Here is a 57,671-nt window from a genome sequence, read left to right on the forward strand (position 1 = left end):
GGGATGGGATGATCAATACCTAATTAGGATGCTACTCAAGATTTAAATGCGTTTAACCTGCTTTTATCAGGCTTGGAGCTATTTTCTAGCCCCTTTTCCGTGAGACATCAATAGTTTTCCAGTCAGCATCACCCTGAGTGTCTCTATGTCCTATCTCGATTGCAGTAAACCCGTTTGGAGCATCGGTACATCGTGCACAACGGTATCATCGCTCAGGCGAATTTTTTCGATTTCCCGCACAACGTCGATGATGCCTTTGAGCGGAATTTTGACCCATGCAGGTCGGTAGCTGATTTCGTAGCCTAGCTCATAGACCGCTTTTTCGAGCAGGTAAATCAGGAGCAAAAAGTTGATCTCGCTGTTATTTTTGAACAGCGGATGCGGAGCGCCAAACACATCCAGATACGCATCCAGAAATGTATCACGAATCAGGTAAAACCAGCGATCCGATACCCGTTGTAAATGGTCAGGGTCAAGGTTATCCGTTTCCGTCGAGTTGAATAGCTTGGCCGATACCGCGTAGTGATACGACCGAATCATACCAGCCACATCTTTGAGGGGCGAGTGCTTGATTTTTCGTTCGGTAATCGTGCTTTCAGGCTCACCTTCGAAGTCGATGATCACAAAATCGTTAGTTGTCGCGAGTACCTGCCCGAGATGATAATCGCCGTGAATCCGAATTCGGAGTGAGTGGAGCGGACGGGTTCGGAAGTCGGCAATGAACGTCTCGATCATTTCTTTGGCTTCCATAAATACCCACGCCAGTCTCTGTGCCTGCGGATCGAGTTTGGTGTAATTGTCAATCAGGAGAGCATACCTGCGTTCGAGAAGATCCTCGAAACGCTTGATCAAAAACGCACGATACTCATCCGTGAAGGGCTCCGGTGCAAAGTCTGGATTCGATGGAACGCTGTTCCGGGCTGGTTTGTACAGGGCGCAATGCATCTCGCCCGTTCGTTTGCCCAGCAGTTCAACTTTATCGAACACATCTTCCCGAATGGCAAACATGCGCTGGGGAACACCGTACAGAAAATCATTCAGATAATCGCCGGTTTGCATCCAGGAGTCTTTATCGTTTTGCACCATGCGCTGAACCATACCCAGCGTTACATCAGGTTGGGCCGAGCCATCGGTATGGGTGCGTTTCCAGATGATGCTGCCGCCAAAGGCCGGAATGTGCGTAAAATTGCTCTCATCGGTCAGAAACGCGACCATATCTACTTCAGGATTGGTTTCCTCGAAGAGTTTGCGGTAGAGTTTTAGAAAGTATTTATCGCCGAAGGTCATGGCAGAATTACTGGAATCGACCGGTAGCACCCGCGAGGTTAATCCATCATCACCCTCTTCCAATCCGTTGCCCCGATGAAAAGTCAATTGACCCTTGAGTTGGGCTATGCTCTGATTCTGATAAATCGCGGTGAATAGTACCTGCCGAACGCGTTCATCGTAAATAGCATCAATTAGTAGACCGTTTTGGCCACCTAGCACAAGTTCGCCGATGCGGCCCTTCTCAGGGATTTCCGCCAGAGCGCTTGCGTCAGCTTTGGTCAGGAATGACAAGGGCAATAGGTAGTTTTCTGGAACGCCGTCGGCATAACTGGCTTCCAGAATTAACAGAAATGCCACATCGCCATCAGGCAGGGGGAGCGAGTGAATCGTTTGTGCCGAAAAGCCCATTTGCTGCCGGGCCTTACCGGCAAACCAACGACAGGTATTGACATAGGGAGGCAACAGCGTTTGGGTCAGTGTTGTCCAGAAATCAGTGTCGGAGCCTGCATTGGACCAGACAGTGGTATACGATTGGGGTTGATTAATAAGCATGAGTGGCAATCCAGAGATCCTTCTTTAGTCAAGCAGTTTCCGTCACGTATTGTTTTCCCGATGAAGGTCAAAAATTTCTTGAATATAGAATAAATAATTCAACTCAATTAACTGTTGAAGAATCGCTGGCCATAAACAAAAACCTCACCCAGTCAGACCAGGTGAGGTTTTTGTTTGTGTCGTGAAGGATGGAATTAGTTTACCGAAATAACGCGGCTAGGGGCACTGGGTTGCTGGGTTGAGATGGTTACATTCTGTGTCGTTGTTTCAACACCGTTTGTAACTTCTACCTGATACACACCGTCGGCCAGTTCATTCAGGTTTAAGCGGGTCCGGTATTTACTTTCGTTTTTGCCTACGTGCTGGACAAACAAGACTTTACCATCGGCACGTTTCAGACGAACATCGACAGCGCCACCAGTTTGTTTATCGAGGGCAATATTCAGTTGACCAGATGGGGTTGTGTAGATGCCCGTTTTGTAGGCTACCGATGAGACAGGACGGCTGCCTGGATTGGTTTCAGCCAAGGTAGCGGCCGATGTAACAACACCTAAAGTAAGGGCTAAGGCGAGTGATTTGATGAGAGTTTTCATGGTAGTATGTGTTGTTTGTTTTCGTTCTAAGCAGGTCGGGTTATTCCCGATTGATGACCCAAAGGTATAGGCTATAGCTGGTACTATGCATTGCAAACTACTGGGACGGTTGACTCGCTGGATGAGTGGATGGAAAATGGGATGGTTGAGGGAACGGCAAAAAAAAGCCTCCAATCTGAAAGGCGTTATCAAATCATGATAACACCCTTAGGCGGAGAGCAGAGGTGCTGATCGTAAAAAATGGTGTGGATAGAATTAGTTCGATATGTGGATAGACTGATTTGATTGATCAAATGTCGATAGTTATGCGGAAATACGCTGTCAAATTTGGGTCATATTCTATCGTATTTGGGACATTGTACAGGTGTAGCAGTGGAAATCCACCAATTAAGTGGTCTTTCTGGGATTCGCTATAAATTCTGTCGGTGTTTTGTGGTAGAATTCTTTGAAAACGAGGGTGAAATGCGATGGCGTTTTTAATCCAACCAAGTAAGCCGTTTCGGTTACGTTTCGGCCAGATCGTAGAAGATCGGCAGCTTTGCGAAGACGATATTGGCGAATCAGTTCATTGGGGGCGAGTTGAGTCAGGCTGTGGACTTTACGATAGAGTGTTTTGCGACTCATTGCTAGCTGGTCGGCTAGCCAATCAACATTAAGCGACGGGTTATCGAGGTGATTATCCAGTAGCTCGTAAACCCGATGCAGGAAAGGATCTTTTGTTATATCGAGTGGCGTAGGTGTATCAGGCAGTGTAAATTGATGACGGTACTGGTCACGCAGTCGTTGTTGACGCGTAATCAGATTGTGCAACCGTAAATGTAACTCATCCAAATGGAACGGTTTGGCCAGGTAATCATCAGCGCCTTCCTGCAAGCCCTCAATTCGGCTGAGGTGAGCTGCCTTTGCGGTTAGTATGACTACAGCGATATGATCGGTATCGGGATGAGTTTTAATGAGTCTTGTCAATTCGTACCCATCCATTTTGGGCATCATCAAATCTGAAATAATAATATCCGGGAGTTCGGCCTGGGCCAGTTTCCAGCCCTCTTCACCATTGTCTGCACTAAGTACCTGATACGTTTGGGCTAACTCAGCAATCAGAAACTCCCGTAGTTCAACATTGTCTTCTACAATAAGCATTCGTGGTGCTCCTTCGTCGGCTATTGACTGATTTTCGGAGAGGTCCTTCGTAGCAATTGGCCGTTGGTCAATAATCGTGTGTTTCCGGTCAGGCAAACCCACCGCTGGCGCTTGTATATCGTCGGATAAAGGCCGAACGGGCAAGGTTACACTAAAGGTAGTGCCCACCCCTGGCTGGCTATCCACATAAATAGCCCCGCCTACTAAATCAACCAATTCCTTAACCAAAGACAAGCCAATGCCTGTTCCTTCATAATGGCGGGTAGAGGAGTAATCAACCTGATAGAAGCGGTTAAAAATGTGTGGGAGATTGTCGGATGAAATGCCAATGCCCGAGTCTTTTACGCTAATTAGTACACGGGGAGTTTCAGGGATAGTGACTGAAGCGTCTGGTTTGAGGGTAACCTGTATGGTTCCACCTGCTCCAGTGAATTTCAGGGCATTCGATAGTAAATTGGTCAGAATTTTTTCCCACTTATCGGCATCGAATAACTGCTCTGGTGGCAATTCATCGGCTGTGTATTGTAGCGTTATACCTTTCTGTTCAGCTGCCGGTCGGAATGAATCGACCAACTGGCTAACAAATTCGGGAACTTCGCCACGCATGAAGGAAACAGGCATGCTGTTAGCTTCCAGTTTCGATAGATCCAGTAACTGATTGATGAGTCGTAGCAACTGGTTCGCATTACGTTGTACCAGTGCAAGCGTTTGGCTGGTTGAATTATCTAACCGATTCCCTTGCAGGAGCTTCTCAACGGGCGTTAGTATCAGCGATAAAGGCGTCCGTAATTCATGGGTGATATTTGAAAAGAAACGGGTTTTTAGTTCATCGACAACTTTTAGCTGTTCGGCTTCTCTACGATTGAGTTCTAACTCCTGCCGTTGGCGGATACGGTTTGTATAAAAACGGAAATAACTTCGAATGCCAACAGCCGCCAGCAACGCATAGAAACTATAAGCCCACCAGGTAGCCCACCAGGGAGGCCTGATGACGAGTCGAATAGAGGCTCCCGTTGTGTTCCAGATACCGTCACTATTCGCAGCTTTCACCCGAAATGTGTAGCTGCCTGGCGATAGATTGGTGTAATTGGCCACATAACGATTACCATTCTGTACCCAGTTTTTGTCGACACCAATGAGCTGATAAGCATACTGGTTCTGCTCAGGTAGTGCGTAAGCCAGTGCTGCAAATTCGAATGACAGAAAATTTTCATCATGCTTCAGTGTAATTTCTCCATTAGATACTGGCTGAGGCTTATCCAGTACCTTAAGGGCCGTTATATAAACAGGAAACGGTCGCGTATCGTCGCGAATACTATCAGGGTTGAATTGCACAATCCCGTTTAAACTGCCAAAAAAGAGCTGGCTGTTATGTCGGCATACAGCGTTTTGTAAAAAATCATTACTAGGTAATCCTGTATATAGCTCATAGTTACGAACGGCGTTTGTGCGAGGATTAATCTTACTAAGGCCTTTATCGGTGCTTATCCATATAGCACCCGCATTGTCGCTTGTAATGCCTACAACGCTGTTTCCCCGAATGCCATGCTGTTTGGTAATAGTGGTAAAAAGCCCGGTTTTAGGGTCAAATTTATTTAACCCGCCTAAGTGCGTTCCGATCCAAATAATGCCGTCCTTGTCTTCATAAATGGCCTGAACGTCGTTGCTGGTCAATTGGCCTTGGAGGCCAGCTTTGTAATGAATCGTTTGGCCAGTTTTGGGGTTCAGCCGCAAAATTCCCTGATGCTCTACTAAAATCCATACGTCGCCGGTTCTGCTGGTTAGCAGCCCATGTACGTATCGGTCAGGTAACTTACTGCTATCACTTTGCTCATATTTATAGTAGGTATATTGGTGTGTATGTGGATTGAAGGAAGCAACGCCCCCCTCGCCCCCAATCCAGAGATCACCTGTTGGCGCACGCTCAACAAACTGGGCGGGTACTTCCGATGGATAGCTGGTATAGCGGCCCGATGCCTGGTCAAATGCGTATAAGCCATCCGTAGTGGCAATCCAAATACCTGCCGATCCATTGGATAGAAAGGCGCAAGGGTAGTTTTTGTGTTGGCCAATGGATCCCAGGGTTTTAGATGGAATGCTTTCGAAAAAGCTCTTTCCGCTTGCCATCCGATAAACCGTACTTAGGTTACTAAGCCAAAGTTGACCATAGTTATCCTGCAATACAGCGTTAACCCGATTTTCAGGCAAATTTGCCTGACCCTTATTCGGAATTACCTGATAGGTTTTAAACGGTTTTGTGGTGATGGCCTGCCGGTCTATACCATTATCGGTGCCAACCCATAAGGTGCCCGCCCGATCGTGGTACACGGCCTGAGCATTATTACTGCTGATACCTTTCGAAATGCCAGGATCTGGGCGGTAGGTGAAGACCTTTTCGCTACCTGGGTCGATGGCCTGTAATCCACTGGTCGTTCCCACCCAAACGATTCCCTGTGCATCCTGGTGGATTGAGTTCAGAAAAACGAACGAATTGAGTTGATTCCCAGGGTTATAAGGTACCAGTTGCCAGGGCTGACGACGAAGATGGAGCTTGAACAAACTATAACCAGCCGTAGCGGTGCCTAACCAGAGAACATCCTGTGCATCCAGATAAACTGAAATAAATGCTGGCTGGGCGTCATTCATCGTTCTAAAGGGAATAGGGGTAAATCGCCCCGTTGCCCGATCAAAGAGATACAATCCCCGGTTGGTGGCTACCCAAAAACGGTGTTGTCTGTCTTCAAAGACCGTTTTGACCGGCACCTCCAGCTGGGGTGCCGGATAGAGCGTAAATGAACGTTTTTCTGGTTCATAGCGGGCCAGACCTGCAAACGTACTTATCCACAGTACGCCCTGACGGTCTTCGTAAATGGAAAGTTGATTATTCCAGCGGTGTGCCTTGCTGGCCTGAATGAGGTGTGGTGTAACAAGCCCGGATTGCTTGTTCAGCTCATACAATCCACCGCCTTCCGTTATGGCCCACAACCGGTTTGAACGATCTTCGCAAAGGCCCGTTATGTGGCTGTTTTGAAAACTATGCGTTGGATTACCGGGATCGGGTTGCCAAACGGTAAAGGTGTGGCCATCGTACTTATTAAGTCCTTCATTTGTGCCAAACCACATGAATCCTTCGCGATCCTGAAGAATACAGTTAACCGAGTTGTTAGAGAGCCCATCTTTAACGGAAAGATGCTCAAACTGATTAACTATGGGCTGGGTTAATGCCTTTGTTACCTGCTTACTATCAAAGCGATACGGTTGAGCGAACCCCTGCAGAAAGGGAATCAACGCGAGTAAAAGCAGGTATGGACGTACCATGAAAGCGGGCAATCTATTTAGTCTTGCTAAGCTAATAAGGACGAACTTATGTTATCGTACTCATTTTTAATTCCCTAAATAAGAGGTACTCGATAGTTATTCTTACGAGATATCCTGAATGGTTTATTTTGGGGTAATCAAGGCAGTAAGTCGCCCATCCAGGTTACTTGGTTTGTATGGTAATTTTTTTGAAAGTACGGGCCGTCAACACTGAAAAACGTCTCAATACTTAGTTTTACCCGTAAATTTACTGTATGAACACGGACTCAAACCTAGCGTTTTTATATCGGTCACCTGCACTATTTTTTAGTTTCCCGAAGCTCATTGCCGCCGAGAGTACCCGGCATGGGGGCGTCAGTCCAGCTCCGTTTGCATCGCTCAATCTAGGCATCAATACCGCTGATGCCCCTGCGAACGTAGAGGAGAATCGTCGTCGTTTTTTTGACGCTATTGGTGCCCGGACAGATCAGTTTGCTTCATCGCATCAGGTACATGGTACAGAAATCCTATACGCCACGGAAGCTGGCCGTTTTGATGGATATGATGCCTTGATTACGGATAAACCGGATTTGCTGATCGGCGTAACCGTTGCCGACTGCGTCCCGATTCTTATGTATGATCACGAACATCAGGCCGTTGCAGCCATTCATGCGGGCTGGCGGGGAACGGTTGGTGGAATTGTAACGAAAACACTCGAACGAATGCAGCAACAATTTGGGACTACAGCCAGCCAGTGTTATGCCTACATAGGTAGCTGTATTGACGAATGCTCGTTTGAGGTAGGACCAGAGGTGGCTGAGCAGTTTGAACCTGCGTTGAAGCGGCTAGATGCCCGTACAGGCAAAGGCTATATCGACTTGAAACGGGCTAATTTGAATCGGCTCGTAGCCTTCGGTATTCCAATGGCACAGGTAGAGGTATCACCTTTTTCGACGGTGCTCCATAACGATGACTTCTTTTCATATCGGGCTGAGCAAGGGCAAACCGGGCGGATGTTGGCCGTGATTGGATTGAGAAATTAAACAAAATAGTATAGCCCCTGTTATATACCTGTTTTCAGTATAGAAGTTCACTCAACGCTTAACAATCATGGGAATCTTAGTATCAATTCTGGTAGGGGCCATAGCCGGTTGGCTGGCCGATCTCGTTTTTAAACGGTTTTCGTTTTCATTGTTCGCCGAAATACTGCTTGGCATCGCTGGCGGATTTGTTGGTGGCTGGATATTTGGCCGCGATGGCGGTATGCTCGATCAAATTTTAACGGCTTTTGTGGGTGCCATTATTATTCTTGGTATTGCTGCATTAGTTAAAGGCCGTAGTAGTACGGTATAATTTAAAAGAGGTAAAAGGAGAAAGGGGAGGAGAGGGAGAAGAGAACTGCGTTATGCGATTCATTCTCCCTCTCCTCCCCTTCTTCCTTTTACCTCTTTATTTAAGTATCTGCCTTGAAATTACCAGTTTCTGAATTTCGCTGGTACCTTCTCCAATTGTGCAAAGCTTGGCATCCCGGTAAAATTTCTCGACCGGGAAGTCCTTTGTATAGCCATAGCCACCGAAAATCTGCACCGCTTCGTTAGCTACTCGAACCGCTGTTTCCGAAGCAAACAGCTTCGCCATGGCTGATTCTTTTGTAACCGACTTGCCTGTGTCTTTCAAATCAGCAGCCTGGTAAGTTAAGAGCTTAGCTGCCTCAATCTCCGTAGCCATATCAGCCAGTTTAAAACTTATGCCCTGAAAATTGGCAATCGGTTGGCCAAATTGCTCACGCTCTTTGGCATAGGCCAATGCTGCATCATAAGCACCGTAGGCAATACCCAGGCTTAGGGCTGCAATCGAAATACGACCTCCATCAAGGACTTTCAGTGACTGAATAAAGCCATCGCCCACGGCACCGAGCCGTTGGCTGTCGGAAATTCGGCAATCCTGGAACAGCATCTCCGCCGTTTCGGATGCCCGCATGCCTAGTTTATCTTCCTTACGCCCTCCCGAAAAACCATGTGTGCCCCGCTCAACAATAAAGGCTGTTGCATTATGGGCTGTGTTAGGTTCGTCGGTACGGGCAATCACTACGGCTACCTGGCTGCTTATGCCGTGAGTAATAAAGTTTTTTGCCCCGTTCAATACCCACGTATCTGCGCCATCACGAACCGCCGTTGTTCGCATATTCCCCGCATCTGAGCCGGTATTGGGTTCTGTTAACCCCCAGGCCCCTAACCACTCGCCAGTGGCCAGCCTGGGAAGGTACGTCTGTTTTTGTTCGGGGCTCCCAAATAAAAGGATGTGATTGGTACAGAGCGAATTATGGGCCGCCATCGACAAGCCAACTGACCCATCAACGCGGGATAATTCAACAATAGCTGTTACGTATTCGCGGTAACCTAAACCGGCTCCCCCGAACGCTAAAGGCACCAGCATACCCATTAATCCCTGTTCGCCTAACTGACGGAACAGCTCAGCCGGGAAGTGCTGGCCTTCATCCCATTGTCGGATGTTTGGACGAATTAGCCGTTCGCTCAAATCACGGACAGACTGGGCTATTAATTCTTGATTTTCTACAATTTCGTTCGTCATAAAGCAAGGCTAATTGATACCGTGTGCAGATAGAAATTTCGACAAATTATAGATTAAGTACAATCTTTTTTTGTCGACTGCAATAACCATTCCTTTTCGATTTTAACCGTTGTATTAAGAATGGAATACTGGTAAAACAGATAAATGAGTAACTTATAATAATCATTCGTTGTTTTTGGGTGTCATTTAGACACGTTTAGCTATGTTCAGAAATATATGCTTTGTCGTTAGCCGATTAATCAATCGTAAGTCCACTATTATTCATTAGGAGTAGGCGGTTATTAAAAAACTCCTATTTTTGTGACATTAGATAATCGAATACGTCTGTATTAATCTATCGTAAAATCCTTAGTTAAGCTACCTATATGAAACTAGCAGTCGTTGGAACCGGATACGTAGGCCTTGTTACGGGTACGTGCTTTGCTGAAACAGGCAATCAGGTTACCTGTGTGGACATCGACGTCCGAAAAGTTGAAAAACTAAATAATGGAATCGTCCCTATTTACGAACCAGGTCTTGAAACGCTGTTTCACCGGAACGTTGAGGAAGGTCGTTTATCCTTTACCACTGATTTGGAAGAAGGGATCAAAGGCGCAGAAGTTATCTTCCTGGCCTTACCTACCCCTCCCGGCGAAGATGGCTCTGCCGATCTGAAATATATTTTGAAAGTAGCCAGTGATCTCGGACCGATTCTGAGTCAGTATGCGGTTATTGTTGATAAAAGTACGGTCCCCGTTGGTACGGCAGAAAAAGTTCATGCCCACATTGCCGACAATGCCAAGGTGGATTTCGATGTAGTATCGAACCCCGAATTTTTGCGGGAGGGCGTAGCCGTCGAAGACTTTATGAAACCCGATCGGGTTGTAATCGGTACTAAATCAGATCGGGCGAAAGGCGTAATGAACCGGCTCTATGCCCCGTTAGTGCGGCAGGGTAATCCGGTTATTTTCATGGACGAACGTTCGGCTGAAATGACCAAGTATGCTGCCAATGCATTCCTGGCCACGAAAATCACGTTCATGAACGAGATCGCCAATCTATGCGAGCGGGCGGGTGCCAATGTCGACGATATTCGTCGGGGTATTGGCACCGATAGTCGTATTGGCAAACGGTTCCTGTTTGCCGGTATTGGTTATGGCGGAAGTTGCTTCCCCAAAGATGTACAGGCGTTAGCTAAAACAGCGAAAGATTTCGATTATGATTTCAAAGTACTGAAGTCGGTAATGGAAGTGAATTACCTACAGAAAACCAAATTGTTGCCGCAGATTTTGGGGCACTTTGGGGGCGATCTGACAGGCAAAACTATTGCTGTATGGGGTTTGGCATTTAAACCCTACACCGACGATATTCGTGAAGCACCAGCTCTCGATAACATTCGTGCCTTGATCGCTGCTGGCGCGAAAGTGACGGTTTATGATCCAGAAGCGATGGACAACGTCCGTGAGCAAATTGGTAATGCCGTTACGTACGCACATACGCAATATGCTGCTTTAGATGATGCGGATGCACTGGTTGTTATTACCGAATGGCCCTTGTTCCGGACACCGGATTTCGAAAAAATGAATCTGCTATTGAAAAATAAACTAATTTTCGACGGTCGTAACGTATATGAACTCGATCAGATGCGCGAGCAGAATTATACATACTATTCGGTAGGCCGCGAAACCGTTTTAGCACCGGTAGAGCAGAAGGCCTAATTCCTTTAGACATAGAGTTTGCAGAGACACAGAAATAAAACTCTGTGTCTCTGTGTTTACTACTTTCCTAAGCAGTTTATGAAGCGAGTGTTAATAACCGGTGGAGCCGGGTTTCTGGGGTCGCACCTCTGCGATCGGTTTATTAAGGAAGGCTATCATGTGATGGCAATGGACAATCTCATTACAGGCGATATCCGTAACATCGAGCACCTCTTCCATCTGCCCAATTTTGAGTTTTATCACCACGATGTATCCAAATACATCCACGTGCCGGGCGAACTGGATTACATCCTGCATTTTGCCTCTCCAGCCAGCCCGATCGATTACCTTAAAATTCCGATTCAGACCCTGAAAGTAGGATCCTTGGGTATTCATAACTGTCTTGGTTTGGCGCGGGTAAAAGGTGCCCGAGTACTGATTGCCTCTACCTCAGAAGTGTACGGCGATCCAAACGTGCACCCACAGCCTGAAGAGTACTGGGGAAATGTAAACCCCGTTGGCCCTCGTGGTGTGTACGATGAAGCAAAGCGGTTTCAGGAAGCAATAACGATGGCTTACCATACCTATCATGGACTGGAAACACGTATTGTTCGCATTTTTAATACCTATGGACCTCGGATGCGCCTGAATGATGGCCGTGTATTACCTGCTTTCATTGGCCAGGCATTACGGGGCGAAGACCTGACTGTTTTTGGGGATGGAAGCCAGACGCGCTCATTCTGCTACGTAGATGACCTGGTTGAAGGAATCTACCGACTCTTGTTGAGCGACTATGCGTATCCGGTTAATATTGGTAATCCGTCTGAAATTACCATTAAAGAGTTTGGCGAAGAAATTATCAAACTTACCGGAACAACCCAGCAGTTAATCTTTAAAGATCTGCCTACCGACGACCCCAAACAACGCCAGCCCGACATTACAAAAGCAAAGGCTATTTTGGGCTGGGAGCCTAAAGTGCCCAGAGATGAAGGGTTGCGGGTAACCTATGACTATTTCAAGAGCCTGCCTCAGGAAGAGCTGTACCGGGCAGCCTATCATCGTGAGTTTACGAAGCAACAATAACGCTTGCAGTTACTGAAAAATTACCTAATTTTACTTCAGTAACTGCCTTGGCAGTACACCTTTAGCTGTCTAATGAAAACCTGCGAGCCACATGGCCTGCAGGTTTTTTTGTGCGCTGGTACCGGCCTAATTGACGGCTACAGACTGAGGCATCAGTAAGGGCAACGTTACCTGAAACCAACCATCCCATTCTTCAATAATTGGCGCAGGTTGATTTAGGAGTCGGTATTTGACGGAGATATTCGATAAACCGACCCCATTCGATTCGACGCGTAGTGTTTTTCGCTGTAGGCTATTTTCAACAACCAATTGTTGGGTATCTGTGCTTCGGATGCGAATTCTGAGTGGGCTCTGGCTGAGTACTACATTATGTTTGACCGCATTTTCAACCAACAATTGTAGCGTAAGTGGAGGGAGCAACGTTTCCATATACGCTTCATCGACGGCTACCTCCAAACTAACCGAGCGACCAAAGCGGGTTCGAAGCAGATGAAAGTAGGAATTGATAAAGCGTAACTCGATGCGTAAGGTGGTCAACTCGTTTTCGTTACTCCGCAACAAATAGCGGTATACATTAGATAACTCATCCACAAACTCTCCTGCCTGAGTGGGGCTCTCGTCAATTAACGACGAGAGGGTATTCAACCCATTGAACAGAAAATGAGGGTTGATCTGGCTCTGTAAGGCCCGCATCTGCATCTCCGTCTTTTCCTGCTGCATACGCTGTAAGGCAAGATCGGCTTCAAGAAACTCGCGGTGATGTTGCTCTCGTTCGCGCTCCAGTTCTTTTTCGAGAACTGCTTTGTTAACCGCTTCGCGCCGGTGCCGATACGAAATGCCCAGCGAAAAAAAGATTAAATCCAATACAACACCCGTCTGAATAAATAAGTCGGGATGTTGCCAAAACGGTAACTGTAAGTCGAGACTGGGCGAGCGTACAAGTAAAACAAAGGTTATGGCGTGATTGATCAGTAGCGATGCTGTTCCGGCCACGAAAAAGCGTGCAACAACATCTTTGGAACGGAAAAATGAAAAAACGATATAGCCCCCTACACCAAGCAACGCAACGCGTACAGGAATCAGGAGTAAGGTGTGGAGCCTGGTTTGCCAGAAATCGGTAAACAGGTAGATATACGTTTTGACAACGCAGTAGGCAACCAGCATCCATTGAACCCAGGCTACCCAGCGCAGAAACTTGGGACGCTCCCGAAGGTTTAGGAAAATCTTGGCTAATTCAAGGTAGAGAATATAGCCCGTGTAGGAGAGCAGGAGCTTATAGAAATTGGCAATGTTATAGGGCAGTAAAAAATGATTAATTGTAAAGTAAACGGCCCAAATCAGTGTGTAAATGGAGTAGATACTATAGATGCGCTCCCGATACATAAACCACTGAACAGAATTAGCCAGCAGCATCGCCAATACCATACCCAGGAAGAGTGGAGACCAGGCTTCGTACGTCATTAATCAAGTAAAGATCAGTTTATCAAGAGGATAAACAAAGATACAAGAATCGATCTATTTTAATTTAATGCGCCCTATTTAGCGGAGATAGCACTTTATGAGCGGTGGTATTTCGGGCTGAGTCGTACGAACTTTTATATAAGTGGCTCCTGCGTCATTGGTGGAATAAGGTGTCCCGGCCACGCCAATTCAAATCATTTCACCTGACTTTCATCACAGTTCATGTTGTGCTTTGTACAGTTCAATCAATCGCTTCTGGATTGATCGCACTGGTCCGTCGTACGTTTGCATCGTTCCTCAGGAAAAACCAAAAACAACAACTACAAAATGAAAACAAGTATCCATTTCGCTGCGTTGGCTATGGCCCTAACGCTTTCAGTTGATTCAGCCTTGGCCCAGCAACCCGTTCGTCGCCCGGCGACAAAAACCGCTGCCCGGCCTACTGCATCAACTACCCGTACCAATGTTAGCCAGGCAAAAAAGCCAGTGGTAACTCAACCCGTTGCGGCAAAACCTCAGCCACAGGTGCAACAGGCTCCAGCCCCTAGCCCGGCTCCAGCAGTTGCCCAGCAGACGGAGGCTCGTCCACAGCCGGTTGCTCATACTACTACTGCTCGCCCTCGGGCAACGTCCTCATACCGGAGTCATAAGAATGTGTATGTTAATCTGGGTGTTGGCCTGGCAACCTATTATGGAGGAGGTTTTCCAGTGGGTGTGTCGGTCGAAACAGATGTGAAAAACAACTTTTCTGTGGGTGGCTCCCTTGATTACTACCACTATAACTACGGGTACTACTCCAGTGGCTACAACTTTGTGTACTTTGGCGCCCGCGCTTCTTATCACTTAGGCGAGGCCCTCAACGTGCAGTCAGACAGTTTCGATCCGTATATAGGCGCATCGCTGGGCTTTCGCTATGCAGGTTCTGGGTACTCGGACTACTACTATTCAAGCTCGTATAATAGTGGTTTGTGGGTAGGGCTACACCTGGGTGCTCGATTTATGTTCAGCCCCAAGGTTGGCGCTTTTACCGAACTAGGGTATGGGGTGTCGGCTGTAAAGCTGGGACTAACCGCAAAATTTTAACGCATATTCAGCCTTTTAAAAACCAAAATAACAAATACAATGAAAACAACACGACAAATTCGTACCATTTTCCGCAGCGAGCGCGCTCGGTTACTGGGTGTGGGAACCGTAGTTTCCCGCCCAGTACGGCGGACGCCCGCCTACTGAACTGGCCGGTTATGATAGTTAACAGCTTACGCCAAACAAAACCACAGCCCAAAGCTATTAAAGCAGATGGTTGTGGTTTTCGTTTTTAGGAGTGGAATGAGGCTCCTAAGTGGCAGATTACTTCACTGGTTGTAGCTTACTTGATCGGTAATTACCTACAGTAAACAGCGCGATATACGTTTATTAAGTAATGTCCATGATTGGACATGGATGCGTCCGTTTCTGGACAATGGTTTCATGCCTTATGTACTTCTGAGTATCCTAAGAGCACTTTTTGCCTCTGGCATTAGATTTGATTTAAGATATTGTATCTAATAAACCTGCTTGCTTATCCATGAAAAAGACCATATTAGGAGAGCTCGAAGAATTGGTACTTCTGGTGGTTGCCGCCAGCACAGACGATGTCTATGGCGTACCCGTTATGGAGCAACTTCAACTCCAGACGGGACGAAGCTTCACTATTAGTGCAGTACATACCACTCTATATCGACTCGAAGAAAAAGGCTTTCTGTCATCCTCCGTGGGTGGCGCGACTGCTGAGCGGGGAGGGCGAAGCAAACGTTTATTTGTCCTGACGGCAGAAGGGGGGAAGGTCTTGGTAGACATTCAGCAGATGCGAACCCGGTTGTGGCAGTCTATTCCCCAGAGCAAACTCCAACTGTTGGGACTTTAAGCTTTTCCAGACTTATGACTCGAAAGCATCTTTCACCTCAACAACCGCCCCGTTGGGCAGACTGGATATTGGAATGGTTTGTGGCCCCCCACCTGCTGGAGTATGTGCAGGGTGACTTACACGAAGTCTTTTATAAGCAGGTTGCTCAGGTGGGTCTGGTCCGTGCCCGACGCGACTACGTCTGGGCTGTACTGCATTGTTTAACCCCCTTCTTTGCCAGGTGCCAAAAAAACGATGTACGAAAGGCCAAACTCAACCCTAGCCATTATAATGCGTATTCTAAACCCTTTTTTATGGACATGCTCTCAAACTATCTAACCATTGCTTTTCGCAACCTATGGCGGCATAAAGCGTTTACAGCCATCAATAGTATAGGCTTAGCTGTGGGGCTGGCAACCTGCCTGCTGATTGCCCTCTTCGTGCTACACGAACTGAGCTATGACCGCTACTACTCCCATGCAGAGCGACTATATCGGATGACCCTACATACCCGATTGGGTGAAAAAGACATCAATTATGCCTATTCAGCCGAACCGGCAGGACCAGCTCTGCTGCGTGACTACACAGGCGTGGAGGCCATTACCCGTCTACGCGATGATGGTGATTTTTTGGTTAAAAACGGAAAGGAAACGTTTAAAGAAGGTCATGTGGCCTTTGTTGATTCAAATTTCTTCTCGATTTTCTCAATTCCTCTGATAAAAGGGCATAGGGCAAGCGTACTCGTTGACCCCAAAACACTGGTTCTCACACAAACAACTGCCCGGAAGTATTTTGGTCAGGCAGATCCCATTGGGAAAACGCTGTCAGTGGGTAATCTGGGCGTTTTTCGGGTGACCGGTGTTTGTGCCGACATTCCGTCGAACACCCACTTTCATTACGATCTGTTTGGCTCGTTTCCGTCCGTTAACCAGGGCGTTAAATGGCTGGCCAGCGGTGCCTACACCTATGTGCTGCTTCGGGATGGTTACTCAATTCAGCAGGTAGAAGCCCAAAGCCAGGGGTTTCTGCGTAAGTACATGGCCTCAGAAATCAAGGAGTTCCTCGGTATTGACCTGCCCGAATTCCTGCAAAAAGGTAATCGACTTGGCTTTGGCTTTCAACCCGTAACGACCATTCACTTATATTCCGATTTAGATGATGAATTGGAAGCCAACGGCGATATTAAATACGTGTACATCTTTACGGTGATTGCGCTGTTTATCCTCCTGCTGGCCTGCATCAATTTCATGAACCTATCCACCGCCGGATCGGCAGGACGCGCTAAAGAGGTAGGAGTTCGCAAAGTAATGGGTTCTGTTAAATCGCAGTTGGTCAGTCAGTTCCTGACAGAATCTGTCCTTCTAACTTTACTGGCACTGTTGCTGGCGCTGGGGCTCGTTTTCCTGGTATTGCCTGGCTTTAATGCATTGGCCGGGAAACAGTTTACCCTCGGTGAGATTGCTAACGGATGGCTACTCTCCGGCGCAGTAGTAACCTGCCTGGTAATTGGCCTGCTAGCCGGTAGCTACCCGGCCTTTGTGCTTTCCTCGTTCAAGCCCATTACGGTTCTTAACGGCAAGAGTGAGGGTGGCTTGCGGAGCGGTTGGTTACGCAATGCGTTAGTGACCGGTCAGTTTACTGTTTCAATCGGTATACTTATCGCCACAATCGTTGCTAACCAACAGTTGCGCTTCATGCAGGATAAGAAGGTTGGCTTCGACAAAGAGCAAGTGCTGGTCTTACACGATACGCACGTACTGGGCTCCAAATTAAATGCCTTTAAAGCTGAACTAGCCAGGATGTCATCCGTCGTCAAGATATCTCTGGCAGGTTTTCTACCGGCCGGAACATCTAAACAGAGTCAGGATGGTATTCTGATTAAGGATGGGTCTAGAACTGCCGCTTACACAACGAAAAGCTATTTCATCGACGAAGATTATCTGTCTACATTAGGGATGCAACTGGCGCAGGGCCGCAATTTTTCGGAGGCTTTTCCCGCCGATCATTCATCAGTGCTACTTAACGAAGCCGCCGTTCGGGCGTATGGCTTCAAGACGCCCATTGGTCAACAGATTTCTATAACGGGCGACGGTTCTGAAGCGAGTAAACATACGTATACGGTTATTGGCGTGGTTAAGGACTTCCATTTCGAATCTATGCGTCATCGCATTACACCGTTAATCATGTTCTATGGCGGAGACAATTCTCAACTGGCCTTACGCATCCGGACGGACAATGTTTCCAGGCTCTTAACTTCCATCGAACAGCGATGGAAGGCGGAGACGGGCAACCCTTTTGCGTATTCATTTTTAAATGAGCGATTCAATACCCTGTACCAGTCTGAACAGCGGATTGGCCAACTGTTTGGCGTATTCGCTGGTTTGGCCGTGTTAATTTCCTGTCTGGGCTTATTGGGGCTTGCTGCTTTTACAACCCATCAGCGCACCAAGGAAATTGGCGTTCGAAAAGTGCTGGGAGCATCTGTCACCGGCATTGTCAAGCTGTTACTGACCAACTACCTGAAATTAATTCTAATTGCCATGGTAATTGCGTCGCCTATTGCCGGCTACATCATGAACCAGTGGTTGGGAGACTTTGCTTACAGGATTGACATATCCTGGTGGATCTTTGTCCTGGCGGGCGGACTGGCTACCACTGTTGCTATCCTGACCGTCAGTTATCAAGCCATTAAAGCAGCTCTGATGAACCCCGTCAAAAGCTTACGAACCGAATAAATTTGATAGCCCGCTAGCTCGTGGCTCAGTCACGCGAGTCGTTAGTACTGTAATCGCCAGCAGCGACCAGGCCAATGCGGAATAGGCGCCACTAATGAGCATAACGGAACTGGTTAAACCAACTAGTTTTGAGAGCGAAAAAGCCAATGGCAACCAGAAACCCATGAAAAGGGGTATCCAACGCTGCCAGCCATATAAGCGCCTTGCCCGCAAAACGGCAATCCCCACAGCTACCATCAATAGGTTGCTTAGCGGCCAGTTCATGTCGACAATAAAGTATAGGATTGACGTGGATTTCGGATCAATCATTTCCCACACGTTATACACATTCGCTAAGCAGAGTGTAACCAGAACAACCCGGATAATGGTTTTTCCAAATCGGTCGGAACCGGTAGCTTCCAGCCTGCGTAACCCTTCCATACTAGACAGCCAGCCGCTTATGTACAGGAGCCCCCAGGTTTTAACAAACCAACTGGAAGCCAATGGGTGGTGTATTGATTCGAGATACATACCAACTCCCAGAGTTGGTGCGCCAATCAGGCCTAGTAGACCTAAAATTTTATGATTCATTGGGGTTGGGTTATGGATGTAAAGAGTGTCGCGTGTTAAAAGCTGAAGCCTGCTGTGAGCTGCCACACGTTTGTTTTTGACGAAAACCGACTATCGTTGGCTGGGTCTTTCAAGGTAACGGGGAAAATCGTGTGTAGGCTGCCCTCCTGTCGCAAGTCAAGCTGAATACCTCCCAGGTTAACACCAATGCCAGCCTGATAACCGTATACAGCCTGTTTCGCTGTTTGACTTAGTGACTGGGCGGCATAGCGCTGGAAGGAGTCAGACAGGCTGTTTGTTTCCGAAAGAGGTAGTGAAACCACGGGCCCGACATTAATTCGTAACGGCCCAAGTTTGACGCCTATCAGCAGAGGAAGATCGAACGTTGTTACCCGAACACGAACAGATTGTGTTTCCAGCCCTTGCCGGATAATATCGAATTGCCCTCCTTTAGAAGATAGGAGCAGTTCTGGCTGAATGAAAAAACGATTTCCGAACCGAACGAATACACCACCCACGATTCCTGTTGAGCGCGACTGATTCTGCTCGAAGAAATCGTACACAACATGGCCTCCCGATAATACGGGTAGCCCATTTTCCATCAGCCTGGGTGTCGAGAAACTCAGGTTGTCAAGCTGTGAGAAGTTAGCTCCGGCTTTTAGTCCAACATGTATTTTTTTTTCCGCCGATTGAGCCATGCTCTGCGTAACAAGAAGTAGCAATAGCCCAATCAGGCTGACTATCAGAATTGAATGGTTTCCTGGTTTCATAAGAGGAAGCAACGTTTCGTTTCCCCAAAATTGAAGTGTCCAAAAGCCTCATTGAAAACAGTATACGTCCGAACTGTAGCTTTTCTGTCATCAATTGAGCGAATCTATTCATGAATCAGATCCCCCTATTCATCTTGCTATCTTGTTCGGCTTTATCAGCCTTTTAGTATAAACTGCTTGTTTGGGTTATGCAGCATACGTCTACCTGGCAACTTACCGCTTCCACTTCATTCGGTAGTTCTTCCAGTTGAAACCTCTCTTTTGGCAGTTGGTACAAGGCATACTTCATTGACGGAAGTGCACCACCCAAATTTGTATCACCAAACCGGCAATATCCGGTCAAGAACCTTCCATCTTTTACCAAACAACATCAAATACAATGAAAACACGATTAACTTTCCGCTTTCCCGCTTTCCTGGTAGTACTGTTTATCGCTTCGCTGACGTCCTGTAAAAAAGGAAATGAGGTTGCTCCGGCTCCTGATCTGGCTGCTCGTGTCGCCGGGACATATACGTATTCTGAGCTTACGACTGGGGGTAAAACCTACCCTGCCAGCGATACTAACCTGAAGGGTACTATAACACTGGGTCGGCAAACGGCAACTACGGTTTCAATTCAACTGGCTATTATCAACAAAACAACCAACGAGACGTTTGCCGATGATGCGGCTGAGGGTGTATCGGTAACGGAAGCTAGCAATGGCAACGTTGAGCTACGCTATCAAGGGAATGTAATCGCCAAAGTGAATGGTAGCAAGGTCAGCATAGAGGGCGAAGATGAAGCAGGCACATCCTTTACTCTGACGGCTACCAAATAGGATAAAACCTTCTGACGGGCATTCCAGATGGCTGACTTCGTATCGTTCCATGAACGATACGAAGTCAGCCATTTTTGGCTCAATTAAATCCATGAACTGGAGTAGCTTTTATCCTTTCGTTTGGAAAAGCGAATAGGGTTTACAATTCATACACCGTTTTTCTCAATTCATACACCGTTTTCTACAGTCTATGTAGCCCTCACCTACTGGTTAGCGTCAAATCTGCCATTTTCGGCTATTCGCTCTCCAGCATCTCTAGTGCTGGTCGTTTGCGTTTACGTACCGTGCTTATCCGTCGACCTAGTTTTTTTTCCAAGTACGAATGGTGGTATCATCTGCTGATGATGCCCATCCTGTTTCCACTTGGCAATTATTACTTCATTGGCCCATCCTACTTTACCGACCCCATAAAGTTTGGCGTCGGAACTGTGGTGGTATTTGGTTTATATTGGTTGTCGATTGTTACACTGACGCTAACGGTTTGGTGGGCCATTCGGCGTTATCCCGATGCGAGCCAGACCCTGCTCCGTACAGTGGTTATGCTAACCGCCGTAGGCAGTTTAACGGTTGGCTTAGCCATCTTCGATGTTTGGGTGTATAGTCTACTACCCGCAACCGGTGTTCAATTCAGTTGGGCCGCCGTCCGCCCGATCTGGGTATTAGGGCTTATTTTCGATGTTTTTCTGTGCATGGCCCTGGGCTTGTTTTATGCGTATGCCCGTTGGAAACAGGACATGACGGAAAGTGAACAGTTAGAGCGCGCATCCCTGCAAAATCAGTACGATGCATTAAAAGGTCAGTTAAATCCCCACTTCTTGTTCAATGCGCTCAATTCACTCTCAATACTTATCGGAGAGGAGCCAAAGCTGGCCGAGCAGTTTGTTGATAAACTGGCCATTGTTTACCGGTATATGCTACAGCCTGATCGGCGGGGCGATGCTGTATTGGGTAAGAGTTCGGGAGACGTAACGACGCTACAGGCAGAACTTGACTTTATACGCTCGTACACCGACTTATTGACGATGCGTTATGGTAAAAGCCTTGACATTACGTTACCTGCCATAGCTGGTAGTTCGTTGGCAACCTATGTATTGCCAACGCTCAGTTTACTCACCTTGGTCGACAACGCCATTAAATACAATAGCATGTCTGGAGCGAAACCGTTGGTTCTTTCGATTGAGATTATGCCTGATGGCTGGGTCGTTGTAACGAATAACCAGCAGCCGAAAGCAATTCGTCTGGAAACGGATGGGGCAGGGCTGGGTAGCCTGACCGCTAAATACCGATTACTGAGTGAAAAATCCATTATGGTCGATACCACGGATGCCTACTTCCGGGTAACACTGCCATTGCTACCGCCCAATGCGCTATGAAACAGGCTGCCTTAGGTCAACAATCCAATTGCCTTTTTAGGCAACTCATACCATACATTCGCCAGTTGACACATGTTGATTTACTAATTTTATTGCCTTCCACTTATCTTTAACATGGATGCGTTACGATGCCATCCGCTGAATTAGTTGCTAAATAAAACCTGATGAACACGAGCTATTTTGACCATTTTCGCCGTTGGCTGCGTCTGACAAAACGCGGAGGGTGGTCGTATGTTGCGCTCATGCCCTGGTTTGTTCCACTCATTACCTACCTGCTCATTGGAGACGCCTATCTGCATACCTGGCAGACGTTTAGTGGAGCAACGATTTTTGTCTGGTTACTATCAACCATTGCCTTCCTTTTCCACGACTGGGCGGCCAATGCCATTGCTCATCGGTATCCTGAATTACGCCAGACACTGATTCGGGCGAGTTGTACAGGCCTGGCATTCATTATGTTATCGGGTTTGTTTTTGCTTGCCTATACGTGGTTTTTCATTCGGTTCCGGCCTTTTGGTTCGCAACTAACCTACCAAACTGTGCCATCGGTATTCACGTTCGATCTGGTTGCTATTGTATTGTTAATCGGTATATACGAGACGTCTTACTCCCTGTCTCGATGGCAGCAATACCAGATGAATAAAGAAAAACTTAAAAAAGAAAATTTACGGGGCCAGTTGCAGGGGTTGAGAAGTCAGGTCAGCCCACACTTTCTGTTCAACAGTCTGAACTCTCTTTCATCACTCATTGCCGAAGAGCCCCAGCGCGCGGAGCAGTTTGTGAATCAGATGGCACGGGTTTATCGCTATATGCTCCAGACTAACCGACGTCCCAACTCGCCCGTTAAGGCTGACCGGCAGGCCAATACCCTACTACCGGGCTATTTGTTCGGAGTGGGATCGGCAGAAGGAGAAGACGGTGATGAGTTAACTGTACTGGAGGCTGAACTGGCCTTTATCGACTCGTATTTTCATCTGTTGAAAACCCGGCATGGCGATGGGTTACATCTCAACCTACAAATTGATGACCACTATCGCTCGTACCGGCTACCACCGTTAACGTTGCAACTACTGGTTGAAAACGCTGTTAAGCACAACGTCATTCTGGCAAGTCGCCCTTTATGTATCGACATTATGACCACCGAGCGGGGCTACCTTCTGGTGCGCAATAACCTTCAGAAAAAAACGAGCCGGTCCGGGCCTGTGCTTTTAGAGTCTACGCAGGTTGGACTAACGAATATTCAGGCTAAATATGAGCTATTAGCCTGCCCGGCACCCACTATCGAAACGGGGCCGGATTATTTTACTGTCACATTACCACTACTGGAAAAAAAACAAGCAACCGCATGAATGCTCTGATTGTTGAGGATGAAGAATTAGCTGTTCGCAAACTTCAGAAATTATTGGCTGAAGTAGCTCCCACCTTAAAAGTGTTGGGGGTAACAGCCAGCATTGAAGATACAGTAGACTGGTTGGAGGGTCTTCGGGCAAAAGGACAGCCAGACCCTGACCTGATTTTCCTGGATATTGAATTAGCTGATGGACAAAGTTTCGAGATTTTTGAGCGAACCACCGTACGTAGTACCGTAATTTTTACAACCTCCTACGATGAATATGCCCTTCAGGCATTCAAGGTAAACAGCATAGACTATCTGCTAAAACCCATCCAGCGAGACGACTTACAGCGAAGCCTGCAAAAATATGAGGATCTGCGGAGTCAGTCGGGCAATGTCCCTAGCCTCAATATCGAAAAGCTGCTGCAACAGCTTCAGAGCCAGTCACCCCGAGATTATCGTCAGCGATTTCTGGTACGTCAGGGCCAGCGGATGCTATCGGTCGAAGTAGGAGAGATCGCTTATTTCTATACCGAAGATCGGTACAGTTTTTTCGCCATGCACACGGGGCAGAAGTTTCTGGTTGATTATACACTGGATGAAATTGCCGATGCCCTGGATCCGGGCCGCTTTTTCCGAATCAACCGGGGAGTCATTGTCACCCATCAAACTGTAGACCAGATACAACCTTATTTCGGCAATCGGCTGGCTCTTAGCCTCAAGCCCGTGTTCGACAAAGAAGCGCTTGTAAGTCGTGAGAAAGTAAGCGATTTTAAGCAGTGGATGGGTAAATAAGGGTATACCTACCTGTGTTGGCGGGCGTAGATGGTATTCCAGCTATCTTGAAAAATACGTTGATAAACGCCTATTCGGGCGGGCGCATGAATGGGAATGTCGTAACTCGCATTCAGCCGATGATCACTAATGATGTATTCTACCCGCGCCTGGTCTGCCTGGCGAAAAAACGTATCGAGAGGAATTTTTCCCTTTTCTCGTTCAAGTAGGTAAAAATAGGTTAACCCAAGAATTTTGTAGTTGTCCATCTGGCCAAAGAAGAATTCGAGAGGGGCAATAACTTTTGCATGCTTATTGGGCATGTGATTGGCTAGTAAGGCATTATGTGCCTCCGTATGAAGCGCGTTCTTATTTTCGGTTAAAACATTAACGAACTGTAAACCAGCAATAAGCCCGTAGAGAATCAGGAGGATTCTGGCTGCTTTCTTCTGCCAGATGGGTTGCGCAGGCAGATAGCTTGTTAACCAATGGGCGGTCAGTATAGCGAGCCAGGGAATAAATAACAGAAAGTAAATATCTGTGATACTCTTAGTGAGCAGCCAGAATGAGCCAATCAATAAGAGGGTATACAGAAAAATAGGCTGCGTTAGGTTGAGGTAGTGTCTGAATGCAATCCCACAAAGGATAGCGAGTGCCGTTAAGGCAATCTCATTCTGACCGTAGAAAAAGATTCGGTGATAATCAGCCAGAACAGAAAGCTTATCGCTCAGGTGCAGGTTTTGCTGGGTAGCAGGATCGTAAAGAAACTGTTTGACTAACATCGCCAGATTTCCATCCAAAAAGGCATCCAGGCCATATAAACTTAGGGTTAGTGCACCCACTATGGCAAACCTACTAGTTGGTCGCCAGCCTGTTTTCAGATAAAGCCAGCTAGCGCCAGCTAACAAATAGATCAGACCGTTGAGATGCGTTAAGGCCGCTAAGCCCGCTAATATACCCGCAAGGATGGGTTTCGGTCGTGATGATGCATTGGGTGGGTCCAGGCATAGATAAGACGCAAACCCAAGCGTCATACACATCGCTTCGGGCCGGTTAACCGATATATACCGAATTAGCGTACCACATCCAAAATACAGAAGTACCGACAACCACTGCTGCTCCCGCGACGACTTCTGGCCGTGTTGCCAAACTAAATACCCGCCTAATAGGCCAAAGAATATGCTGACTAGTTTACTGGAAGCAACGGAAATACCCGTGATCGACATCACCAGCGCTTCCGCATACACAAACAGTTTATGAAAGACATACAGACTAGTTTCCCAGCCATTATAGCCACGAAATAGCTCTGACCGTACCTGACCATCTCGTATGAACCAAAAGGATTGTTCTGCAAACCAGGCTTCATCAAAATAGGAGGCTCTGTAACTAAATGTGATAAATAATAGGGCTAAAAATAAGAATAGTATACTCCTATAGATGCGGATTGGGAAGAGTATAAAAGGCATTGAACGACTTAAGTGTGGTCTGAGTCAACGCCAACGGGAATGAAATCAATATAGTTTATATCATATTTTAATGATATAATTATTCAGCGGGGTTTAGCTCAGATGCTCTCTTGTAGTGCTTCGACCATTAACCGGCCTGCTCGTTCGGATGCGCCTGGATCGCCCATTTTTTGCTGCACACTTGCATAACCAGCCAGTTGCACAGTTCGACCCGGGTTGCCCGGTAAAATAGCTTTCAGTTCCAGGGCTGCCCGAGTTGGTGTAAGATCGTTCTGAATCAGCTCCTTTACCACTTCTCGGTCGGCAATCAGGTTGACGAGCGAGATAAACGGTACGGCAATGAGTCGTTTGGCAATAGCATAGCTTATGCCCGTTGTTTTGTAGCAAACCACCTGTGGGATGTTCAGTAGGGCCGTTTCGAGTGTGGCCGTTCCTGATGTAACGAGGGCGGCTGTAGCTACCTGAAGCAAATCGTAAGCCGCATCATCGACTCGTTTCACGGTTGGGTAGTCGGCCAACAAATCGGAATACAGTTTATCGGGAAGATTGCTTACCGTACCAACCACAAATTGATAGTCTGGAAACTGTCGGGTGGTCTGTAGCATAATGGGCAGAATCGACGTAATTTCCTGATGGCGGCTACCGGGTAACAGGGCAATAATGGGTTGTTCTCCTAACCCTGACTTAGCCCGAAACGCAGGATCAGGTTTGAAGTCAGCCAGCGCATCGAGCAGTGGATTACCAACATAATCGACTTTGTAATCGTATGTAGCGAAGAACTCGGTCTCGAAGGGTAGAATTGTAAATAACCGGTCTACATTCGCTTTGATCTTCAGTGCCCGACGTTGATTCCAGGCCCAGACTTTTGGCGAGATATAGTAAAACACCCGAATGCCGTGCTGTTTGGCAAACCGCGCCATGCGAAGATTGAAACCAGCATAGTCGATCAGAATAAGCGCGTCGGGTCGGTGAGCAAGCAGGTCAGCCTGGCACTCGTGCAATATCCGGCGAATAGTACCGAGATTTTTAACTACCTCCAGAAATCCCATGAACGCCATCTCGCGATAATGACGCACCAGCACAGCCCCGGCAGCTTCCATTTGCTCACCGCCATATGCCCGACAGTTTGCCGCCGGATCGTACTGACGAATGCCCCGGATCAGATTCGCACCGTGAAGGTCGCCGGAACGTTCGCCAGCAATTAAATAGTAGGTCATTAATTGTCATTAGTAATCATTAGTGGTCATTAATTGTCAAAAACGATAAATGGCTATTCATAACAATTCATGACCACTAATGACAATTAATAATTACTCCCCAAAATAATCGACAAAATTCTTCGGGGTTTCAATCAGACGAAGCTGGTGAAGGTGTGCATCGGTAATGGGTTCGAGAGCCCGTTCGAGGATCTTCCAGATTTCCATGACGAAGATTTCGCAGCTGGCCATTTTTCCCTGCATAAAATCGACATCCAGATTCAGGTTTTTATGATCCACTTTCTCGATAACTTCCCGTTTGATGATGTCGCCCAATAATTTGAGGTCAATCACAAAACCAGTGTCGGGCGAAGGCTCACCTTTGACCGTTACAATTAATTCAAAGTTATGGCCATGCCAGTTTATGTTGGCACAGGGACCAAAAACCTCCTTGTTTCGCTCTTCCGACCAGGCTGGATTATAGAGCCGGTGGGCCGCGTTGAAATGCTCAATTCTGTTAATATAGACCATTTTCTGGTTTAGATGGGGCGGTTGCCAGAAACGCCGATTTGAAAATAAAGTGCAAAGGTACGAACTGTTTGGGCGCTATAAAAGTGGCACCTCCAAGCAGATAACGCTAGAAGTGTCAATATGACCGTTAGTGGAAAAGTACAATTTAATCATTAAATCTGCTATTCTATAGTCCAATATAAAACATGTATCTTTACGGGCGTTTTTGCTTCAATCACGCTGATAGATACCTAATTATCACTACGAACACGTTTACGACTACCACTTTATGATTATCGTTACGGGAGCAGCCGGCTTTATCGGAAGCTGTTTAATCAGCAAGTTGAATCAGGAAAACTTCAATTTCATTATTGCGGTTGATGATTTTTCGTACCCCGAAAAAGAGGCAAATTTGGTCGGAAAACGAATCCAGGAACGAGTAGATCGGGAAGATTTTTTTGACTGGCTCGACCAGAATTATCAGGAAGTTGAGTTTATTTTTCACATCGGTGCCCGTACCGATACAACGGAGTTTGATCGTCAGATTTTTGAGCATCTGAACGTTGAGTATTCCAAACAAATCTGGAATCGTTGCATTGAGTACCAAATCCCACTTGTGTACGCATCATCGGCTGCTACCTATGGTCTCGGCGAATTGGGCTACGATGACAATGAGTCGCTGATTCCGCAATTGAAACCATTGAACCCGTATGGTGACTCAAAAAATGAGTTCGACATCTGGGCGCTGGAACAGGAGCGCAAGCCGTTCTTCTGGGCGGGGCTGAAGTTCTTCAACGTATACGGGCCGAATGAATACCACAAAGGCCGGATGGCATCTGTGATATTTCATGCCTACCACCAGATTGAAAAATCGGGACAAATGAAGTTGTTCCGGTCGCACAATCCCGACTTTGCAGACGGGGAACAAATGCGTGATTTCGTTTACGTGAAGGACGTGATAGAGGTTTGCTCGTTCCTGATGCATCACCGGCGCAACTCCGGCATCTATAACCTGGGCAGTGGCAAGGCGCGTACATTCCTCGATCTGGCCAAAAATACATTTTACGCACTGGATCTGGAACCCCAGATTGACTTTGTTGATACGCCAGTCGATATCCGCGACAAATACCAGTACTTCACCCAAGCGAATATGTCTAAACTTCGTTCAATTGGGTATGAAAAGCATTTTCACTCCCTCGAAGATGGTATCGCCGATTATGTAACAAACTACCTGAGTAAAGGTCAGTATCTGTAAGTTGACAACCTCATCGCTTCGTTTCGGGAACAAAAAACCATAAAATAGCTAAAGCACCTACTGCAATGCCCGTTAGGGTAAGAAAAGCGGTGTTATAGCCTGACCGTTGCACAATTACCCCGGCAAAGGCATTACTTAGTGATGCACCCAACCCAATGGCGGTTGCTATAGCTCCCTGCGTGGTGTTGAATAAGCCGCTGCCCTTGGTTAGATCGGATACGATTAAGATCGACAATACACCAAAAATTCCAGCGCCAACGCCATCCAGTATCTGGATAGTGACCAACAGAATAGGGTCGTTTGTAAGCGTATACAGTAGCCCCCGGATTGGTAATACGGCAAACCCAATCAGCAACAGCCGTTTACGACCTTTCGGGGCCAACCGACCGGTTACGTTACTCACGGGTATCATGACAACCTGAGCAACAATGATACAGGCCGACATATAGGCCGAGGATGTTCCCGCATCAATACCGTTTGCTAATCGCTGACCCAGCAGGGGCAGCATGGCGGCATTGGCGAAATGGAACAGCACACAGGCTAACGCGAAAAATAAAATGGCCCGATTGCTTCCGATTGCCCGCCAGCCAGACGGCTCGTCGCCTTTTCTGACCTCGCTTTTCCCATCGCCCCTTGCCAATTCGTGGTCAATGTCATCTTCGCGAATGCGCCAGACGGCTACGCTACTCAGGAGCGACATAACGGCTAATAGCACGAAAATGCCTTCGCTACGAACGTAATAACCGATTAAACCTGCTAGTACAGCCGCAAACACATTCCCTGCATGATTGAAGGTTTCGTTACGACCCACTCGCCTGTCCAGCGCCTGATGCCCAACCAGGCCGAGTGTAATAGCCGCAATGGCAGGGGTAAACCAGGCGGCTGCTACCCCCATCATAGCCTGTCCGCCCAGAATAACGCCAAAGGTTGGCAGCGAGATGGTTAGTAGGGATGCAGTGGCAATTAACAGGGAGGCAACAATTGAAAATAGCCGCTTTTTTTTGGTTTGATCAACGAATATACCCGCTGGTGTTTGCGCAATGACCGTGGCTATTCCCATCACCGACATGGCCAGGCCTATGTTCTGGGCGTGCCAATGGCGTGAGGTTAAGAGGTAGATGGCTAAATAAGGCCCAAGCCCATCGCGCACATCGGCCAGAAAAAAATTAGCCCAGTCGAGGGCGTTCAGACTTGTTGCCGTTGGCTGACGCGTATCGGCTTGTTGGGCCGTATCTACCATTTTTTAAAGATGAAAAACACCGCAATCACCAGAAAAACGAAGCCAACGAGGTGATTCCAGGCCAGTTTATCCGTTTTGAAAACAAATACGGTGATGAGTGTGAAAACCGTTAGTGAAACCGCTTCCTGGACGGTTTTTAGCTGGAAAAGTGAGAAAGGCCCCCCGGTTTCATCAGAGCCGATTCGATTGGCGGGAACCTGAAAAATGTACTCGAAAAATGCCAGCCCCCAACTCAACATAATTACGCCGAATAAGGAAAGCTTGGCCAGCATGGGGTATTGTTTAACCTGAAGATGGCCATACCAGGCCAGTGTCATGAAAATATTCGATAGGGTAAGCAGCAATACACAGTAAACACCTTTCATTCGATACGTTGATTGATTTTGACTTCAGTTTAGTTTTGATTTAAGGCAGGGAAAGTAGGCTGGTGAATGTAAATTCCCGCCAGTCAAGATGTAACTCACCATTGAGCATTGTTGTTAACCGATGGCTGATCCAAAGCCCCAACCCATGGCCTTCTTTGAGTGGGTCAGCCTGAAAATAGGGCTGCATTAAATCAAGGGTGGGCCCCGTTGCGCGAACGGTCTGGTTCTGTACCTGTATTTGCCACTTGCCTGAGTAGCGAACCTGAACAAGAACTATACTACCTGGTACGGCATATTTAATGGCATTTTCGATTAGGTTGAGTAGAATATGCTCTAGCTTAACCCTATCGGTTCGGGCTGTTTCTCCAGCCAATTTATCGGTATCCGTACGTATTGTTACTTCATAATCAGCGGCTACGGTTGCTAATTGGGCTACGCAATTTTTAACTAAAACGGGTAGATTGATTTCGGCGATAGTAAGTGGTTGAGTCGATTCATCAGGGCGGCTAAGGGTTAAAAACTCATCCAGTAAGCGAGCCAGACGGCTCACCTCATCCAGTTGACCGGTCAGGAATGATTTTGTCCCTGGGTCGACCTGCTCATTATTGAGGGTTACTTCAAGCCCGGTTTTCATAACGGTTAATGGCGTGCGTAGTTCATGCGCAGCTGCCCCAAAGAAATTTTGCTGCAACTCAACATGTTCCCGAATTCGGGCCAGCATCCGATTCAGTGTATCGGTTAGTTGATAAAGTTCGTCCTGGGATTTAGGTAACGTGATTCGACTGCTATCGGCTGCTTTGCTAATCGTATTGGCTTGATTGATAATGGATTGTATGGGGCGTAATAACCAACCTGCTGCGCCGTACCCAGCGCCAAATGCCATCACTAAACTTAGTAACCAGCCTATGCCAAACAGCCATCGAAGCTGGTTGATATCCTGCCGTAAACTGGCGTCTGGTACGGTTAGCGTCAATAGAAGCTGACCGTCCGAAAGTTGGTCGCTGGAGGTTTGTGCTGTAACAGACCGATACGAGAAACGGTGGGGAGCCCTGCGTTGGCCTTTGCCAAAACTATTCGGAAATCCCGGACTTCGGAATAGCTCACGAGCATGCCCGTAGGTTCGATAAATTACCTGCATCCGTTCCCGATCGGTGGGTAAGGGAAGTACAACAGGGTCAACACTAACAAGCGATAGTAGCCACTCAGCTCTTGTTTGGGCAGCCCGATCAAAAGCGATTTGCAGACTTCGTTCGGCACGATTGAGCATGAGCCAACCCGCCAAGAGACTCACCCCTGCAAACACCGCCGTAACGGCCAGTACAATACGGCTGCGCAGGCTCATGCTGTTTTGCACCGATATCCGCGGCCAATAAGTGTTTCAATGAGACCGCTTTTACCGATGGCATCCAGTTTTTTTCGGAGCTGATAAATGTGTACTTCAATCACGTTACTGCCCATATCGTAATCGACAGCCCAGACTTTTTCGGCAATTTCATTTTTGGTGACCAACTGCCCAGCCCGGCGCATCAATAATTCGAGTAACGAAAACTCCCGATTGGTTAAGTCAAGCGTCGATCCATTTTTGACCACCTCGTGCGAAACGAGCCGCATTTCCAGATCTGCTACGCGTAATACCACGTTATCGCTGGTCGTTGTGCGTCGCTGTAAAACGCGAATTCGCGCTAATAGCTCATTAAAATCGAACGGTTTTCGGATGTAGTCGACAGCGCCCAGGTCCAGTCCATGCACCACTTTATCCGGATCACTCAGAGCCGATAGAATAATTACCGGGACGCTTAATCCGAATGCCCGAAGATTTTGTAACAGCTCGAAACCCGTTTGGCCCGGTAACATCAGATCAAGGAGAACCAGATCATAAAGCCCTCCGGCCAGAAAGTCGAGTCCTTCGGAACCTGAGTGGGTCAGGTCGGCTACATGACCATGTTGCTCCAACCCCTGTTTGATAAACCGGGCTAGTTTGCGCTCATCTTCGATAACTAGGATTTTCACGAGAATAAAAGAGTGAAAGGGCGAATGAGTGAAAGAGCGAACAAAACTGTCCAGTAATTTTCGCACTTTCACTCATTCACTCTTTCACCATTAAGTTAGCGAACTAAATACTGCTGTCCGTTGATCGTCAGTACCGATGCCCGGAGAATATTGATTTTTTCCAGTTGCACCTGACCGTCACGCAAACTTTTTGGGTAACCCTGTACGGTAATCGTACTGCCTTTCTTGGCCAGATCGGTGAGCTGATAGGCTACGTGCGGTGGAATGCTGACAATCGTTTTATCGTCCAGCACTAAACCGTTCACACGCCCACCTTTATCTAGCCGGTAATCGGCGATTTTTCCGGTAGCTGTAGCTAAGGCAGGTGTTTCGGGTGGTGTGGTAGGTTGAGCAGGAGGGGCGTCCAGTACAGTTGTTTTACCCGCCGTCAGGCTATTCATCCGAAAGCGAGTTTCACCCGTTGGCGTGGTTTCAGAATAGCCCGTAACGCTCACGCTGCTACCCGACTTGATTGCTTTTTGGACCTGTTGCCCCAAATGAGCAGGAAATTTTACTGTTGTTGTACCCGTATTGCCTGTTAACAGAAAGCCATCCAGGATAGCATCGTCATTACCAACCCATTGCCCAACCGTACCCGAAACGGTAGTCAGTGAGGTGAGTCCCTGTTGATGAAAGCTGCCTTGCGGCCCTCCCTGTAGTCCTTGTGGTCGGCCGGGGGCACCAGGGCCACCGCCATGCCTGCCGTGTCGGGGACCGGGTCCGCCGGGTTGAGGAGGCTCTGGATGTTCACTGCCGGGCGCATTCATAGCAACACCTAAGACGGGTTCACCAGGACCAGCTACTTGTTGTGCACGTGCAAAGGGAGTGGCTAGGGTAGCTGTGAGTACGGCAATGGCAATTAATTTTGTGTTCGTTTCCATAGTCAATTTGTTGTTTACTGTTGATTACGGAAGCAAATCTAGGATCGCCATATAAGCTCGGACTGAAACGAAAATTAATTTTTCTTCATAATGACTAATGCAGTATGGGTATCCATTGATTATTGTCCATTTTACATTATCCATTTTTCATTGACCTGTTACTCCCAAACTACCTCGATCACCTCTTTTTTCAAATCGACTGTCGTCTGTTTTTCATCAGCCGACCGACGGAGAACCAGTTTGCCATTGGTCACTTTAGTCGCTTCCTGCTGCAACACATGCGTTGCGTCTTTCTTATGAAATACCGAAACGATGGACTCCGTTGTCTCAATGGGTAATGTAAGTGTTTTCCCTGTAGCCTTTACCGATCGAACAGTTCCAGCCAAATCCTTATTCCGGAGCAACGCTAACGCTCGCGAAGCCTGCGGAACCCCATAACCAACGTAGTTATTACCGTATGGGTACAAATGGGATGATTTTTCGATAATCTCCATCACCTGTTTATTGGTTAGCTTCGGGTTAGCTTGCATGATACAGGCCGCAAAGCCCGTAATGACTGGTGCTGAAAGAGAGGTGCCGTAAAGTGAAAAGCAGGAAACATTCGGTTTTAGGTAGGGGAGATTTTCGGGCCCAATGCTGCTATAGCCGATCCGGTTCCAAAGTCTTGAATTTGTGGCTCCAATGGCCATAACGCCCTGTGCATCAGCTGGTGTGCTGATGATTCGCCACGAGCGGTCATCGCCTTCGTTGCCCGCAGACACAATAATCAAAATCCCTTTTTTGTCGGCGGCAATCTGTGCGGCCCGGCTGATGAGGCTTGTATGGCCGTCCATCTGACTGGGTTCATAATTTTCTTTGGGGTTACTCATGCCCTTGGCATAACCCAGCGATGTATTGATAAGCCGGACACCGAGACTGTCCATCCATTCCATAGCGGCCACCCAGTTATCTTCTTCACCCCGGTATTCGCGATTTCCCTGATCGGTTCGGGCTAAGTAAAAAGTAGCATCGGTGGCTAGGCCAAACTGGATATTTTCCAGCGGATCATTACCGGCAATGGCGGCCATTACCTCTGTGCCATGAAAATCGGACATGGTTTCGAGCGTACGAAAGAGGTTATCATGCGTCTTTTTCTCGTTCACGTAATCACGTACGCGTTTAACGCCCTGGCGTGCAAATACATGCTTGAGTGCATTGGCCGAATCAGCCCCAAAAAAACCGGCATCAATAACACCAATATTCACAAACCGACCTGTCAGGCCTGCCTGCGCAAAGTCGGGTGCCTGTATCTGCGTCATAACCGGTGCCATTTGCGGATTAGCGGGCAAGTTGATCGACGTAATTACGATGGCTGGATCAATAGGCTGAATGCCTTTCACACAGGGCATGGCAAGAACGCGTATCTGCTGTTCGGTTGTTAAGCGAGCCGACACTGCATTAAGCCAGCGCGACTGGCATATGGGATGTATCCCTGCCTGGTTGAACTGAGTTAGATAAGCTGCGGAAACAGGTTGGTCCGTTTCATCTAACGGTAGATTCTGTTGTTGCCGTTGGGTAATTGATTGTTGCGACAATGCTGGTGCAGATGCCTGATCTTTATCCCGAAGTAAAATCCAGTATTTAGGTGCATCGGGTCGGGCCACGCTTGGTCGGGCAGCGCCAGGCCGGTCCACGTTAGGCTGGGCCTGTAGCACCGAAGTTAACAGGCAGAGAAATACAGTAAGACGAAGTGTCATGAGTCGTTTAGGTAGAAACATGAAAACACGCAGAAAGTATTCTGGGTTTTGAGTTTCTTTGCAAAAATAATCAGAAATTCAGCCTCAACGGTCTTCCGTATGCGTTATTTACCCATCGATAATCAGCTTTTCATTCACAATCGCCAGCGACTTGCTAATCTGCTGAAAACAAAATCATTAGTTGTCGTAAATGCAAACGACATTATGCCAACTAATGCCGATGGCACGATGACGTTCCGGCAAAATAACGACCTCTTTTACCTAACGGGTGTCGATCAGGAAGAAACCTGTCTGGTGTTATTTCCCGATCACCCTGATCCAAAATTTCGCGAAGCCTTATTTCTACGTGAAACCAGCGAGCTTATTGAAATCTGGGAAGGGCACAAACTGACCAAAGCAGAAGCCGAACTGGTAACGGGTATATCTCAGAAGCAAATTTACTGGACTCACCAGTTTGAGCAGGTATTTATGCAAATGGTCTTCGAGGCAGAACATATCTATCTGAACACCAATGAGCATACTCGCGCTGGCGTACAGGTGCAGACGCGAGACGCCCGGTATATCGACGAATTCCGACAAAAATATCCGCTTCATAAGCTGGAACGGCTTGCTCCGTTGATGCATTACCTCAGAGCCATCAAACAACCACAGGAACTCCCGCTTATTCAAACCGCCATCGACATTACCGATAAGATGTTTAGGCGACTGCTTGGTTTTATCAAGCCGGGTGTTTGGGAGTATGAAATTGAGGCTGAGATGATGCATGAGTTCATCAAAAATCGCTCTCGGGGAGCAGCCTATAGTCCAATTATTGCTTCGGGGGCTAACGCCTGCGTATTGCACTATATCGACAATAGTCAACAGTGTCAGGATGGAGATGTGATACTACTCGATATTGGCGCGGAGTATGCAAACTACAATGCGGATATGACCCGGTCCGTCCCTGTTAACGGACGATTTACTGAACGTCAGCGCGCTGTGTATGATGCTGTATTACGGGTAATGAAAGAGGCTACCCAAATGCTCCGGCCCGGTAACCTCTGGGATGACTATCACAAGGAAGTGGGTAAGGTAATGGAGTCCGAGCTGATCGGCTTAGGCTTATTGGATCGGGCTGACGTGGATAAACAGGACCCTGATGCGCCTTTATACAAAAAGTACTTCATGCATGGTACATCGCACTTTCTGGGACTTGATGTGCATGACGTAGGCAACAAATACCGGAAAATGGAACCCGGTATGGTCTTTACCGTTGAACCTGGTATTTATATTCCCAAAGAGAAACTGGGTATCCGGCTGGAAAACAACGTTGTACTAACAGAGTCTGGAAACATTGACCTCATGGCCAACATTCCCCTCGAAGCCGAAGCGATTGAAGAGTTGATGAATACGTGAAGAATGTAGAGTGAAAAGTGAAGAATAAGACTGGTATAAAAAATTATTCTTCACTTTTCACTCTACATTCTTCACAATTTTGCTTACGCCGTCTTGGCATTTTCACGCTCAAGGGCAATATTCAAACTGGAATAAATTCGGCGGATAGCCGTTTCCAGCCGTTCCCAACCTGCATCGGAGCGAAGGTCAATATCGCCGATATGGTCGCGTTGGTTACTGGTGAGAACCAGATGCGTCACAGCAGCCACCATTAGGCTGGTAATAGCAATAGGGTCGAAATCAGAATAAGGGGCTAATTTGCTCACCATCGTCTTGTAGGACTGATCCCGGAAGTCGGCTAATCGGCGGGCCAGTTCGGTTTCGCCATTCGACATTTCCCAGCGAATCAATTCCTGCGAAGACTTACGGCTCCGAAACTCACGCATGAACTGAATTGTATATTCAGACCAGGCTTTGCTTCGGGCTTCAGGGGCCAGATTATCCGGTACCGATTCCAGAAATTTATCGTTGAACATGGATAGGAAGAACCCGCGATGGACATACGCTTCCAGCAGACCGTTCCAGCCACCGAAGTAGCGATAAATAAGTACTTTATTCACGCCAGCGCGCTCAGCAACGGCGTTGATTCCAGCCTTTTCAGTGCCTCGCTCGGCCATTACTTCACCCATGGCACGTAAAATTCGCTCCATGGTCATCTGGCGATTTCTTCGCTTGACGACTTTCATATAATAGGGTCGTTTTTGTTATTAAAGAGGATTCAATGATTTTTCCTTTGCAATCGGATTGAGTACTATGTGTGACTACAAATCTACTGTAGCTACAAATATGGTTATTACGGTTGATGTTATCAAAAAATAATCTTGGGAAAAAATAATAATAAATGGAAGAATGATTTACAAACTATAAGATAGTCTCCTCAATAATATGCCCTTAGCGTAAGCTGGCAAAACAAATAAACACGCCTAATTAAAAAGCGTACAGATAATTTAATAAAGTAAACTATTGATTTACAGTATTTTAAATAAATAACTATAACAAGAAATAAGGGATCAGTAATCGCTCAATAGGTACGCTTCAGCTTAGCATGAATTGTGTTTACCCGATCAGATAGGGTTGAATTCATGCTAAGCGATTTGTGAAAGTATTTATCTTTCGGGGTAGGTATCTATTTGGCCCGATAGCTCCTGAATGGCTTCCTGGAGCTGATTTCTATTTAAATGGATATCCATTTCCATTGGAAAATCAGGGTACGTATGCCAGGAGGGTGTTAGGGAATGATCCAACTGAATTTGCAGGCAATAGTTATCATCAGATAGAGCCTTTGCCTCCATACTCAAGCCGGGTTCCGAGAAAGTCAGGGTAACATGGTTGGTTGCTTTAGTCCAGAGCGAACGTAACCCAACCAATAAACGCTTGACCTCCCATGTTTGCAGAGGAGCCGACTGGGTATCGGCCTTTTGCCCCCAGAAAGTTGAAAATCGGCATTGTAGCCGGTTACGGTCACGCCAGGTTTTAGTAGCCTTACCGTAGCCTAAAATTGCTAATTCAAATGAGTTGGGAGAGCCGGAAGAAGAGACGAATTTCATAACGGGATTAATTGGGGATTGAGTATATGTCTACTTAACAAATATACTAACTGTTTGTTGATAAAGTTATATTTTATTTAGTGTTTTTATCCTATATACTCCTCATTTATAAGTCACTCGCAACTACATCAGGTATAAGACCTAGTCTGTTAACAAATTCACTACGTACGCACTTATCGACTTTGCCTATCTTTGCGGCAGAAAGAAAATACAGGAACTATTAAATTCAGATAGATGGCAAATGTGCTCATTATCGGAGCCGGTGGTGTTGGCAGCGTTGTAGCGCATAAATGCGCAATGAACAGCCAGGTCTTTACAACGATTATGTTGGCTAGTCGTACCAAAGCAAAGTGCGACCGTATTGCTGCCGAAATTCAGGAAATGCACGGCATCACGATTCAAACGGCACAGGTCGATGCAGATGTGGTAGCCGAGACAGTTGCGTTGATTCGGTCGTTTAATCCGGTGCTGGTCATCAATGTAGCGTTACCCTATCAGGACTTACCCATTATGGATGCCTGCCTGGAAGCGGGCGTACATTATATGGATACGGCCAATTATGAACCCAAGGACGTAGCCAAGTTTGAGTATAGCTGGCAATGGGCTTACAAAGAACGATTCGAACAGGCAGGCTTGATGGCATTGCTTGGGTGCGGTTTCGATCCAGGCGCTACTCAGGTGTTTACGGCTTATGCCAATAAGCATTACTTTGACCGGATGGACTATCTGGATATTGTTGATTGCAATGCGGGCAACCACGGTAAAGCGTTTGCCACGAATTTTAACCCGGAAATCAACATTCGGGAAATTACCCAGCCGGGCCGCTATTGGGAAAATGACGAATGGGTTGAGATTCCGGCCATGAGCATTCATAAGCCGATTGATTACCCGGCTATTGGGCCTAAAGAATCCTATGTTCTTTATCACGAGGAGCTGGAATCACTGGTAAAGAATTTCCCGACTCTAAAGCGGGCACGGTTCTGGATGACCTTTGGCCAGGCGTATCTAACGCACCTCGAAGTGCTGCAGAACGTAGGCATGACGCGGATCGATACGGTTCAATTTAAAGGAATGGATATTGTACCCCTTGAGTTTCTGAAAGCCGTACTACCCGCTCCCGATACGTTAGGTGAAAACTATACCGGACAAACCAGTATTGGTTGCCAGATTAAAGGGGTAAAAGATGGTGAAGACCGTACCTATTTTATCTGGAACAACTGCGATCATGCCGAAACCTATCGCGAAGTGCGCGGTCAGGCCGTTAGCTATACAACGGGCGTTCCGGCTATGATTGGGGCAATGCTGATGCTCACAGGTGTATGGATGAAACCCGGCGTCTGGAATTGTGAAGAAATGGACCCCGATCCGTTTATCGAACAGATGAATAAACAGGGATTACCGGTAAACGAACGGGTGAATATTCCGTTGCCACATGAGTACCCTGCCTGATTAAAATTTCTTAAAAAAATGAAAATCCCGCTATAGGACATGGCGGGATTTTCGTTACTTAGTGTGCTGACAGTCAATGCCGGCCAATTTCCTATCCCCTTTCAAAGTAGTTTAGTTATGAAACTTCTATTCATCCCCATTTTGGCTGGTTTGTCTATCCTGAGTGCCCATGCTCAGAAAACCGATACAACGAAGGTCAGCCCACAACAACAGTACAATCCCAACGCCCAGCGTAACGGGTATGAAACCTATCAATCGACAAGCCAGATTGTGGGCTCAGGACCCTATACGATGGTCAATACCATGGATCACCGCTACGAAGGCCTTCGGGGAACACCTTATTTTCTGCCTGCCTGGAATAAAGGCCAGATTGAAATGGTGGCTGGTCAGAATTATAAAGAAGTGCCGATTAAATTTGATGCATACCGCCAACACCTGATCTTACTCCGAACGTGGGCCGGTAACGATTCTATTATTGTCAATGCGGATCAGGTAAAATCGTTTCAGCTTAAAAATCCTGATGGCCAACTATATGTGTTCAGACATTTACCAGAGGCTAAAAATCCTGATGAAGCCCTACGGGAAGGGTACTTTCTGGTGCTGTATCAGGGTAAATCGGCCCTGCTGAAACGGGTATCAAAAGCCTTCAAACAAGCCGACTATAAAAACCCATATTCGAGCGGTAATCGCTACGACGAGTTCAGGGATGTTAATTCCTATTTCATCCTCAAACCCGATCAGACATTAACGAAAGTGAAGCTGTCCGACAAGGCAATAATCGAAACTCTTGGCGATCATGCCGATGAGTTGAAGGCATTTGTCAAACAGGAAAACCTGAGCGGTAAAACGGAAAAAGAGGCTATTCTGGTCGTGCAGAAATACGATAGTTTTTAAACCTGGTTGTGGAAATTAACCGGAGGGAACATCCTGGCGTTATAAACGATCTAACGCTATGCTTCACTCCGATGCTCCAGTATCCGTCGCACTGACTTACGACGACGTTATTTTTCAGGCCCGTCATAAGGCCTATGGTGCTTTTGACCTGCGCCAGCATTACCGACCGACACTCAGCCGTGCATTAGGGCTGGGTGTCGGTTTATTTTTGATGGGACTGTCTGGCCCCATGCTCTACGACCGGTTTTGGCCTCAGGCAGATTTCGCTACTAAACAGTCAATGACTGAGGTGTCGCTGACCAAGATCAAGGAGCTTCCTGCCGAAAAACCCATCGAGTTGCCACCTGTTGAGAAGCAGCCAACCGTTAATACGGTTCGAAATCTACCGCCTGTAGTTATGCCCGAAGCTGATGTAGTGGAAGAGAATCCGCCCGCTACAGTCGAAGAACTCCAAAATGCTACTTCAGGGCCAGAAACAGCCGAAGGTTCTGGCGATGTGGAGGTGATTGCTGCGCCTGAGGCAAAAGTGGCCACAGTGCAGGAAAAGGCGGTAGAGGTAGAAACAAAGACCGAAGCACCATTTATCACGGTTGAGCAACAACCTGAATACCCCGGGGGGCTGGATGCACTGAGAAACTTCCTGAGTAAAAACCTAAATTACCCACGCTCAGCGGCCTCGGCGGGTGTTTCGGGACGGGTGTTCGTCAGCTTTGTCGTCAATACGGATGGGAGCCTTACTGACTTGCAGGTACTGAAAGGAATTGGCTTTGGTTGCGATGAAGAAGCCATACGCGTAATGAGAAAAATGCCTAATTGGCGACCCGGCAAGCAGGCAGGACGGGCCGTCCGGGTAAAGTATAATTTGCCCATTTCGTTTACATTGGAATAATAAGCCTAAGTTTCTGAAGGTCATGGTGTTGCATACGCCATATCTTGGAAATATGGCGTATGCAACACCATGACCTTCAGAAACTTGTGGAAAATGTGTAGAGTGTGCATCCAGTAGGCTGTACGCTCTAACCAATAATTCGCATGCATGTAAATTTATATACGCGTCAACCGATAGTCAGTAAAGCTTGCTTTCTGACTATCGGTTTGTTTTTACTCTCAGTTGCCTGTTTCGCCCAACGATTGGCTGAACGAGATATGAATGTGTACACAGTTGTAGAAAAGCAACCCGAATTTCCTGGCGGGATAGGTGCATTAATGGAATACCTTAAAACATCAGTGCAATATCCACCAGAAGCTAAAAAAGCAAAGATTCAAGGCCGGGTTTTTGTTTCATTCATAGTTGAACTAGATGGTTCCCGTACGGATATTATCGTCCTGAAAGGCCTTGGCTACGGCTGCGACGAAGAAGCTATGCGGGTTGTTCGAGCAATGCCGTGTTGGGAGCCGGGAGGTCAGTCGGGAAGGCCATTACGAGTCAAGTACAATTTGCCTATACTTTTCGGAACCGACTATCCAAAGGTCAAGCTACGATAGAGAGGTTTGCCTACCTTTGCGGGATGAATACGACTTTGTTGCAAAACCTCGATGACGCTGCTATTCCGTCGCCCTGCTTTATCCTGGAAGAAGCTAAACTACGCCGAAACCTTGCCTTACTCGATTCGGTGCAGAAGGCGGCTGGCGTAACCATTATTCTGGCATTAAAAGGCTTTTCCATGTATAGCGCGTTCCCGTTGGTGCGTGAGTATTTAAGCGGTGCGACAGCCAGTTCGCTCAACGAAATCAAACTCGTGAACGAGTACATGGGCGTGCAGGCGCATACCTATATACCTGCTTATCAGGATGCTACTTTTGATGAAGTCGTTAGCCGTAGCAGCCACCTGACTTTCAATTCCTGGAGCCAGTGGGAGCGATATAAGGACCGGGCGGTTGGGCGCGTTTCCTGCGGCATTCGGGTAAATCCTCAATACTCCGAAGTGGCCACGGATATGTATAATCCCTGCGTACCGGGTTCACGACTGGGTGCCACGCGTGATCAGCTGCCTGATCAATTACCGGAGGGGCTGGAGGGAATTCACTTTCACACCCTCTGCGAAAATGATTCATTTACATTAGAGCGCACGCTTGAGGCTCTCGAAGCCCGATTTAGTGATCTGCTTCATCAGGCGAAGTGGGTTAATTTCGGAGGAGGACATTTAATGACCCGCGAGGGGTATGACACGAATCACCTGATTGGCTTGCTGACTGCTTTCCGGCAGAAATATAATGTGGATGTAATTCTGGAACCCGGTTCCGCCATTGCCTGGCAAACGGGTGTGCTGGTATCAGAAGTGCTCGATGTGCTGGATAGCCAGGGAATTCACGTCGCGGTTTTAGATACGTCGTTTGCTGCCCATATGCCCGATACGCTCGAAATGCCCTATAAGCCACGGATTATCAATTCATACCACGAGCCTGTTGCGGGCAAACCAACCTATCGCCTGGGTGGTATGACTTGCCTCGCTGGCGATTTCATGGGTGATTACTCATTTGACGAACCCCTGGAAATTGGTGATAAACTCGTGTTTGATGACATGATTCATTACACCATGGTGAAAACCACAACCTTCAATGGGGTGAACTTGCCCGCTATTGGTATCTGGAAGGAAAACGAGACATTTCAGCTGGTCAAAACCTACGGCTACGAGAGTTTTAAAGATCGACTGAGTTAACGTGTGAAGTCAGCTAAAAAAAAGCGGTGCCACGGTTCTAAACCGTGGCACCGCTTTTTTTAGCCATATATTTCAACGAGACCCTGCTAGTCAATTATCCCCGTTTCTTCCCACTGCTTCAGCCAGTCTTTCTTAATGCCATGAATCTGGGAAAAAAACTCGTAGAAGGGTATCATATCGGCAGAGTAATTGCCCGTAGTGTATAGGGGCTTACCGATAATAACGAGTTTACGGGGCCAGTCGAAGCCAACCGGAATAAGCGGAACGCCCGCTTTAAAGGCAATGTAATAGAAGCCCGTTTTTAGCTTTGAAACGTTGCTGCGGGTACCTTCAGGAGCAATACAGATATGCAACCGCTCAGTTGAATTAAACACGGCAACCATCGCATCCACTAAATTGTGTGACTTGTCTCGGTAGACGGGTTTACCTCCCAGCGCCCGAAATAACCAGCCTGAGTACCAGGTAAAGAGTGAGCTTTTAGCGAGGTATTCGATCCAGACATGAATAGTTGGGCGAATGCCAAGGCCGAGAAGGAAATCCCAATTGGTTGTGTGAGGTGCTACGACCCAGATCGCTTTCGATATGTCTGGAACGGGACCAACAACTCGCCATCCGGCAAGCTTAAATAACCAACGGGTAATAGCACTAAGCATAAGGCTCAACAGTCTTTAGTCAATAGTCAACAGACAATACATAGTAGTTATTGTTGACTATTAACTAAAGACTGTTGACTAATTTTAATACTTCCGGTCATTCTTCTCTAACCACCGGCCTGTCATAAACGAAGCGATCAGCAGTACAGCGTAGAACAGGAGCGTCAAAGGAGTTGATAAATCCATATCGATATTCAGTTGAATTCAGATGCAAAAGTAATTAATAAGTTTGAAGTTCGCAGTTCGAGGTTTGAAGTTATTCGTCCTCTAATCAACTTCAAACCTCGAACTATAAACTTCAAACTGACCTATAAAACCCCCTTCGTACTGGGCAGGTTATCCAGTTCTTTTATATCGCGCCGAACAGCCATTTTAATGGCTTTAGCAAAGGCTTTAAAAATGGCTTCGATTTTGTGATGCTCATTGTCGCCTTCAACTTTAATGTTCAGATTACAGAGCGCCGTATCAGAAAATGACTTGAAGAAATGGAAGAACATTTCGGTAGGCATATCGCCGATTTTCTCGCGCTTAAAGTCGGCATCCCAAACGAGCCAGGGCCGTCCTGAGAAGTCAATGCCAACTTGCGCCAGCGCTTCGTCCATCGGTAGCAGGAACCCATAACGACTAATGCCCCGCTTGTCGCCAAGGGCGCGTCGGTAGGCTTCGCCCAGGGCGAGTGCCGTATCTTCAATGGTATGGTGTTCGTCGATGTGCAGATCGCCGTTGACCTGAATGCTCAGGTCCGCCCCCGAATGCTTAGCCACCTGGTCGAGCATATGGTCGAAGAAACCAAGTCCGGTATGGATTTTGGCCTGACCCTTTCCATCGAGGTTTAAGTCTACTCGGATTTGGGTTTCTTTCGTAGTACGTTCAACGGTTGCCGTTCGGGCTGGTAATCGAAGAAACGCGTAAATCTGATCCCAGTCGTCTGTTTTAAGGGCAATGGCGTTCTGCATAGCCTCCGTCATTCCTGACACATCAGCTGCCTGCACGGTGGCCAGCCCATCTGGTGGTAGAAATAAAATCGCTTTGGCACCCAGATTTACCGCTAACTGCACGTCAGTCAGCCGGTCGCCAATGACATAGCTGTTTGCCAGATCATAGGCATCCGTAAAATATTCGGTTAGCATCCCGATGCCTGGCTTACGGGTAGGTGAGTTGTCACGCGGGAAATGGCGGTCTATGTGAACCGCCGAGAAATGAACATTTTCTCCGGCAAATGTGGCTAACATTTTGTTATGAGCGGGCCAGAAAGTGTCTTCTGGAAATGCATCCGTGCCAAGGCCGTCCTGATTGGTGACCATCACCAACCCATAATCCGTTTCTTCGGCAATTGTCCGCATAGCCGAAATAGCTTTGGGAATATAGTCAAGCTTGGCTAACGAATCGACCTGCTGATCGGGTTGTGGCTCAAGGATGAGCGTACCATCGCGGTCGATAAACAGAATTTTTTGCATAGTGTGCAGGAATAAGCCAACAAAGATACGGTTCGAGTGCAAAGCATGCGAAAAAGTGTTATGTTTGCAGAATAGTTTTATAGCTATTCTGATTGCTCCCCGCACCGATTTTCTTTGTTATATGTTACTTTTTGGGCTTATTAAAGTCTATTATTTATAATACTTAACGCTTAGTGACTACATAGTCGGCTTAGTGAATAGCTTATTATTAACTTGTTTTGCCCATTTAATTTATACGAATAAAATAGATTGCTTATAAACCAATTTTCTTCGTAGCCATACAATCCATATACCACCAGCCAACCGTACTAAAAGGAAAAATTTAATGTATTCTCTTACATAATCATACAATTATAAACATTTAGGTACAGCATGCCAGCAGCATCCCGACTAACCCGGATTGGGGTTTTCTATGACGGTAACTATTTTTTACACGTAAGCAACTACTATAATTATTCTCACGAACGTCGCAGCCGTATCAGTATTTCAGGCCTGCACGCATTCATTCGTCGGCAGGTAGCCGAAGAGGAAGGCGTCAACGAACGCCTGTGTCAGATTGTAGATGCACATTATTTTCGTGGGCGATTAAATGCCCATGAAGCTAACCAACGCGGTAATCAGCTCTTCTACGATCGGTTATTCGATGATATTCTAATGTCGGAAGGGGTAGTCACGCACTACCTTCCCGTAAAAACATATCAGGGTTATCGGCAGGAAAAAGGGATTGATGTATGGTTAGCCCTCGAAGCCTTTGAATTGGCTCAGTATAAGAAATTCGATGTAGTAGTACTCATTACATCCGATGGCGATTATGTGCCCCTCATTCGTAAACTAAACACGCTTGGTTCCCGAATCATGGTGCTGAGCTGGGATTTTGAATTCCTGAACGAGCAAGGCGAAAAACAGGTTACGCGTACCTCGCAGGATTTACTGGAGGAAGTATCGTATCCAGTTGGTATGCACGGCCTGATTGATGACCGGAGCCGCCGAAATGATATGGTCATTCAGAATCTGTTTGTGAAGCAACAGGCTGCTCGCCCAACCTTTACAGCTGTGGCTGCCAATGGCAGCAGTTATGCGAATGGATTCGGTAGCGGACTCTCAGCGAGCGATGCCTACGATTCCGCCTATTCATCGTCCGACGAGCCTAACTACAACCTTGCCGATGGCTTGGATTTGGTAGACGATGACCCGGAAGGACGTAAAATAAGTACCATTCGCAGCCTGAAAACCGGTTATGGTTTTGTAAACTATCCGCCCAACAATCTGTTTTTCCACTATACAAGCCTGGTTGATACCGACTTCAACGAGTTGCAGGTAGACGACGAAGTTGAATTTACCATTGGCCAGAATGCTGAGGGTAAAGACATTGCCGTTGATGTTCGATTGATACATACGTAACAATGAACGTTTTGCGGGTGGCTGTTGACAACATCCCGGCAATTCGGGGGCATGCGTTGACCTGGGCAATGGGGCAACAGGCACACAAAGACGGTTTTGTCGCTTTTCTGAATAATAATACTGTTGCTTACCCGAATGACCCGTTTCCGAACCGATTATTTGTCGGACAGAAACGGGTTATTTCGTTTTCGGACTCAACAGCCATTCAGGCATTGGCCGACGCTCACCACGTGCATCCCTCATTTCTGGTTGGTTATCTGGGTTATGATCTCAAGAATCAGCTCGAAGCGCTTAATAGCCGTAATCCCAATCGGCTTGGTTTCCCGGATGCTTATTTTGTGGAACCAGAGTGGATCATTGATTTTGAAGAGGATAGCCTAGTGATTCGGGGAAAAGGTGATCCAAACGAATTGTGGAGTCAGTTAGTAGCCTTATCTTCATCTCCTGCTCCTCGCGCCCTTTCCCCTGCTCCTCGCGCCATCCAATGCCGCGTTACCCCCAATGAATACCTGGCCAATGTTCGCCGAATTCAGCAGCATATCCTGGCGGGCGATGTGTATGAGCTAAATTATTGCATTGAGTTTTTTGCCGAGCAGATCGACCTGGACCCGTTGTCCACCTATCTCGCCTTGAATGAACGGTCGCCGATGCCGTTCTCGAGTTTTCTGAAAATTGGGGATCGGTATGTTATGGGTGCATCGCCAGAGCGATTTTTGACGAAAAAAGGCCGTACCGTTTTATCACAGCCTATAAAAGGCACCATTCGTAGAGGGAGAACGTCGGAAGAAGATGTTATTCTTCGTGCCCAACTGCTGAAATCTGAAAAAGAGCGGGCCGAAAATCTGATGATTGTCGATCTGGTCCGTAACGATCTCGCCCGAAGTGCCAAAACCGGCTCAGTGCGGGTGGATGAACTCTTTGGTATCTATGGGTTCAAGCAGGTGTATCAGATGATTTCGACAGTATCGGCAACCCTACGTGACGATGTTTCCTGGGCTGACGCTATCCGTAATGCCTTTCCAATGGGGAGCATGACGGGTGCCCCCAAAATCCGGGCTATGGAGTTAATCGATGAACTGGAAGTCAGTAGGAGAGGAGTGTATTCGGGGGCAGTTGGTTTTATAACTCCCGAGGGTGATTTTGATTTTAATGTTATTATCCGAACGCTGCTCTACAATGCCCAAACTCAATATGCTTCATTTTCTGTGGGCAGCGCCATTACCTACGATGCCGATCCCTTACAGGAATGGGAGGAATGCCTGCTAAAAGCAAGGGCGATTCGGGACGTGCTGGAGGCTAGTTTTTAGCTAAGCGGGCTTTATGGACAATTCTCCAAACTTTTTTTGTGGAATTGTTTCCTTTTTCTACTCGTATAGTATACCCCTTGCAACGTTTTGTCGGATTAATGACTCATTATGAGCACTAATGACCGTTAGCTAAATTCGCTACTATAAATTTAGTTAAAAATCGTTAATCAGGTAAACAGCGTAAGGTCAGGCGTCTATATTTGCTTCCATTATCCTATTATCCTTACTTCTACTATCCATGAGAAACCTTTCCCTGTTGGCCGTATTGTGTCTACTGACGGCTACGCTTTACGCTCAAAGTCCGTCTGCGATTACCCGCTTTACGCTTCAGGGTCAGGCCGTTGATACTGCATCGGCACCGCTTGCCTCCTCCACCGTTATGTTGTTGAGCGCTAAAGACTCGTCGCTGGTGAATTTCACCCGTACAGGCGACAACGGCGCTTTTTCGTTTAAGAATATCAAGATTGGCAACTACGTTCTGAAGATTTCATTTGTCGGATTTATTCCGTACAATCAGGTTATTAAACCATCTACGGATGCCGTTATGGATCTTGGTAAACTGAAATTGAAACCTATTACCCGGGAATTGATGGAAGTAGTTGTCCGAACCGCTAAAGCGCCATTAACCATTAAAGGCGATACGATTGAATATAACGCCAGCTCGTTTAAAGTACCCCCCGGCTCAACCGTTGAAGATTTGCTGCGAAAACTACCCGGTGTACAAATTGACCAGGATGGCAACATTCGGGCGCAGGGGCAGGAAGTGAAGAAGGTGACGGTAGATGGCAAGAGTTTCTTTGGTAATGATCCTAAACTAGCCACTAAAAACTTACAGGCCGATGCCATTACTAAAGTGCAGGTCTATAACGATAAAACAGAGCAGGCGAAACTGACGGGTGTAGAAGATGGGAAAAAGGAGAAAACCGTGAACCTACAGCTGAAAGAAGAGTTCAAAAAAGGGGGCTTTGGGAAAGTAACTGCCGGTGCGGGCCCGGCTTCGAATGATCTGCCAGCCCGCGCTGAAATCCGGGGGAATTACAACAAATTCGATTCGAAACGACAAATCTCGATTATTGGGCTAGGCAATAACACCAATCAGCAGGGCTTGTCATTTAATGATTATCAGGACTTTAGAGGGAGTAATTCGTTTAACTGGAATGATAATGCTGACTTTGGATTCAGCAGTGGCGGGCGGGGATTATTTTTTGGCGACGACGATGAAACGCTGGGTATTCCAATCAGTGGGGGGCAGGGCAGAGGGTTTTCAAACAATGCAGCCGGAGGAATTAATTACAATTACGATACAAAGAAGACAAAGTTCAGTACGAACTATTACTATAACCAGAGCCGGCTGGAACTCGACGCCGTTCGGAATAGCAAACGATTTCTGGAGACCGGCTCGTTTCGGACGGAAGAAACCAGCAACCAGATCAATTTTAATGGAAATCACCGGGTGAGCCTTCGGTATGAGAAACAACTTGATTCACTCAATACACTGATATTTATCAATAACAGTCGCCTTAATAATGGGAATTCCAGCCTGAATCAAATCCAGAACTTATTTCAGACTACCGGTACGCCACCTGTAGATGCATTATCGACCCGGAATACAACCAATAACTTTAATACGTCGCGACAGTTTGGTTCAGCAAACTCGTTGCTCTATCGACTGAAGTTCAAGAAAAAAGGTCGTTCGTTTGCGGCCAGTGCATCTTACCAAATTAATACGAACGATGCCAGCCTGAATCTGAGAGCCAGGAATGAGTTTTTTCAGGCAACCAGCGTTAACAACATGCTTCGGCTTGTTTATCAGGATCAGGCTACCAACTCCCTGCGAAATGAGTACAAAGCAAGCCTACTCTATGTAGAGCCTTTTGCCAAGAAATTTTTCTGGGAGAGTTTCTATAATTTCAGTCTTCGTTACGATGAAGTCGATCGTGACGTACTCAACGTAGGCGATGCCGCTTCGACTCGTAATGACTCGCTCAGTCGATATTACAAAAATAATTACCTCTATAATCGCCTGGGTAGTAGTCTTCGCTACTCGTTTAAAGGGCTGAATCTATCGGTCGGGCTGGCTGGGCAGCAATTTACATTGAATGGTAAATTTGCCCCCGATCAAACAGCTTCCACGTTCAATACTATTAACCGGACATTTACGGCCTTCGTCCCGAATGTATCGTTGAATTATGACATGAAGAATAATAAGTACGTTTTCGGGGGCTACGATGTGAATGTACGCGTACCCTCATCACGAGACTTACAGCCCCTTGTCAACAATAGTAACTCCCTGTTTATCACCGAAGGTAATCCCGATTTGTTGCCTCAACTGGAACATAATGTAAATGCGGGGTTCAGCTATTTTAACCCAGGTAGCTTCATGAATGTGTTTGGGAATATTTATGGAACATACTATGTTAACCAGATCGTTTACGGCCAGACAACTGACCCGCAAACGCTCATTACCCGCAGCAAGCCCGAAAACTTAACCGGCGGTAAAAACCTCGGTTCGTATATCAGCTTCGGTTTCCCACTCAAGAAAACGAAGGCGACCATGAACCTCAATACGCAGCTTAACTTCGGCGATAACCTGACCCGGATTAACGGCATCTTGAATCATACCAACAACCAGAACTATACGTTCGGTACCCGGCTTGACCTAACGCCAACCGATTGGCTGACTTTTTATGGGTATGCGAACGTGGGACGGACCAATGCAAGTTATTCCCTCAACGCCGGGCAAAACCAGACGATCATAAACAATAATTTCAACGGCGATCTGACACTGAAACTACCGGGTAGTGTCTATTTTAATACAAGCCTGAATTACCGGATTTATAAAAACGAGAAATTCGGTTTCGATCAACGGATACCTATCTGGAATGCGTCGATCTATCACATTCTGGGCAAGGCTAAAAAAGCAGAGATTCGTCTGTCTTCATTCGATATGCTGAACCGGAATATAAGTGTGTCGCAATCTGCCGGACAGAACTACGTACAGGAAGAGCGAATTCAGTCACTCGCCCGGTATTTTATGCTTAGTTTCACATACAATATGCGTGGTGTTAATGCTAAAATGCGTCGTGATGGTGGATTTTAGTCGTACCCATTTTTATCTTAAAGAAAACATGATGAACCGCCTTATCAATCTATTCCTACTTGTCCTTATTGTGACAACTGCCAGTGCCCAGAAAACAGAGGGTGTGGTTAATTACGAACGTAAAACCTACTGGACTAAAATTATTGCCCGGATGACTTTCCTGAGTCAGGAACAGAAAGACCGGGCCGCCCAAACCTGGAAAAATGATGATGAGTATAAGGAAAAAATGAAGCTGGTGTTCACCGAAAATGAGAGCTTGTACGGCTATTCCAGCGAGAGTGGTGAAACGGAAGATGGCGGGTATTCCTGGCGTAACTCCGAACTGAAATTGTATCGGAATTTTGAGAAAGATAAAAAGATGGATCTTATTGAGATGCTGGGTAAAACCTACATCATCGAGGATTCACTGCACACGCCAAACTGGAAAATAGGGAATCAGATTAAAGATATTGCGGGCTATATCTGTATGAAAGCCGAAACCGAGGACCCGATAAAAAAACAGAAAATTACGGCCTGGTTTGCGCAGGATATCCCTGTTTCGGCGGGCCCTGAACGCTACAATGGTCTGCCAGGCGTAATCCTGGAACTGAGCCTGAACGATGGCGATGTGGTGATTGAGGCAACCAGTGTAACCCTCAAAAAAATTACGGCCGATGACCTGAAATTACCCAAAGCGAAAGGGAAGAAAATCAACGATGCGGCTTATGATGCACTCATTCGTCAACACATTGCTGATAGTATGACCTCTCACCGGAATCCATACTGGGCTGTTCGGTATTGAGCCAGGAAACGAATTCCATTGCGGGAAAACACCAGTGAACAAAGATCAGTTGTTGACCTGACGAACGTCATATAGGTTACAATAGGCCACGCTTTATTTTGTGTCATCATTTAAACGAACACAACTTATGGCAACGCTCTCGCACTCAACAACTAATTATACAAATACAGCCGATTCTAGCTGGTTAGCTGCTTATAAAAACTACGTGGCTAAAGCTGAATTCAACCGCTTTGGCTGGGCGGTTTCGGCATTGGCTATTCAGGGTTGTATACTGTCGCCCGCCCTGTTATTGATCATGTCGAACTTTGGCGGTGGCGACTGGCAGTTTCTGGTGAGCATGCTTTGTTTTCTGTTGGTGCTAATCCCAATTCTGTCGGCTTTTCCAGTAAAATATATTTTCCCCGCATTTGCGACTAGCCTGGTTCTGCACTTGCTGATGATCGCCATTGACTTACTGTAAGTAAGGACTGTTAACGTCCATAAAACGAGCGGCCCGATGTACATCGGGCCGCTCGTTTTATGGTTTACGGCATTAGTCTTTCCCGTTCTCGCTTGGCGAAGCCAAGTGAGAACGGGGTTAGCAGAAATCTGCTCAAACCGTCTGTGAAAACAACCTTGTTTTGGCCGGGCCGACATTTAGCTTCGCGTAATTCAACCGCTCATCGAACGCCATGCAGATATTCCGAAGAAAGGGGCGACCTTCGGGATGGACGCGTAACCCTTCTGCATCATAGTCCAATAGCCCATCGAGTCGGAATTCGTCCAGTCGTTTGGCGAGGTCTTCCCACTCCCGTTTCGACCAACTGCCAATGTGCCAATGCGTTTCGCCCTGACACATGATGTTCAGAATTTGCCGACGCAGAAACTGATCCTGGTCATCGAGAACATGGCCACGTAGCAAGGGCAACTCACCTGCCATAACCCGATTGGTATAGGTATCTACATCTTTCTCGTTCTGTGCAAACGCCGACCAGACATCGCTGATCGAAGAAACCCCAAGTCCGAGTAGTACGCGCGTTTGCGTGGTTGTATACCCCATGAAGTTCCGGTGGAGGTGACCGGTTTCCATCGCTTTGTACAGGCTATCGTGCGTCCTGGCAAAGTGATCCATGCCGATTTCAACGTAGCCCGCACTCTCTAATAAGTCCCGGCCAGTTTCGTACAAAACTCGCTTCTCATCGCCCGAGGGCAAGTCTTCATCCCGAAAGCCGCGCTGGCCATTTCCTTTGAGCCAGGGTACATGGGCGTAGGAATAAAACGCAATACGGTCGGGCTGGAGCGTTAGGGTTTTATAGATCGTATCCTCGATTGAATCCGTAGTTTGGTGCGGCAGTCCGAACACCAGATCATGGCTTATTGATGTATAGCCAATCTGCCGTGCCCAGTTTGTTACCTGTTGCACATGTTCGAACGGCTGATGCCGATGAATGGCTTTTTGTACCACAGGGTCATAATCCTGAACGCCAAAACTTACCCGCCGGAAACCAAAGTTGTATAAAACCTGCAAATGCTGCCGGGTTGTGTTGTTCGGGTGTCCTTCCCAACCGTAGTCGGGAGATTCAGTTGGGGTAGCGCGCTCAAAGATTCCGGTTAAGAGCCGTTCCAGTTGATCGGGTGCAAAAAAGCTGGGTGTTCCGCCACCCAGATGTAGTTCGGCAATGCGTGGTTTTTCGGGCAATAAGTCGCAATACAGGTTCCACTCGGTTAGTAGAGCTTCTATATAAGGCACCTCAACCGCATGGTTTTTTGTGATGCGTTTGTTGCAGCCACAGAACGTGCAAAGGCTCTCACAATAAGGCAAATGGATATAGAGGCTGATGCCTGTTGTTGAATTCGTAGCTGAAAAAGCCCGTTTCAAATGGTATACCCAGGCGGCTTCGCTAAACGTGGCTTCGTCCCAGAAAGGTACGGTTGGGTAACTGGTATAGCGTGGACCTGGAACGTTATATTTCTCGATGAGCGGATTCATGGTTGATCGGCATAGGGCAGGGAGCGCGGTGCCGGGAGCCAGCTATAGAAACTGAGTACTAACCCTTTTTGCGTACTCCCCGCACCGTGCTCCCTGCCCTATGCACCCTGCTATTGTGTAAGCAAAAATGGCTTGTTCATGCGTGGTAACTCCTGAGTGGTATCAGGTCTCGGGTTGATGATGATCAGGAGTTAAGTTGCGCGCTGGTGCCAACTTGCCTCCAAATTCTGAGGTATGAGTACGGCTACGATTTCATCAACCATCTGCTACCACTGCGGCAATGAATGCCCCGACGAGTCAATCGTTCTTGATGATAAACCATTCTGCTGCGATGGCTGCAAAACAGTATATAGTATCCTGAGTCAACATCAGCTTTGTCAATATTATGACATTGAGCAACTGTCGGGTCAAGGCCGCACTACCAGACCGGGAAACAATCTGAAGGCCAGTGACGCCCGACAGACGCGGCTGGAGTTTCTGGATCACCCTGATATTGTGGCTCAATTGCTGGAGTTTTCCAGCGAGTCTACTGCTAAGGCTACGTTTTACATTCCCACCATTCACTGTAGTTCCTGCCTGTGGCTGCTGGAACACCTGTATCGGATTAATCCTGCTATTCAGCAGGCGCGGGTTGATTTCCTGAAAAAACAAGTCCATCTGACGTATAATCCCGCCGAGCTAACACTTCGTCAGGTAGTCGAACTGCTTAGTTCCATTGGCTACGAACCACTGATTAGCCTCAACGATGTGGTACAGGCCGGGCAAAAAATATCAAATCGGCCGTTTCTATACCGACTCGGCGTAGCGGGCTTCTGCGCGGGGAATATCATGCTGTTCAGCTTCCCCGAATACCTGGGCCTTACTGATCCGTCGTTCAAACACCTGTTCGGGATACTCAATTTGTTACTGGCCATTCCCGTTGTATTTTATTCGGCATCGGGTTATTTTGAGTCCGTCTGGACGGCACTGCGAAAGGGCACTATAAATATCGACTTTCCCATTCTACTCGGCATTCTGGTAGCCTTTTTTCGGGGGACTTATGAAGTGTTGGCGCTTGATGGCGCTGGCTATTTTGATTCGCTAGCAGGCCTGATTTTCTTTTTGTTATGTGGCAAGTGGTTTCAGCAGCGTACCCACGAATTCCTGTCGTTCGAGCGGGATTACAAATCGTACTTCCCATTGGCGGTAACGGTGGTGGGGCGCGGGGCAGGGAGCCCGGAGCAGGGCGTAAGTAGATCCGTTCCCCCTGCCCCCTGCTCCGTGCCCCTTGCCCAACTCCGTAAAGGAGATCGAATTCGGGTGCGAAATCAGGAGTTGATCCCTGCCGATGGCTTGCTTTATAAAGGCCAGGGCATGATTGATTATAGCTTCGTCACGGGCGAATCGGAGCCGGAAGTCAAGGAACCTGGTGCGCTGGTTTATGCAGGTGGGAAGCAGGTGGGCGAAGCCATTGAACTGGAAGTAGTGCGCGAGGTATCGCAAAGTTACCTGACCCAACTCTGGAACAACGATGCCTTTCAGAAGGACGATACCTCCCGAATCCGCACCTTCGCCGATGCGGTTGGAACGTATTTTACCGTAACCGTTATGTCGGTAGCTGCTTTGGTCGGTTTGTACTGGTATGCCTATCACGATCCCGCCAGGGCCATCAACGCTTTTACCGCCGTGCTCATTATTGCCTGTCCCTGTGCGCTGTCGCTATCGTACCCTTTTGCGTTGGGAAACGGCTTGCGGTTGCTGGGGAAACGGCATCTGTACCTCAAAAACGCCGATGTTATTGAAAAAATGGCTGCCTGCGATACTATCGTTTTCGACAAAACGGGTACACTCACGACCCCACAACATGCAGTAGCTGAGCGGTTCGATCGGCCCCTGCATCCAATTGATCGCGCTATGGTTGTATCGCTGGTTCGACAGTCAGCGCACCCACTTAGTCGTAAATTGACCAGCTATCTAGCAGACAACGTACCGCTTTCTATCGACTATTTTACCGAAGTGCCGGGGCATGGAATTCAGGCGCTTGTAGATGGTTTGGTTGTCAAACTAGGTACTCGTTCGTTTGTGGATCCTGCGGTCTGTGAGGACACAGGCCGTGGAGAGGTGGCTGGTTCACTTTCCGAAGCTCGTACCTATCTCAGCATCGATCATCAGTATCGGGGATACTTCGCCTTTCCGAACGATTATCGGTCAGGATTAGAGGTCATGCTGACTGACTTACGCGCCACGCATCAACTGTATCTGCTCTCTGGTGATAACGATCATGCCCAGACCGAATTGACTCACTTGTTCCCCAAGGTTGGGCAGATGCATTTTAATTGTCGGCCTGAAGAAAAATTAGCCTTCATTAAACATCTACAAGCAAACGATCGGCGGGTGATGATGGTGGGTGATGGCTTAAACGACGCTGGTGCCTTGAAACAGGCCGACGTGGGTATTGCCGTTACCGACGATACCGTTCAGTTCACCCCTGCCAGTGATGCCATTCTGGAAGCCGCTGCGTTAATGCAACTGCCCCAGATGTTGAACTACACTCGATTCGGTATGCGCCTGATCCGGTTCAGTTTTATCGTTTCTCTGCTGTACAACTTCATTGGTCTCAGCTATGCCCTAACGGGGAATCTGTCGCCTGTGGTGGCGGCTATTCTGATGCCGATCAGTTCGGCGACAATGCTGGCGATTTCTACATTGGGCATGCGCTTTCGGAAGATTTAAGGGTAGTCTAACGTGGGTTGATAACCGCCCGTAGCCACACTTTTCAGACTATTTTCTGGTTTGTTTCAACAAATTGGTAATTCCTGTCTTCACGTAGAAAGACCAATTGGAATTATCATGCCTAAGGAAACCAACAAAACCAACACGAACGATAAGCTTGAGGAACTGGACCAGAACCGGGAAGACAGTACCGGCCAGTTCCTGACAACCAACCAGGGTCTTCGCGTCAGCGATGATCAGAATTCACTGAAGGCAGGGCCAAGAGGAGCAACTCTACTGGAAGACTTTATTCTTCGCGAAAAAATCACCCATTTCGACCATGAACGGATTCCTGAGCGGATTGTACATGCTCGGGGGGCGGCTGCTCATGGTTATTTTCAGGTCTATGAATCACAGAGCGAGCTAACCAAAGCCGGATTCCTGCAAGACTCTTCGCTAAAAACGCCCGTATTTGTGCGGTTTTCTACGGTAGCGGGCTCGCGCGGATCATCGGATCTGGCGCGGGATGTACGGGGTTTCGCGGTTAAATTTTATACGGAAGAAGGCAACTTCGATTTAGTCGGTAATAACATGCCGGTATTCTTTATCCAGGATGCCATTAAGTTTCCCGATCTTATTCATGCCGTAAAGCCCGAACCCAATAATGAAATTCCGCAGGCGGCTTCGGCGCACGATACCTTCTGGGATTTTATTTCGCTCACACCCGAGTCGATGCACATGATCATGTGGACAATGTCGGATCGGGCTATTCCGCGGAGCTACCGGATGATGGAGGGCTTTGGCGTACATACGTTCCGATTTGTTAATGCGGACGGAAAATCTCGCTTTGTGAAATTCCACTGGAAACCCCTGCTGGGTGTTCATTCAGTTGTTTGGGATGAAGCACAGCTCATTTCGGGCCGTGATCCAGATTTCCATCGTCGCGATCTGTGGGATGCCATTGAAGGCGGAGCTTATCCGGAGTGGGAGTTAGGGGTGCAGATTGTGGAGGAAGAAGACGAGCATAAATTTGACTTCGATCTACTGGATTCCACTAAACTGATTCCGGAAGAGTTGGTACCTGTGCAGCGCATCGGAAAGATGACGCTGAACCGCAACCCGGATAACTACTTTGCCGAAACAGAACAGGTTGCTTTTCACTTAGGTCATCTGGTTCCCGGTCTCGATTTTACTAACGATCCGCTTTTGCAGGGCCGTTTATTCTCTTATACCGATACACAATTGAAGCGGCTGGGAGGTCCTAATTTTCACGAGATACCCATTAACCGGCCCATCGCGCCTGTCCACAATGGGCAGCGGGACGGGCATATGCGCCAGACGATCAACGTAGGTCGAACCAGTTACGGACCCAACGCCATTAACGGCGATTCGCCAGCGCAGGCGGGGCAGAAGGAGGGTGGTTTTACCAGTTATCCTGAACGGATCGACGCCAATAAAGTACGGGCCCGGAGCAAAAGCTTTATGGACCATTATAACCAGGCGAAACTGTTCTGGAATAGTCAGTCGGATACAGAGAAAACCCACCTGATAAAAGCCCTTCGGTTTGAGCTGGGCAAAGTGGTTGTCGATGATATCCGTAACCGAATGCTGATTCACCTGGCCCAAGTCGATGCAACTTTAGCAAAAGGTGTTGCCGAAGGACTAGGTCTGGATGTGCCTTCATCAAAAGATGTGCAGTTAAATAAAAGTGTTCCGGCTGATGCCAATCCGGCT

46 protein-coding genes (1 of these 46 running past the window's edge) are annotated in these 57,671 nt (G+C 47.4%); 25 read left to right on the plus strand and 21 right to left on the minus strand.

The features are described 5' to 3' along the window. Positions 1-150: 150 nt before the first annotated feature. The 3 genes from ACYVGO_RS18455 to ACYVGO_RS18465 all read right to left on the minus strand — a co-directional run bounded on the left by ACYVGO_RS18455 (position 151) and on the right by ACYVGO_RS18465 (position 6,872). Entirely contained in the window at positions 151-1,821 is a 1,671-nt protein-coding gene (locus ACYVGO_RS18455; protein WP_460970509.1) for a maltokinase N-terminal cap-like domain-containing protein, read from the minus strand. A gap of 194 nt (positions 1,822-2,015) precedes the next feature. Beyond that, entirely contained in the window at positions 2,016-2,414 is a 399-nt protein-coding gene (locus tag ACYVGO_RS18460) for a T9SS type A sorting domain-containing protein (protein ID WP_142775227.1), read from the minus strand. Positions 2,415-2,801: 387 nt separating this feature from the next. Continuing rightward, positions 2,802-6,872 (minus strand): hybrid sensor histidine kinase/response regulator transcription factor, encoded by a 4,071-nt coding sequence (locus tag ACYVGO_RS18465; RefSeq protein WP_460970510.1) that lies wholly within the window; start codon positions 6,870-6,872, stop codon positions 2,802-2,804. A gap of 254 nt (positions 6,873-7,126) precedes the next feature. Between ACYVGO_RS18465 and pgeF the strand changes: the two genes are divergently transcribed. Beyond that, positions 7,127-7,894, plus strand: coding sequence for a peptidoglycan editing factor PgeF (gene pgeF, locus ACYVGO_RS18470; RefSeq protein ID WP_460970511.1), 768 nt, complete (start codon positions 7,127-7,129; stop codon positions 7,892-7,894). A gap of 67 nt (positions 7,895-7,961) precedes the next feature. After that, positions 7,962-8,204 carry a GlsB/YeaQ/YmgE family stress response membrane protein gene (locus ACYVGO_RS18475; RefSeq protein WP_142775224.1) on the plus strand — a complete coding sequence of 81 codons (243 nt, stop codon included), beginning with the start codon at positions 7,962-7,964 and terminating at the stop codon, positions 8,202-8,204. Between the two features lie 96 nt (positions 8,205-8,300). Here the strand turns inward: ACYVGO_RS18475 and ACYVGO_RS18480 are convergent, their stop codons facing one another. Continuing rightward, positions 8,301-9,443, minus strand: coding sequence for an acyl-CoA dehydrogenase family protein (locus ACYVGO_RS18480; RefSeq protein ID WP_460970512.1), 1,143 nt, complete (start codon positions 9,441-9,443; stop codon positions 8,301-8,303). 365 nt (positions 9,444-9,808) lie between these two features. Here ACYVGO_RS18480 and ACYVGO_RS18485 point away from each other — a divergent pair, with 365 nt between their 5' ends. Both ACYVGO_RS18485 and ACYVGO_RS18490 read left to right on the plus strand, forming a co-directional pair. Beyond that, on the plus strand, positions 9,809-11,140 hold the full coding sequence (locus ACYVGO_RS18485) for a UDP-glucose dehydrogenase family protein (RefSeq protein ID WP_142775222.1): 1,332 nt from the start codon (positions 9,809-9,811) through the stop codon (positions 11,138-11,140). Positions 11,141-11,218: 78 nt separating this feature from the next. After that, the gene (locus ACYVGO_RS18490; protein WP_142775221.1) at positions 11,219-12,202 is read left to right on the plus strand and encodes a UDP-glucuronic acid decarboxylase family protein; all 984 of its coding nucleotides are present in this window, start codon (positions 11,219-11,221) and stop codon (positions 12,200-12,202) included. A 126-nt stretch (positions 12,203-12,328) separates the two neighbouring features. Here ACYVGO_RS18490 and ACYVGO_RS18495 read toward each other — a convergent pair whose 3' ends face one another. Beyond that, positions 12,329-13,663 carry a sensor histidine kinase gene (locus tag ACYVGO_RS18495; protein WP_142775220.1) on the minus strand — a complete coding sequence of 445 codons (1,335 nt, stop codon included), beginning with the start codon at positions 13,661-13,663 and terminating at the stop codon, positions 12,329-12,331. Between the two features lie 327 nt (positions 13,664-13,990). Between ACYVGO_RS18495 and ACYVGO_RS18500 the strand changes: the two genes are divergently transcribed. The 3 genes from ACYVGO_RS18500 (at position 13,991) to ACYVGO_RS18510 (ending at position 18,280) form a co-directional block, all read left to right on the plus strand. Beyond that, positions 13,991-14,746: a hypothetical protein gene (locus ACYVGO_RS18500; RefSeq protein WP_460970513.1), complete on the plus strand. Its 756-nt coding sequence runs from the start codon at positions 13,991-13,993 to the stop codon at positions 14,744-14,746. 481 nt (positions 14,747-15,227) lie between these two features. Then, positions 15,228-15,566 (plus strand): PadR family transcriptional regulator, encoded by a 339-nt coding sequence (locus ACYVGO_RS18505; RefSeq protein WP_460970514.1) that lies wholly within the window; start codon positions 15,228-15,230, stop codon positions 15,564-15,566. A gap of 14 nt (positions 15,567-15,580) precedes the next feature. Next, complete coding sequence (locus ACYVGO_RS18510; RefSeq protein ID WP_460970515.1) at positions 15,581-18,280, plus strand: ABC transporter permease; 2,700 nt, start codon at positions 15,581-15,583, stop codon at positions 18,278-18,280. Here ACYVGO_RS18510 and ACYVGO_RS18515 read toward each other — a convergent pair. Beyond that, positions 18,266-18,850 (minus strand): hypothetical protein, encoded by a 585-nt coding sequence (locus tag ACYVGO_RS18515; protein WP_460970516.1) that lies wholly within the window; start codon positions 18,848-18,850, stop codon positions 18,266-18,268. The genes ACYVGO_RS18510 and ACYVGO_RS18515 overlap by 15 nt on opposite strands. Positions 18,851-18,885: 35 nt before the next feature. After that, positions 18,886-19,599, minus strand: a complete 714-nt coding sequence (locus tag ACYVGO_RS18520; RefSeq protein WP_460970517.1) for a porin family protein — start codon at positions 19,597-19,599, stop codon at positions 18,886-18,888. Positions 19,600-19,978: 379 nt separating this feature from the next. On the opposite strand from ACYVGO_RS18520, the gene ACYVGO_RS18525 reads away from it, so the two are divergent. The 4 genes from ACYVGO_RS18525 (at position 19,979) to ACYVGO_RS18540 (ending at position 23,917) form a co-directional block, all read left to right on the plus strand. Continuing rightward, a complete protein-coding gene (locus ACYVGO_RS18525; protein ID WP_460970518.1) occupies positions 19,979-20,416 on the plus strand; it encodes a hypothetical protein in 438 nt (145 codons plus the stop codon). A 269-nt stretch (positions 20,417-20,685) separates the two neighbouring features. Then, positions 20,686-21,789, plus strand: a complete 1,104-nt coding sequence (locus ACYVGO_RS18530) for a sensor histidine kinase (protein ID WP_460970519.1) — start codon at positions 20,686-20,688, stop codon at positions 21,787-21,789. Between the two features lie 164 nt (positions 21,790-21,953). Beyond that, a complete protein-coding gene (locus tag ACYVGO_RS18535) occupies positions 21,954-23,138 on the plus strand; it encodes a sensor histidine kinase (protein WP_460970520.1) in 1,185 nt (394 codons plus the stop codon). After that, on the plus strand, positions 23,135-23,917 hold the full coding sequence (locus tag ACYVGO_RS18540) for a LytR/AlgR family response regulator transcription factor (RefSeq protein ID WP_142775212.1): 783 nt from the start codon (positions 23,135-23,137) through the stop codon (positions 23,915-23,917). The genes ACYVGO_RS18535 and ACYVGO_RS18540 overlap by 4 nt, the downstream gene beginning before the upstream one ends. An 8-nt stretch (positions 23,918-23,925) precedes the next feature. Here ACYVGO_RS18540 and ACYVGO_RS18545 read toward each other — a convergent pair whose 3' ends face one another. The 3 genes from ACYVGO_RS18545 to ACYVGO_RS18555 all read right to left on the minus strand — a co-directional run bounded on the left by ACYVGO_RS18545 (position 23,926) and on the right by ACYVGO_RS18555 (position 27,089). Further along, the gene (locus ACYVGO_RS18545) at positions 23,926-25,362 is read right to left on the minus strand and encodes an ArnT family glycosyltransferase (protein ID WP_460970521.1); all 1,437 of its coding nucleotides are present in this window, start codon (positions 25,360-25,362) and stop codon (positions 23,926-23,928) included. A gap of 98 nt (positions 25,363-25,460) precedes the next feature. Then, positions 25,461-26,579 carry a lipid-A-disaccharide synthase gene (lpxB, locus tag ACYVGO_RS18550; RefSeq protein WP_460970522.1) on the minus strand — a complete coding sequence of 373 codons (1,119 nt, stop codon included), beginning with the start codon at positions 26,577-26,579 and terminating at the stop codon, positions 25,461-25,463. A 93-nt stretch (positions 26,580-26,672) separates the two neighbouring features. Beyond that, complete coding sequence (locus tag ACYVGO_RS18555) at positions 26,673-27,089, minus strand: 6-pyruvoyl trahydropterin synthase family protein (protein WP_142775209.1); 417 nt, start codon at positions 27,087-27,089, stop codon at positions 26,673-26,675. A 268-nt stretch (positions 27,090-27,357) separates the two neighbouring features. Between ACYVGO_RS18555 and rfaD the strand changes: the two genes are divergently transcribed. Beyond that, positions 27,358-28,323, plus strand: coding sequence for an ADP-glyceromanno-heptose 6-epimerase (gene rfaD / locus ACYVGO_RS18560; protein WP_142775208.1), 966 nt, complete (start codon positions 27,358-27,360; stop codon positions 28,321-28,323). A 10-nt stretch (positions 28,324-28,333) separates the two neighbouring features. Here the strand turns inward: rfaD and ACYVGO_RS18565 are convergent, their stop codons facing one another. The 6 genes from ACYVGO_RS18565 to ACYVGO_RS18590 all read right to left on the minus strand — a co-directional run bounded on the left by ACYVGO_RS18565 (position 28,334) and on the right by ACYVGO_RS18590 (position 34,594). Next, complete coding sequence (locus ACYVGO_RS18565; protein WP_460970523.1) at positions 28,334-29,563, minus strand: MFS transporter; 1,230 nt, start codon at positions 29,561-29,563, stop codon at positions 28,334-28,336. After that, positions 29,557-29,928 carry a DMT family protein gene (locus ACYVGO_RS18570; RefSeq protein ID WP_460970524.1) on the minus strand — a complete coding sequence of 124 codons (372 nt, stop codon included), beginning with the start codon at positions 29,926-29,928 and terminating at the stop codon, positions 29,557-29,559. The genes ACYVGO_RS18565 and ACYVGO_RS18570 overlap by 7 nt, the downstream gene beginning before the upstream one ends. A 40-nt stretch (positions 29,929-29,968) precedes the next feature. After that, the gene (locus ACYVGO_RS18575; RefSeq protein ID WP_460970525.1) at positions 29,969-31,270 is read right to left on the minus strand and encodes a sensor histidine kinase; all 1,302 of its coding nucleotides are present in this window, start codon (positions 31,268-31,270) and stop codon (positions 29,969-29,971) included. Beyond that, a complete protein-coding gene (locus ACYVGO_RS18580; RefSeq protein ID WP_142775204.1) occupies positions 31,267-31,938 on the minus strand; it encodes a response regulator transcription factor in 672 nt (223 codons plus the stop codon). Before ACYVGO_RS18580 ends, ACYVGO_RS18575 begins: the two co-directional genes overlap by 4 nt. A 95-nt stretch (positions 31,939-32,033) precedes the next feature. After that, positions 32,034-32,858: a hypothetical protein gene (locus ACYVGO_RS18585; protein WP_460970526.1), complete on the minus strand. Its 825-nt coding sequence runs from the start codon at positions 32,856-32,858 to the stop codon at positions 32,034-32,036. Between the two features lie 158 nt (positions 32,859-33,016). After that, positions 33,017-34,594, minus strand: coding sequence for a S8 family serine peptidase (locus tag ACYVGO_RS18590; protein WP_460970527.1), 1,578 nt, complete (start codon positions 34,592-34,594; stop codon positions 33,017-33,019). Between the two features lie 99 nt (positions 34,595-34,693). Between ACYVGO_RS18590 and ACYVGO_RS18595 the strand changes: the two genes are divergently transcribed. Beyond that, positions 34,694-35,989: an aminopeptidase P family protein gene (locus tag ACYVGO_RS18595; RefSeq protein ID WP_460970528.1), complete on the plus strand. Its 1,296-nt coding sequence runs from the start codon at positions 34,694-34,696 to the stop codon at positions 35,987-35,989. 83 nt (positions 35,990-36,072) lie between these two features. On the opposite strand, the gene ACYVGO_RS18600 is transcribed toward ACYVGO_RS18595, so the two are convergent. Further along, positions 36,073-36,714: a TetR/AcrR family transcriptional regulator gene (locus ACYVGO_RS18600; RefSeq protein ID WP_246859269.1), complete on the minus strand. Its 642-nt coding sequence runs from the start codon at positions 36,712-36,714 to the stop codon at positions 36,073-36,075. Between the two features lie 420 nt (positions 36,715-37,134). Continuing rightward, complete coding sequence (locus ACYVGO_RS18605; RefSeq protein ID WP_142775200.1) at positions 37,135-37,575, minus strand: WapI family immunity protein; 441 nt, start codon at positions 37,573-37,575, stop codon at positions 37,135-37,137. Between the two features lie 234 nt (positions 37,576-37,809). On the opposite strand from ACYVGO_RS18605, the gene ACYVGO_RS18610 reads away from it, so the two are divergent. The 5 genes from ACYVGO_RS18610 (at position 37,810) to nspC (ending at position 42,578) form a co-directional block, all read left to right on the plus strand. Continuing rightward, positions 37,810-39,024: a saccharopine dehydrogenase family protein gene (locus tag ACYVGO_RS18610; RefSeq protein WP_460970529.1), complete on the plus strand. Its 1,215-nt coding sequence runs from the start codon at positions 37,810-37,812 to the stop codon at positions 39,022-39,024. A gap of 117 nt (positions 39,025-39,141) precedes the next feature. After that, the gene (locus tag ACYVGO_RS18615; RefSeq protein ID WP_460970530.1) at positions 39,142-39,918 is read left to right on the plus strand and encodes a hypothetical protein; all 777 of its coding nucleotides are present in this window, start codon (positions 39,142-39,144) and stop codon (positions 39,916-39,918) included. 58 nt (positions 39,919-39,976) lie between these two features. Next, positions 39,977-40,807, plus strand: a complete 831-nt coding sequence (locus tag ACYVGO_RS18620; RefSeq protein ID WP_460970531.1) for an energy transducer TonB — start codon at positions 39,977-39,979, stop codon at positions 40,805-40,807. Between the two features lie 143 nt (positions 40,808-40,950). Continuing rightward, positions 40,951-41,403 (plus strand): energy transducer TonB, encoded by a 453-nt coding sequence (locus tag ACYVGO_RS18625; RefSeq protein ID WP_460970532.1) that lies wholly within the window; start codon positions 40,951-40,953, stop codon positions 41,401-41,403. A 23-nt stretch (positions 41,404-41,426) separates the two neighbouring features. Beyond that, positions 41,427-42,578 (plus strand): carboxynorspermidine decarboxylase, encoded by a 1,152-nt coding sequence (nspC, locus tag ACYVGO_RS18630; RefSeq protein WP_460970533.1) that lies wholly within the window; start codon positions 41,427-41,429, stop codon positions 42,576-42,578. Between the two features lie 86 nt (positions 42,579-42,664). On the opposite strand, the gene ACYVGO_RS18635 is transcribed toward nspC, so the two are convergent. Together ACYVGO_RS18635 and hisB are read right to left on the minus strand one after the other, a co-directional pair. Continuing rightward, on the minus strand, positions 42,665-43,231 hold the full coding sequence (locus tag ACYVGO_RS18635) for a 1-acyl-sn-glycerol-3-phosphate acyltransferase (RefSeq protein WP_460970534.1): 567 nt from the start codon (positions 43,229-43,231) through the stop codon (positions 42,665-42,667). Between the two features lie 308 nt (positions 43,232-43,539). Beyond that, a complete protein-coding gene (gene hisB / locus ACYVGO_RS18640) occupies positions 43,540-44,688 on the minus strand; it encodes a bifunctional histidinol-phosphatase/imidazoleglycerol-phosphate dehydratase HisB (RefSeq protein WP_460970535.1) in 1,149 nt (382 codons plus the stop codon). 372 nt (positions 44,689-45,060) lie between these two features. On the opposite strand from hisB, the gene ACYVGO_RS18645 reads away from it, so the two are divergent. The 5 genes from ACYVGO_RS18645 to ACYVGO_RS18665 all read left to right on the plus strand — a co-directional run bounded on the left by ACYVGO_RS18645 (position 45,061) and on the right by ACYVGO_RS18665 (position 51,737). Beyond that, entirely contained in the window at positions 45,061-46,089 is a 1,029-nt protein-coding gene (locus ACYVGO_RS18645) for an NYN domain-containing protein (RefSeq protein WP_142775192.1), read from the plus strand. Between the two features lie 2 nt (positions 46,090-46,091). Beyond that, positions 46,092-47,396, plus strand: a complete 1,305-nt coding sequence (gene pabB / locus ACYVGO_RS18650; RefSeq protein WP_460970536.1) for an aminodeoxychorismate synthase component I — start codon at positions 46,092-46,094, stop codon at positions 47,394-47,396. A 238-nt stretch (positions 47,397-47,634) separates the two neighbouring features. Beyond that, entirely contained in the window at positions 47,635-50,496 is a 2,862-nt protein-coding gene (locus ACYVGO_RS18655; RefSeq protein WP_460970537.1) for an outer membrane beta-barrel protein, read from the plus strand. Between the two features lie 31 nt (positions 50,497-50,527). Further along, the gene (locus ACYVGO_RS18660) at positions 50,528-51,277 is read left to right on the plus strand and encodes a GLPGLI family protein (RefSeq protein ID WP_460970566.1); all 750 of its coding nucleotides are present in this window, start codon (positions 50,528-50,530) and stop codon (positions 51,275-51,277) included. A 127-nt stretch (positions 51,278-51,404) separates the two neighbouring features. Continuing rightward, entirely contained in the window at positions 51,405-51,737 is a 333-nt protein-coding gene (locus ACYVGO_RS18665; protein ID WP_142775188.1) for a hypothetical protein, read from the plus strand. Positions 51,738-51,869: 132 nt separating this feature from the next. Here ACYVGO_RS18665 and hemN read toward each other — a convergent pair whose 3' ends face one another. Continuing rightward, positions 51,870-53,246, minus strand: coding sequence for an oxygen-independent coproporphyrinogen III oxidase (hemN, locus tag ACYVGO_RS18670; protein ID WP_460970538.1), 1,377 nt, complete (start codon positions 53,244-53,246; stop codon positions 51,870-51,872). Positions 53,247-53,480: 234 nt separating this feature from the next. On the opposite strand from hemN, the gene ACYVGO_RS18675 reads away from it, so the two are divergent. Together ACYVGO_RS18675 and katE are read left to right on the plus strand one after the other, a co-directional pair. Next, positions 53,481-55,958, plus strand: a complete 2,478-nt coding sequence (locus tag ACYVGO_RS18675; RefSeq protein WP_460970539.1) for a heavy metal translocating P-type ATPase — start codon at positions 53,481-53,483, stop codon at positions 55,956-55,958. Between the two features lie 117 nt (positions 55,959-56,075). Continuing rightward, positions 56,076-57,671, plus strand: the 5' portion of a protein-coding gene (katE, locus tag ACYVGO_RS18680) for a catalase HPII (protein ID WP_460970540.1). It continues 558 nt past the right edge of the window; 1,596 of the gene's 2,154 nt are visible here — the first part of the coding sequence; its start codon is at positions 56,076-56,078; the stop codon falls past the right edge of the window.

Source organism: Spirosoma migulaei (assembly GCF_054776855.1).

Coding starts and splice junctions, on each gene's coding strand:
- ACYVGO_RS18515 (WP_460970516.1), bottom strand. CDS start 18,850: ATGAATCATAAAATTTTAGGTCTACTAGGCCTGATTGGCGCACCAACT.
- ACYVGO_RS18665 (WP_142775188.1), top strand. CDS start 51,405: ATGGCAACGCTCTCGCACTCAACAACTAATTATACAAATACAGCCGAT.
- ACYVGO_RS18565 (WP_460970523.1), bottom strand. CDS start 29,563: ATGGTAGATACGGCCCAACAAGCCGATACGCGTCAGCCAACGGCAACA.
- ACYVGO_RS18645 (WP_142775192.1), top strand. CDS start 45,061: ATGCCAGCAGCATCCCGACTAACCCGGATTGGGGTTTTCTATGACGGT.
- ACYVGO_RS18465 (WP_460970510.1), bottom strand. CDS start 6,872: ATGGTACGTCCATACCTGCTTTTACTCGCGTTGATTCCCTTTCTGCAG.
- ACYVGO_RS18455 (WP_460970509.1), bottom strand. CDS start 1,821: ATGCTTATTAATCAACCCCAATCGTATACCACTGTCTGGTCCAATGCA.
- ACYVGO_RS18595 (WP_460970528.1), top strand. CDS start 34,694: ATGCGTTATTTACCCATCGATAATCAGCTTTTCATTCACAATCGCCAG.
- ACYVGO_RS18575 (WP_460970525.1), bottom strand. CDS start 31,270: ATGAGCCTGCGCAGCCGTATTGTACTGGCCGTTACGGCGGTGTTTGCA.
- ACYVGO_RS18585 (WP_460970526.1), bottom strand. CDS start 32,858: ATGGAAACGAACACAAAATTAATTGCCATTGCCGTACTCACAGCTACC.
- ACYVGO_RS18535 (WP_460970520.1), top strand. CDS start 21,954: ATGAACACGAGCTATTTTGACCATTTTCGCCGTTGGCTGCGTCTGACA.
- rfaD (WP_142775208.1), top strand. CDS start 27,358: ATGATTATCGTTACGGGAGCAGCCGGCTTTATCGGAAGCTGTTTAATC.
- ACYVGO_RS18525 (WP_460970518.1), top strand. CDS start 19,979: ATGAAAACACGATTAACTTTCCGCTTTCCCGCTTTCCTGGTAGTACTG.
- ACYVGO_RS18520 (WP_460970517.1), bottom strand. CDS start 19,599: ATGAAACCAGGAAACCATTCAATTCTGATAGTCAGCCTGATTGGGCTA.
- ACYVGO_RS18475 (WP_142775224.1), top strand. CDS start 7,962: ATGGGAATCTTAGTATCAATTCTGGTAGGGGCCATAGCCGGTTGGCTG.
- ACYVGO_RS18545 (WP_460970521.1), bottom strand. CDS start 25,362: ATGCCTTTTATACTCTTCCCAATCCGCATCTATAGGAGTATACTATTC.
- hemN (WP_460970538.1), bottom strand. CDS start 53,246: ATGAATCCGCTCATCGAGAAATATAACGTTCCAGGTCCACGCTATACC.
- ACYVGO_RS18635 (WP_460970534.1), bottom strand. CDS start 43,231: ATGCTTAGTGCTATTACCCGTTGGTTATTTAAGCTTGCCGGATGGCGA.
- ACYVGO_RS18540 (WP_142775212.1), top strand. CDS start 23,135: ATGAATGCTCTGATTGTTGAGGATGAAGAATTAGCTGTTCGCAAACTT.
- ACYVGO_RS18620 (WP_460970531.1), top strand. CDS start 39,977: ATGCTTCACTCCGATGCTCCAGTATCCGTCGCACTGACTTACGACGAC.
- ACYVGO_RS18570 (WP_460970524.1), bottom strand. CDS start 29,928: ATGAAAGGTGTTTACTGTGTATTGCTGCTTACCCTATCGAATATTTTC.
- ACYVGO_RS18510 (WP_460970515.1), top strand. CDS start 15,581: ATGACTCGAAAGCATCTTTCACCTCAACAACCGCCCCGTTGGGCAGAC.
- ACYVGO_RS18485 (WP_142775222.1), top strand. CDS start 9,809: ATGAAACTAGCAGTCGTTGGAACCGGATACGTAGGCCTTGTTACGGGT.
- ACYVGO_RS18495 (WP_142775220.1), bottom strand. CDS start 13,663: ATGACGTACGAAGCCTGGTCTCCACTCTTCCTGGGTATGGTATTGGCG.
- ACYVGO_RS18655 (WP_460970537.1), top strand. CDS start 47,635: ATGAGAAACCTTTCCCTGTTGGCCGTATTGTGTCTACTGACGGCTACG.
- ACYVGO_RS18590 (WP_460970527.1), bottom strand. CDS start 34,594: ATGACACTTCGTCTTACTGTATTTCTCTGCCTGTTAACTTCGGTGCTA.
- ACYVGO_RS18615 (WP_460970530.1), top strand. CDS start 39,142: ATGAAACTTCTATTCATCCCCATTTTGGCTGGTTTGTCTATCCTGAGT.
- nspC (WP_460970533.1), top strand. CDS start 41,427: ATGAATACGACTTTGTTGCAAAACCTCGATGACGCTGCTATTCCGTCG.
- lpxB (WP_460970522.1), bottom strand. CDS start 26,579: ATGACCTACTATTTAATTGCTGGCGAACGTTCCGGCGACCTTCACGGT.
- pgeF (WP_460970511.1), top strand. CDS start 7,127: ATGAACACGGACTCAAACCTAGCGTTTTTATATCGGTCACCTGCACTA.
- ACYVGO_RS18480 (WP_460970512.1), bottom strand. CDS start 9,443: ATGACGAACGAAATTGTAGAAAATCAAGAATTAATAGCCCAGTCTGTC.
- ACYVGO_RS18555 (WP_142775209.1), bottom strand. CDS start 27,089: ATGGTCTATATTAACAGAATTGAGCATTTCAACGCGGCCCACCGGCTC.
- ACYVGO_RS18460 (WP_142775227.1), bottom strand. CDS start 2,414: ATGAAAACTCTCATCAAATCACTCGCCTTAGCCCTTACTTTAGGTGTT.
- ACYVGO_RS18660 (WP_460970566.1), top strand. CDS start 50,528: ATGAACCGCCTTATCAATCTATTCCTACTTGTCCTTATTGTGACAACT.
- pabB (WP_460970536.1), top strand. CDS start 46,092: ATGAACGTTTTGCGGGTGGCTGTTGACAACATCCCGGCAATTCGGGGG.
- ACYVGO_RS18605 (WP_142775200.1), bottom strand. CDS start 37,575: ATGAAATTCGTCTCTTCTTCCGGCTCTCCCAACTCATTTGAATTAGCA.
- ACYVGO_RS18505 (WP_460970514.1), top strand. CDS start 15,228: ATGAAAAAGACCATATTAGGAGAGCTCGAAGAATTGGTACTTCTGGTG.
- ACYVGO_RS18625 (WP_460970532.1), top strand. CDS start 40,951: ATGCATGTAAATTTATATACGCGTCAACCGATAGTCAGTAAAGCTTGC.
- ACYVGO_RS18500 (WP_460970513.1), top strand. CDS start 13,991: ATGAAAACAAGTATCCATTTCGCTGCGTTGGCTATGGCCCTAACGCTT.
- ACYVGO_RS18490 (WP_142775221.1), top strand. CDS start 11,219: ATGAAGCGAGTGTTAATAACCGGTGGAGCCGGGTTTCTGGGGTCGCAC.
- ACYVGO_RS18610 (WP_460970529.1), top strand. CDS start 37,810: ATGGCAAATGTGCTCATTATCGGAGCCGGTGGTGTTGGCAGCGTTGTA.
- ACYVGO_RS18675 (WP_460970539.1), top strand. CDS start 53,481: ATGAGTACGGCTACGATTTCATCAACCATCTGCTACCACTGCGGCAAT.
- hisB (WP_460970535.1), bottom strand. CDS start 44,688: ATGCAAAAAATTCTGTTTATCGACCGCGATGGTACGCTCATCCTTGAG.
- ACYVGO_RS18600 (WP_246859269.1), bottom strand. CDS start 36,714: ATGAAAGTCGTCAAGCGAAGAAATCGCCAGATGACCATGGAGCGAATT.